Raw genomic sequence first — 43,911 nt, forward strand, 5'->3', positions numbered from 1 at the left:
CTGAACCGTACTTTTCAATCGCCTCAGAGAAGGGCATACGCGGGAACTCGCCCAAATCTACACCCTTAAGCTCCGAGAACAATTTACGGATCATCTTTTCGGTCACCGACATTATCTGCTCTTCATCCATAAACGATGTTTCGATATCGATTTGGGTGAATTCGGGCTGACGGTCTGCACGTAAATCTTCGTCGCGAAAACATTTAGCAATTTGATAGTAGCGGTCAAAGCCCGAAACCATTAACAACTGCTTAAATAACTGAGGCGATTGCGGCAACGCAAAAAACTTACCGTCATGGGTTCGCGAAGGCACAAGATAGTCGCGCGCACCTTCCGGCGTGGCGCGAGTTAAAATAGGGGTTTCAATATCAAGAAAACCGTTGTCATCCAAGTAGTTGCGAATCGCGTTAGTAACCTTCGAACGAAATCTCAAATTGGTTTGCATGGCTTGGCGACGCAAATCGAGATAACGGTACTTTAAACGCACGTCTTCGCCGACACTAATGTGTTCGTCAAGCTGAAACGGAGGGGTTTCAGCTGTATTGAGAATCTGCAAGTTGGTGCCGTAAACTTCAATTTCGCCGGTCGCCATATTCTTATTTACGGTCGACTCGCTGCGTGCCCGCACCTTTCCGGTCACCTGCAACACGTATTCTGAGCGAACCTTGTCGGCCATCTTAAAATTGGCTTCGACATCTGGGTCAAACACCACTTGCACAATGCCATCGCGGTCACGCAGATCGATAAAAATTACCCCGCCGTGATCACGACGACGATCCACCCAGCCACAAAGGGTTACTTCTTGGTCAATATTGGAAGCGTTTAATACGCCACAGTAGACACTGCGCATGGTTTATTCCCGTAATATATGATTATTGTAACGTGCCGCCAGCGACGCTAACGAGTTGTCATTAGGTTACTAGCTAGCGCCGCCTGAGGAGCCCGAGTCGCTACCGGATGAACTACCGGCACCGCTGTCACCAGCTAAGTTTTTCTTTTTGCCCGACTTAAAGTCAGTTTCATACCAGCCGCCACCCTTCAGACGAAAAGCAGCTGCTGATACCTGTTTTTTCAATGATGGAGCATCGCAAGATGGGCAATCCGTTAAGGGGCCATCGCTCATTTTCTGTAAGGCTTCCAGCTGATGCCCACAAGAGTCACACAAATATTCGTATATCGGCATCTATCATTACCTATTTTTGCAGTACAAACCAAATCCGCGCTCGCGCATACCAGTCAAGTTTCCACTTATGGAACACTAACCACCGCCAAAAAAGCGGGGCATTATAACGCAGCCCACCCCATTGATGAAGGTGAAGCCGACGCAAATGCGGTTATCTTCTAGACAATCCACGCCGCAAGGCTAAATAGGTCCGCCAACACCAAGAATCAAGCCCAACAAGGAAAAAGTTTTCTCAACTCCTTTTTATGGCTCGAAATTAGCCAAAACAGCAAAAAAGTACTTGTTTTCAGCATTTTCAGGTTGCTGCTTAGGTATTAATACACTATATATACCGGCCAAGGGCGCAAGGCGGTTGCAATCAACTTACTACTCAATTGCGCCGTCCGAGCCAGATGATCACGATACTCCACTCAAAAACAAAAAATGAGGTCTACCTATGGCAGCTAAAAAAGCTCCAGCTAAAAAAGCCCCAGCAAAGAAGGCTCCAGCAAAAAAAGTCGCAGCGAAGAAAGCACCGGCCAAAAAGGCTGCTGTAGTAAAAACACCGGTTGCAGCTAAAAAAATCACGGCTGTAAAAGAACGCTACTCAAAAACCCAGATATTGAACCAGATCGTTGAGTCTACTGAAGTCCCTAAAAAACAGGTTTCGGCAGTCTTGGATGAACTCACTAACATTATCGAAGCTCACATCAAAAAGCGCGCCTGTGGCGAATTTGTTATGCCTGGCCTGTTTAAGATTTTGACCGTTAAAAAACCAGCTCGCAAAGCTCGCAAGGGCGTCAACCCCTTCACCGGCGAAGAGCAGATGTTCGCCGCAAAACCCGCTAGCATTCAGGTTAAGCTGCGCCCACTGAAGAAACTAAAAGAAATGGCCGAGTAAGTTAGCTGTTTTTTAGGCGATTGCAGCATTAAAAAAGGGAGCCTAGGCTCCCTTTTTTAATGCTGCAATCGTTCGCCACCTTTATGGAGTAAAATTATTATCCGCGCGGTCATCACCGCCATCAACAACGGCACTAAACCCCTCTCCTTCAAGCGAGCTGCGCAGGCGCTCAATACGTTTCTGTAGGGCGGCGGCGCTATAGTCTGTTGGCGGCAGTGCGCCCCAGATAGGCTTAGGCCAGGTCGGGTCGTCTTTAAAACGCGCCACGTGATGTAGGTGTAATTGGGACACAATATTGCCAATTGCGGCGATATTCATCTTATTGGGAGCAAACAGCGACGTCATCACTTCCGACAAATGGCTAGATTCTCGCATCAACTGCTGCTGGTCTAGCTCACCTAGATGGTGAATTTCACGTAATCCGCGACGCTTCGGTACCAAAATACACCACGGATAGTTCGCGTCTTTGTGGAGCAGCACCATGCAAAGCTCAAACTGACCAATAATGTGAGTATCGGCGCTTAACACCGGATCGAGCTCAAACATAACTATTCCTCATAATTGTCGTTCGTATAGAATACCGCCTTTAAAGTATAACCCTTCAAAAATATTAAGGAACATCATGCGCGCCAGTCAGTACCTGATCGCAACCCAAAAAGAAACTCCCGCCGACGCCGAGGTGATTAGTCACCAGCTAATGCTGCGCGCTGGGATGATTCGCAAAATGGCCGCTGGGCTCTACAACTGGCTGCCCGTGGGTTTGCGCGTACTGCGCAAGGTTGAGGCGATTGTGCGTGCAGAAATGGACAACGCGGGTGCGCAAGAAGTCCTTATGCCGGTAGTTCAGCCAGCAGAGCTATGGCAAGAGTCTGGCCGCTGGCAGCAATACGGGCCGGAACTGCTACGCATCACCGATCGCCACCAAAACGAATTTTGTTTGGGCCCTACCCATGAAGAAGTGATTACCAGCCTGATTCGTCACGAACTGCAAAGCTACAAACAGTTGCCAGCCAATTTTTATCAGATTCAAACGAAATTCCGCGATGAGGTTCGACCGCGCTTTGGGGTTATGCGTTCGCGTGAATTTATTATGAAAGACGCCTATTCCTTCCACAGCTCGCAAGAATCGCTCCAGCAAACCTACGATGTTATGCATCAGGCTTACTGCAATATTTTTGATCGTATTGGTTTGGACTACCGCCCAGTACTGGCCGACACAGGTTCTATTGGCGGCTCCGGTTCGCATGAATTTCATGTGCTCGCAGAAAGCGGCGAAGACGACATCGCCTTTAGCAACGGTAGCGACTACGCCGCAAACGTTGAGCTCGCGGAAGCGGTTGCCCCATCAATCCCAACAGGGTTTATCGCCGTAACAGCAGAAGAAGTTGCCACCCCCAATCAAAAAACGATTGATGAAGTTGCGACACTGTTAAATATAACCCCAGCAGAAACCCTAAAAACACTGATTGTGTTAGGTGAAGCAGAAGATAACAAGCCGGCGCCGCTAGTGGCTTTGGTATTACGTGGTGATCACACCCTAAACGAGATTAAAGCGGTAAAAGTCGCAGGTATTGCCGAACCCCTCACCTTTGCTCCGGAAGAACGCATTCTTGCAGAGCTAGGCGCGGAAGTCGGCTCACTTGGCCCTGTTGGCCTAAACATTCGCGTTATTGCCGATCGCGCTGCCGCCGCTAGCGTTAACTTTACTTGCGGAGCAAACAAAACCGGCTTCCATATTAAAGGCATGAACTGGTCGAACGATGGCGTGAACTACTCCGAGCAAGCCGACCTGCGTAATGTAGTCGTTGGCGACCCAAGCCCCGACGGCAAGGGCACACTGGAAATTAAACGCGGCATCGAAGTCGGTCACATTTTCCAACTCGGCACCAAGTACTCGGAAGCGATGAACGCTACCGTACTCGACGAAAACGGCAAGTCAAAAGCCATGATCATGGGCTGTTATGGTATTGGTGTTTCGCGTATCGTCGCTTCAGCAATTGAGCAAAACAACGATGACAACGGTATTATTTGGCCGGATGCAATTGCGCCATTTCACGTGGCAATTGTTCCTATCAACATGCAAAAATCGGAAGCCGTTGCCAATACCTGTGAAGAGCTTTACAAAGAATTGCGCAATAAAGGTTACGACGTATTGCTAATGGATGAGCCTAAAGCGCGCTTAGGTGCAATGCTGGCGGATGTTGAACTTATCGGCATTCCGCACCGTGTTGTGGTTGGCGACCGAGGCCTTGGCAATGGTGAGCTAGAATATAAAGGACGACGCGATGCAGAGAGCCAACAGATAGATGCTGCATCGGCGCTGGAATTTTTAATCAGCAAAATTAAACGTTAATTGAATCCCTATAAAACCGGCTAGTGAATAACCGGCTAGCCAATTACCACACGTAAAGACTATGGCGGACAAGCTTTTACTTACCAGACGTCAGCTGTGCCTAGCCGGTACAGCTGCTGCACTGTGGCCGTCCGTCGCATCCTGTGCCGATCAAGCACCCGAAAAAATTGACGATGAATTGCGCCGCAAATTATTAGCGGCAGTCGCCAGCGCCGATAGCTTTGTGGACAGGTTTGATGCGGAAGTTTGGCTGCTGCAAAAGTCGACCGTGCTAACCAAGTTTGTAAAAAACACCGATTACCGCCTGAAAATTCTTAAAGAAGTTCACCGCCAGGCAAAACGAGTCGAGGTTCCACCAGAATTTGTCTTAGCCTTGATCGAAGTCGAGAGCCGTTTTGACCGCTATGCCATATCTCGGGTTGGCGCCCAAGGCATGATGCAAATTATGCCTTTTTGGAAAAAAGCGATTGGCCGCGAAAGCGACAACCTAATCGACCTCACCACCAACCTTCAATACGGCTGCACCATTCTCAAACACTACTTAGATAAAGAAGATGGCCACTGGGCCCACGCCCTTGCTCGCTACAACGGTAGCTACGGAAAATACTGGTATCCGCGCAAGGTTATGGATGCCTGGCAAAAGCGCTGGCGCTAGGTGCTTCCCCCTACCTTCGCGGCGTTCCCACCCCGCCTTTTTCCTCGCGCCGCTTCGTTACCAGCCCATTTTTTGTTTGATAAACCCGGTTAGTAGCTCAGCGTTATGCTGGTGGTGCTGTACTCGTGGATGCTTATAAAAGCCCACATCGGGAAAGAAGAATGTCGCAATGCGGGCGTCGGAATTTTGTTCGCTAAAGCGCGCTACCGCGGTGCGAATATAGCCGGGCCAAGGTGAACCTGCGCGTACCGCATCCATGCTGCCAAGAGTGGCAACAATATACGCCTGCGGGTAGACCGCACGAATACGGGCGAGAAAATCTTCATAAGCGGCAATGCGCTGTTCATCCGTGGGGACAGGATTCAACACCTCTTCGACCAGCGAGTTATCATTTTGAAAAAGATTGATAACAACAACATCCGGCTGCCACGAACTAAAGTCCCACTTGGAATCATTGTTATCTACCGCGTCAAGCTGGTCATAAAATTCCGGCATTAAAAACGGGTTCCAACTCGCCAAAATACCAATACCACTTTGCGAAGTGCTTACATATTCAGCATTGAGGTTGCGTGCGGTAATGGCTCCGTAGGCGAGGAAATTATTCTTTTCTGCCAGCACATCATCATCGGCATCGAGCGCGGCCTCATTGCCCATACCACTGGTGACTGAGTCGCCAAAAAATTCTATTTTACGGGTGGGCCTGGGCGGTGGCGCCAACAGGCCTTCTCCGACCGCTAATTTCACTCCCAAAAAGCCCGTGCGGCCCTCTTCACCCTCAGTGCGTTTAAACAGGGTAAAGTTATGTTTGCCAGGCGATAAATTGGTGCTCACCACATAATCTTTTACGCCCGGTTCGCAGTCGATAATAAACGGGTTGTTCCAGTCGCCATCAATAAAGACACTAAAGTAATTTTTACCAAACTGATCGTCTAGGGTTAGCGCCAAATAGGGGCCGCTAAATCCCGCGGCTACTTGTGAGCCCGGCCAGGAAATTTTAGGTGCAGCCGTATCACTAAAGTCTATTCTGCCCGTGTACTGAAAATGTGTTTGTGGTGCAGGCGCAACGGATAAGGCCTCATCAGCTGGCGCGCTTTCATTCGCAGACGTACAGCCCTGTATAAATGCAAACACTAGTACCCACACCCCCAAAAAAAGTGCACTAAGTTTTCGTTCCACCTGTGGTGTCGCCATTGTTTCAACTCCGTATTGTTCTGCATGTTTTAACTTACATTTTTTCTAGATTTCACTGCGGTCTGCAAAGCTCACAGACGGATCAAACTACAGCACGGCCTTATCCAGCTAAATCAAATCATCTACAAGGGTATAAATAGTATTCATCACCCCGTCTACAGGTTGATCGATATCAATGTACATCATTTGCTCATCAGCCATAGGCCGCTCCAAAGCGGCAAACTGGCTGTCGAGTAAACTTGCAGGCATAAAGTGTCCCGCTCGGGCTTGCATGCGCTTGGCGATTAATTCTCTGCTACCGTCGAGTAGGAGATAAAACACACGATGCCCAGTATTGCGCAGCACGTCTCTATGGGCTTTGCGCAAACCGGAAAAAGCCAAAGTACACGACTCACCCTGAGCCGCCATTAGCGCCAAGTGGTCGCGAAGACCGTGTACCCAAGGCACTCGCATAGCATCGGTAAGCGGCTGCCCTGATGCCATATGCGCTTTGTTCTCTGCACTGTGAAAATCGTCTGCATCGAGACTGATAATGCCAAAGTGCTCGGCCAAACTTTCACTTACCGTAGACTTCCCACAGCCAGACACGCCCATCACAATGAATAAGGCTGGCGACCTTCTACTTATTACTGCGCTCATACAAATGCTTTCTTATTGTTCGAATTAAAGGCGGGATGATAGCAAAAGGGGTAAAAGCGCGATACGCAATAACCGCTATCGACTGGATTTCCATAGACAGGCTGTTTATGCTACGCGTCGGTTTGTCTCGGGGTCTAAGCGAGGAAAACGGTTATATCCAGCAAACCCGCTATCTGCGCCGCTATCTGGATCAATATCAGATCACTATCAGCTCGGCAGCAGTAGAGAATTGACCTAGCGCAGAGCCACAATAGCTCTGCCGCAGCATCCGAATAGCGCAATTTTCGGGGTGTATCGCGTTGTTACGGGTCGTAAAAATAATAATTAGATCACTATTTTGGGGACTATCGCATGTCAAACACAGCCACAACAGCGGCAGATCGCACCGCCAAGTTGGGTATACGCGAAAAACTGGGCTACGGCCTCGGTGACTTCGGGTTCAACCTTTACTGGACCACCATCGCATCATTTCTAGCCGCTTTTTATACCGACACCTTTGGTATATCGGCTGCGGCTGCTGGCACCATGATGTTTACCACCAAAATTATCGACGCCTGTACCGACCCAATCATGGGAGCACTGGCAGATCGAACCAGCACCCGCTGGGGCAAATTCCGCCCCTATTTGCTGTTCGCCGGCTTACCAATGGTTGGCGCTGTAGTACTTACCTTCAGCACCCCAGACCTAAACGAATCAGGCAAAGTAATCTACGCCTACTGTACCTATACATTAATGATGATGATGTACACCGTACTAAGCACGCCCTATTCTGCACTGTCGGGAGTGATGACCGCGCGCAGTCAAGAGCGTACCTCCCTGATCAGTATTCGCTTTATCTTCGCGTTCAGCGCCGGCTTTTTTGTTAACTACTTTACGCTCGATTTCGTCAATGCCCTCGGCGGCGGCGACGATGCCAAGGGTTGGCAGTTAACCATGCTCATTTACGGTTTTGCTGCAGCCGCCATATTCTTTGTTACCTTTTCGACCACCAAAGAACGTATCAGCCCACCGGCAAGCCAGAAAACCAACCCACTTGACGATATTCGCGACCTACTCGGCAACCGCCCTTGGATTATCCTGTTCATCCTTTCGATGATTATCATGATGACCATCACCATGCGTGCCGGCTCCGCCTACTACTACTTCACCTACTTTCTAGGGCGCCCAGACCTACTTGGCGCATTCCTCGGCGTACAGATGATTGCCTATGCGGTTGGTGCCGCTTGCGCCCCCTTAATGACGAGGCTTTTAGATAAAACTCGGCTATTGATGGTATTGATGGCAACAGTGGGAACCCTTTCGGTTCTATTTACCTTTGTCCCCAAACCTGAACTCAACGGCGTACGCAGCGTCGACGCCGGCCAAGTGACAACCCTGCAAGCCGCAGACTTAGTAAACGTAACCAACCAGCCCGCGGTGTATCAATGGCATGAGCAGCGTTCAGCATGGTGGATTTTTACCGAGCAGGTGGCTATCCCTAATGAGAATGGATCAGAAATCACCATCAATGCCGATGCCGACAAGGTCATCAGCGTTTCGGCAACCTACAAAAATACAGCGGGCGAAACCGTCAAGATCAACAGCGGTGACCTACCATCAGAAATTGCCTTGATGTTTTTACTTTGCGCGCTGATCAGCCTTGCGCTTGGGCCTAAGTCACCGATAACTTGGTCGATGTACGCCGACACCGCCGATTTCAACGAGTGGAACACCGGCCGACGTGCAACCGCCATGACCTTCTCCGCCGCGACCTTCGCTCAAAAACTGGGCGGCGCAACCGGTTCGGCAGGCATGCTTTGGGTATTGGCTGCATTCGGTTATGCCGCCAAAGAAGCGCAGTCAGATGCTTCGCAGTTTGGCATTGTATTGTTACAAACAGCGGTACCGGGTTTCTTTGCGCTTCTTGCGGTGATTGTCACTAAGTTCTACACCCTTACTGGCGCTCAGCTCGAAGTGATTCAAGCTGACTTGAAAGAACGTCAAGGCCAACCGGCAGGCCAATAGTCTAACGGTTAATAACTGCCAATATTAAAAAGACAGCCCGTTGCAGCAGAACCCAATCCGCTGCAACGGGCTTATTACGAGAGCTCTGCGCCAGTGCCGGTAATAGCTGTTAGCGATTACTTCAGCAATGCACAACTCAGGTATTAGAAAATTAAAGCACCTACCGCTATCCCATCTGCAACATAAAATACGCAACTCGATTTTGGAGCGACGATTAGAATGTTAAAAGCTAGCGCCAACGGCGACCGCTATGATTTATTAAGCCCCACCGCAATGCCTAACTCCGCAGGCTTTTTGTGGAATAAAAAAATGATGATTCAGGTGAACTGTCGCGGCTATGCCATCGCGCAGTTTATGCAGCCAGAACCCTCTAAATATACCTACCAACCCTTGGTAGAAGGCAAAATATTCATGCTGCCCGAGCAGCCCTACTTCGCACACTCGCCGGGTCGTTTTTTCTATATTAAAGATGAGCAAAGCGGAGAGATTTTCTCAGCACCCTACGAGCCTGTTCGCACCAAACAAGATAGCTATACTTTTTCGATTGGCAAAAATGATATTCGCTGGTGTGTTGAACACCTCGGAATCAAAGTAGATGTGGAGCTGAGCATTCCCGCCAATGATGTGGTCGAGTTGTGGAAGTTAAAGGTAACCAATATTTCGGGGCGCGAGCGCAAGATTAGCGTTTACCCCTATGTACCCTTTGGTTTTATGAGCTGGATGAACCAGTCGGCCCAGTACCGACCCGACCTAAACGGCATGGTAGGTACCTGCGTTACACCCTATCAAAAACTCGATGACTACTTTAAAAACAAAGATCTAAAAGATAAAACCTATTTCCTGCACGACCGCAAACCGGATGCATGGGAAGCCGCGCGCGACAACTTCGAAGGCGACGGCGGTATTCACAACCCCACAAGCATTCAGCAAGACACGCTCAACAACGGCGACGCACTCTACGAAACACCGGCCGCCGCGCTGCAATACCGCTTGAGCCTAGCGCCAGAGCAAGTGGAAGATTTTCGTTTTTTACTCGGCCCAGCGAAAGACGACGCCGAAATTATTGCCGTTCGCGAGCGCTACTTCGGCGATAAAGATTTCGCCGCAACCAAAGCGGAATATGCGGCCTACACGGCGCAAGGCAAAGGCGTGATACAAATTGAAACGCCCGACGAGCATTTTGATAACTTTATTAACAACTGGTTGCCACGACAGGTGTTTTACCACGGCGATGTAAACCGTCTTTCTACCGACCCGCAAACCCGCAACTTTTTGCAAGACAGTATGGGGATGAGCTACATCAGCCCAGACGTCACCAAGAATGCATTTTTGTGGGCGCTAGCGCAGCAGGAAGAAACCGGCGCTATGCCCGACGGCATTTTGATGCGTGCCGACGCCGAGCTTAAATACATCAATCAAATCCCCCATACCGATCACTGTGTTTGGCTGCCGGTTTGTTTGCGCGCCTATTTAAACGAATCGAACGATTACGAATTCCTCCAGACACCGGTCAAAAACTGGAAAGGCGACGAGGTTGCAACGGTATTTGAACGTATCACCGCATCCATGCGCTGGCTGTTAAAAGATCGCGATCACCGCGGTTTGAATTTTATCGCCCAAGGTGACTGGAACGACCCCATGAACATGGTGGGCTACAAAGGCAAGGGCGTTTCAGGTTGGCTTTCTGTCGCTACCGCCTACGGTTTAAAACTATGGGCAGAAGTTTGTGAACATATCGGCGAAGCCGAGATTGCCGCCGAATGTAAAGCCGGTGCCGAAGAAGTAAATGCAGCAGTTAATAAACACATGTGGGACGGCGACTGGTACGGACGAGGCATTACCGACGACGACGTTGTTTTTGGTGTGGCCAAAGATGTCGAAGGTCGTATCTTCCTAAACCCACAAAGTTGGGCGCTAATGGCCGGCACGCCGAGCGAAGAACAAAAAGATAAACTCATCGCCGCGGTAGACGCACAACTCGATACACCCTACGGTGTAATGATGTTGGCACCCGCCTACACCGCCATGCGCGAAGATGTAGGCCGCGTAACGCAAAAACACCCAGGCGCCGCCGAAAACGGTTCCATCTACAGTCACGCTGCGGCATTCTACGGCTATGGTTTATATGCCGCTGGCGATGCCGACCGCGGTTACGATGTATTCCGTAAAATGATTGCGGGGCCGAACGAAGCCGACTACTTACAACGCGGCCAATTACCCGTGTATATACCGAACTATTATCGTGGCGCCTATTATCAATTCCCACGTACTGCAGGCCGCTCCAGTCAGCTATTTAACACTGGCACTGTGTCTTGGGTATACCGCAGCGTTATCGAATGTTTATTCGGCCTGCGTGGCAGCGTAGAGGGCTTAACCGTTGAACCGCTCCTGCCGAGCGATTGGCAAACGGCGAAGGTTGAACGTGAGTTCCGCGGCGCTACCTTTACAGTTAGCTATCAACGAACAGCAGGAATAACCACAACTGAGGTTAGCGTGAATGGCAAGCCCTTAGCCCAGCCCTTAATTGCGAACCCTGTTGCCGGAACCCACTATAGTGTTGAGGTAAAACTTCCCCTTTAATGGGATAAACAACCCTGCAGCATGCGACCACTGTATTTTACAGTGGTCGCATTTTACGAGGCTAAACCGTGGTTACGCCCAGATCAAAACATAAAACCGCACCGCAGGAACACGCGCCAAGGAAGCCGAGCCATTCCGAGGAAGGCGCGCATTTTAATGACTCCCCCCAGTTAATCTACTGGCTGTTAATTTGTATCAGCCTGCTTCTCGGTTTTAACACCATCAGCCATCTAGACGGTGGTATTGGTGATGAAGATGTCCATCGCTATCAAATCAATTGGTTTATCAACGGCCAGTTCGAAGTGTTTAAATACGTCACTATGATTCCCAGCTACCATGCTGTAGTCGCCGCGTTAGCTAAGCTCACTGGGCTTACAAGCCTCAACGGGTTGCGTTTTGTTCACCTCCTGTTCGCCGCCAGTGTTATCCCGGTGTTCTATCGTTTGTGCAGCCACTTTTATCCACATCAAGCGCAGAGCCGCACCTTAATGCTGGTGTTTACACCTTTTTTATTCCCGTTGTTTTTTCTCACCTATACCGATCTGCCATCACTGACATTTACGCTGCTAATGATTGAGCGAAGCGTTAAACAGGATTATCGCTGGGCCGCCGTCGCGGCTTTTGGAGCAGTGCTATTACGCCAGCCCAACATTATGTGGGTTGGTTTTACACTGAGTTTAATCGCCCTGCAAACCTTCCAAGAACACTATGGTTCGAACAAAGCCACGGGGTTGCGTACAGCTGCCCTTCAGTTGTTTAAACGTGAATTTATTACGCTTTATTTACGTCGCAGCAACGGCTTAATTGCAGTGGTTATGGCATTTATTGCATTCGTCGTCATAAATGGCGGCGTCGCGCTGGGCGATGCCGAGCAGCATCCCATTTCGTTCAATCTTTCGAATTTATATTTTTTCTTACTTGTGTCCTTCGCACTCTTTTTGCCATTTGCGGTTGAACAGGTTCCGGCCATTTTTCAACTACTCAAACACAACGTTTGGATATTAGCGTTGCTCGCCGCCGGCTTCGCGCTTTACTGGTATACCTATGAGCACCCACACATATACAATCGTACCGAACTCGGCTGGTATCGCCATAATTGGCTATTGCACTACACGGCAGATATTACCGCTTTTCGTATAGTCAGCTTTTTCCCGATTGCTTGGATGGCGCTCAGCTACGTCTGTGCCGCGCGCAAGGGAAGCTACAACAAACAAATACTGCTGCTTATACCCTTCGCACTGCTGAGTTTTGTCCCCCTACCCTTAATTGAGCAGCGCTACTACATTGTTTCACTCATACTCTTTTTAGTTTTTCGACCGTCGCTGTCTCGCCCAGCCAGCACTCTGACACTGTGTTACTACATGGGCCTCTCGGCCTATATTCTCTTTAATATTTCCCGAAAAACCTTTTTTCTGTAAGGCACGGATTCCATGTATTTTATTTATCTACTCTTTACGCTGTTGTTACTTTGGATAGCAATTGCCGGCGTTACCGTCCTCGCCAACAAATGGATTTTTAGCAATGGCGCTGCCAGCTTCGCTCTTGCTCGATCGGTTGGTTTAGTGGCAATAGTGTTGATAATGTTTTTTATCGAGCATTTTATAGGCCTTGGCCAATTACACTTCCTACTGCCGGTTGGAATTGCCACTGCAGGCTTCGTTCTATGGAAAACTCGCAAGGATATTAAAAGCAAAGATTTCTGGCGAGCCGAGATAGTGTTTATCGTCGCATTTATTTACGCACTGTTCTGGCGTTTGGCGTTTCCCTCTATCTCGCCTTCGTCCGAACGCATGACCGACTTGTTTTTTATTTCCAACTATCTGCAGGGCGTGACCCTGCCACCGCTCGACAACTGGAATCCACCTCACAAGTTCGACTACTACTACGCCTTCCAACACTATGGTGCAGCGCTACTTGGGCGTATTTTTCAATTAAACCCAGGCACCAGCTATAACCTCTCACTCGCGCTTATCGGCGCCCTGCCGATTACACTGGTATGGTTTATTGCCGATAAAATTTTATCTGTTAGCGGCCTGCGCGGTTGGCGAAAAGCGGCTCCGCAATGGTTATTAACACTGGCGATTGTTTTTGGCGGCACCGGTTTAACGCCGCTTTTGCACGCCGTTTATAAAACGCCGAGTGCCGACAGTTTCCTTACCGCTCGCCAAGACGACAAAGCCGTAGAGCGAGCAACCCAGCGTTATCGCAACGCCGTTGCCAACGCTGCGCGCGAGAATATTATTGCCAGCGTGCGCTTTATCGGCAGTAGTCGCGACGACCTGTGGGGCAGTCAAACCGATGTTAATCAAGGTGCGGCAAAGCTTTTATTGCCAGAAACTGAACCCGTCATCGATGATCATCGCATGGTGCTGCCAAGCGAGAACTTTGGTTATCAGTTTTTTCTAGGTGACTACCACCCCACTATGGGTGGCTTCTTCCTTCTATTAATTGCCTTAGCTTTATTGCTGTCGATTGCCGACCCTAATTTAGTTGGCCGAAATATACCCTTGCAGCCATCGCAACTTACCGCGCTAAACAGCAACCGTCGAGCGGAGAAAATTGCTCAAGGCCTGCTAGCGGCATTGGTGCCGATTATGATCGCCACTAACACTTGGACCTTCCCGCTATTGGTATTTCTAATTATCGGCTGGATCGCCTATCGCTATCTAAGTGGTGCTAAAAGCAATTTCGCAGCATCCCATGTCGAGACAGATAGTGGTAATAATGCCGCAACCGAGCCGGCGCGCGCGGTAAGCTGGGTTTGGTTGCTTGGCGGTGGGCTAGTCGCCACATTTTTACTCTACCCTTTTTTCATTACCTTCCTATCTGGCACGCTACCTACACCAGTCGCGTGGGTGAACGGCGATCAACACACACCGTTAACTCGCTTTCTCGCGCTACATTGGCCGCTACTACTATTGCTAGGTTTGGGCTTCTGGGAAGGCCGCTACCGGCGTATCGCGTGGTACTTTTCATCCCTGTGGCTAGTGTTGCTAATACTGTCAGAAATCATCTACATCGACGATCCCACCGCGGCACAATACGCTCGCACTAACACCGTAATGAAATGGTGGGGCTGGATACAAGTTGGCGTATTGGCCTCGGTAGGTGCTCTGGTACTAAGCTCTACGTTGAGAGCTATTCGCTGGAGTGGCGCCGTTATTCTGGTACTATTGACGTTCCCAGCCGGCTTAGACCTCGCCCGTTACGCCGTGTACTCGGGCAAGCACTACTTTGGTGATCTCAGCGGTCATCGCTGGTATACACAAACGGCAAGCAACCGTCAGATGTTCGAATATCTGCAGGCCGCACCAGACGGAATAGTGTTAGAGCGCGTTATTGACAACGCCTACAGCAACACCAGTATTTACGGCATTTTTACCGGCAAGCCGGTGCTGTTGGGTTGGCCTTCGCACCTGCGCACTTGGCATGGCGATGTACCTAGAGTTTGGATAATGAAAGACGCTATTGAGTCTTTCTATAAAGGGGAGCAAGAAAACCCTAGCGCCTGGCTACGAAGCCTGGATGTTCGCTATGTGGTGTTTAGCCCTTCCGACAATAATAAAGTTTTTGACAAAATAAATAGCGATATAAAGGCCCATTATTCGTGGCAAGAATTTGAGCACTCGCGACACCGTCATACCGGTATTTGGGTGCGAATAGACTAGCGGTCGCATGCCCAGTTAAAGGTTATACCCACGATATGGCAAACTATAAATTCATAGACTAACCAAAAGTGCAGACATTTATGTCCAACAACGCGTCCGATAAAAAATTACTTTCGTTGCTCGTACCTATGTACAACGAGTCCAGCGTTATCCCAATCTTTTTCGAAACCGTCACTGAGGTCTTAACTACCCTGAAACTCGACTATGAAATTGTCTGCGTAAACGACGGTTCAACCGACAACACGCTGCAGCTACTCCTAGAATATTCAAGTAACGACCCGCGTATTAAAGTTGTAAGTTTTTCGCGTAACTTTGGCAAAGAGCCGGCGATGACTGCAGCACTCGACTACGCCACGGGCGATGCAATGATTCCAATCGATGCTGACCTGCAAGACCCGCCTGAGCTTATTCACGAGATGATAGCGAAGTGGGACGAAGGCTTTGATGTGGTTTACGCAAAGCGCGCCTCACGGGAAACTGACACGGTCATTAAACGCAATACAGCTATGTGGTTTTACTCTTTATTCAACAGCATGAGCGATACCGATATCCCTGCCAATGTCGGCGATTATCGTTTGATGGATAAAAAAGTTGTTGAGGTTATTCGCAAACTGCCAGAAAAAGACCGTTTCATGAAAGGGCTTTTTTGCTGGCCGGGCTTTAAAAACACCACTGTTGAATTTGAACGCCCGTTACGCGCAGAGGGCGAAACTAAATTCAACATGTGGAAATTGTGGAACTTCGCACTGAGCGGTATCGCCTCGTTTAGCACCATGCCTATTCGCATGGGTATATACTTAGGCTTATTCATTTCCGCCGCATCCTTTCTTTACGGTATTTTTATTATTTCCAAAACAGTATTGTTTGGTGTCGATGTTGCCGGTTATGCCTCCATGATGGTAGCCGTGCTATTCCTTGGCGGCATTCAACTTTTCTTCTTGGGCTTGATGGGCGAATATATTGGCCGCATCTACAAAGAGGTTAAAAATCGCCCACTTTATGTGGTGGAGCGCACCATTGGCTTCGAACAATAAAGTTCGTTAAAGCTACAGCAAATAGAAAGGTTGTTTAGGTGATGTTTTTGATGAGCGACTTGCAACTCCATAATTTTGATCGGATAAAGTCTAAGTGTTAACAGCTCTATTTAAACAACATCTTTCGAAAGAACTGATTAGACAACTGTTGGTATTTGGATGCGTTGGTGTCGCGGCCACAGCTACCCACTATTTTATTGCCCTAGGCGCAAACAGCTTCGGCCAAGTCGATTTATACCTAGCGAACATCTTAGGTTATGTTAGCGCAGTCGCCATTTCCTATTTCGGTCACGGCCGTTTCACCTTCAAGCAAACGCTTAACTGGACGATATTCACAAGGTTCGTGGTGGTATCGCTCGGCGCCTTAGGGGCTAGTGAATTACTGCTCCTCGCGCTGCAAAAAACCTTTGCACCACCGGAGTATATCTCCCTAGCCGTAGTTGTTTGCACAATTCCTGTGCTGACATTTGTTATGAGTAAGCTCTGGGTTTTTAGCGGCGCCGCGAGTCGATAAGTCAAGCGAGCCAGCAAGTTCTCACAACTAGTTAGGCTCTCGTCTTCACGCTTTATTTTTGCAAAAGTAGGGTTTCTAAACTCCCAATTTTTTAGCCGTCTTTTTTTTCGCCTCAGTCAAATTTTTTAGTTCGTCAGCAAGTATTGCGATGGCTTTTACGATCACCTCTTGCGACTGACAAAAATTCAATCGAATACACTGTTGAGCGTGCTGCCACGCTGAATCTAATCCAAAGAAAAAATGCTCCCCAGCCATAATCAACACCCCCCGAGCCTTTAGCCGTAAATAAAGCTCATGACTGCTTATGGGAAGATCTGGCAACCACAGCCAAACAAAAAACGCACCTTCAGATTTATGTAGCCGATACGACAACCCCTGTAGCTGGGTTTCGAGTTGCTGCAGCATTAACGCTCGCTTCGCCAAATAAAAAGGTAGTAATACTTTTTCCATTAAATAGTCTAACTGCTGCGCCTTAAGAAGCTCCGTGAGCAGCATTGGCCCCAAGTTGCCGTTTGCCAAAGACAGGATGGTATTCGCAGCCACGAAGTTGGTGATCAATTGCTCATTGCCAACCACTATCCCTGTGCGAACCCCAGGCAAACCGAGCTTGGAAAGGCTTAGCACGTAAATGGTATTGTCATCCCAAGGCAGTGTGGCTTTCTCATAAACTAATCCCGGAAAGGGTAAACCATAAGCACAATCGACAATCAGCGGCTTACCCTGCTGTCGCGCAAGCTGAGAAAGTTTTTCCATCTCATTATCGGTAATCAGGTTGCCGGTAGGGTTTGTTGGCCGCGACACACAGTAAGCGGCGATGTCATCACGTTCTGTAAGCTGGTCGAAATCAATGGTGTATTTAAATTGGTGTTCTCCCATTAGCGCGAGCTTCGGTCTGTAGCCACAAAACATATCGTCGGCAATACCTTGATCGCTGTAACCCAAATATTCGGGCATCATCGGGAAACAGATTTTTTTAACTGAACCGCGACTGGAACTATCAAAGTGGCCCGCCAGCATATTAATTAATACAAAAAAAGCAGATTGACTGCCGTTGGCGAGGGCGATATTTTTAGACCTAACCGGCCAATCTAAACGTTGTTTCAAATAGCTGACCAACTCATCTATACAAGTTTCATTACCGCGTGGCGACTGATACACACCAACCAGCTTATGCAGTTGTTCCGGTGTTTGGGCAAACGCGGTTAAGTGTTGTGCGATACAGGATTCGAAAGCGTCGATATGTGCCGGATTACCACCGCCTAGAAATAGCATGTCAGGATTTTGGTTCAGGGCTTGCCCCAAATCTTCCATTAAGTCGACAATGCCGGAGCTACCGGTAAGCTGCTTACCAAATTGTGAGAAGGTCATAGAAAGGTTCGCCTGATGACTACGGTGTTGAGGCCTACTGTTGTGTTTTACAAACAGCAAGCCTACAAAAGGCGAAGTCTAACAGACTAGAGCAAGCCGTAGTTTTGCAGGACTTGTTGAAGTTTGTCGCCGCTGATGGGCTTTTTAATGAAATCGAGTGCACCGAGAGCGGCAACACGCTCACGGGCTGCGGGCTGAATATCCCCAGAGATTACGATAATCACAGCTTTTAAGTCTTCAGACTTTACGGTTTCGAGCACGCCGTAGCCATCAAGTAAAGGCATGGTGAGATCCAAAAAGACCATTTCACCCTTGCCCTCACGAATCGCCTGCAAAGCTTCTTGACCATTACCGGCATAAGTTATATCGACTTCCCAGCCTTCAGGGAGAGATCGTAGCACCTGTTTACGTGCCATCTTAGAGTCGTCGCAGATTAATAAAGGAATTGCCATTGCATGCCATTCAATTTAAGCGCTTGACCGAGAACCCTAATCTGTACCCGTAAAAGTACCTCTAGAATTCACGCAAGCCATACCCGATAGATAAGCTATCGGCCCTCTGAATGAGTATAGCAGGCGATTTTGAAGGTGTTAGTCTGGATCAACCTTAACCTTATGTTCCGCTTCATGTTCGACTTCGGAACCCTTTTGCACACTGGCGAGCAAGTCTTCCAAGGAGATAGCAAAAACCTCTTTAGCCTGACTAGCGACACGCTGCTGACGCCTTACAAACTCAGCCATCCAAGGCGGTGCCGCCGCTTCGGGCTCGGCCGTAAACTCGTCTAGCGAAAGCCGCACTAAGCTTGCCAGCTGCCAAAGACTTACCTCACTAAGGTTGCGGCTCAAGGCGTAATCACCACTATCGGTAACCACTATCCATTTGTGACGTACCAATAACGACCGCAACCTCTGCCAATGAACCAGCCCAATACCTTCGGCAACACAGTCTTTATCACTGACCGTTTCACCTGTGCGAGACTTAGCTCTCAGCAGGGACATACACACCAATACCGCCCGCATATCCGAGTAGCGCGCAGAACGAGTTGCGTAAGAGAGCTCCGCCAGCGTGCGCACAAACACCGCACCAGCAAGAATAATGGTCCACAGCATATTGATCCAGAGGAGAAATAGCGGCACCACGGCAAATGCCCCGTAGATCAACTTAAAGTTCGAATTGGCAACAAGATAGCCAAACAGGGTTTTCAGCGCCTCAAAACAGAGCGCGGTGATAATCCCGCCAACAAGCCCATAGCGAAACGGCACCCGACAGTTGGGCACTGCAACAAATAGCAAGGTAAACGCCGCGCAGGTCATAAACCAGGGGACAATCTGAAACAGGCTGCTGGTAAAACCAATATGGGAAAGCTCAGACAAGACCAGCTTCAACGACAAAACGTAAGTACTTACTACGAAGCCAGCCCCCAAAAGCAGAGGGCCGACACTCAAAATCGCCCAATAGAGTAAATACGCAGCCAGACCGCTACGACCCTGCTGTACGCCCCAAATAGCATTAAAGGTACGCTCGATATTGCGCAACATCAGGTAGGCCGTCACCAACAATATAACGATGCCCGCCTTGGTTAGGCTGCGCGCCTGAGCAGAGAAGTCGGCTAGGTATTGGCTTACCTCGTTGCTCGTCTCGGGTAAAAAATGCTGTACGATCAAGCCCTGTAACTCCTCGGCGACACCATCAAATGCAGGGATCAACGAAAACATCGTGTAGGTCACGGTCATCAAGGGCACAAGTGCAAACAGCGTCATATAGGTTAGTGCCGCCGCACTCTTTTGGCAGCTGTTGGCGATAAACTCTCGATACAAAGCTTGGCAGAAATAGCCTATGGCCAACAGCAACTTAACGGCGCGGTTATTACTTAGCGTATCTGGAAGATTCACCTATAGGTTCCTTGTCGATGTTTATATTGCTCGCACTTTAGCGTTACTGCCGACAAACTGCGATACCTGCTGCGCAGGCCAAAAATAATAATGCTTAGTGAGCGTTCTATATCAAAATCAGGCTGTTAGAATAGCGACCTTAACTTGAGCCCTCAGTTGCTAAAAGCACTTAATCACGCTAACAAATAACCAACACTGAATTAGATAAAGCCAATATGACCGATACCATCACAATCTACCACAACCCGCGCTGCTCAAAATCGCGACAAACGCTAAGTTTGATCGAGGATGCGGGCGTATCGCCCAGTATACATCGCTACCTCGATACACCGCTTACGGCAGTAGAGCTAGAGCAGCTACTGAAAAAACTGGGCATAAACGCGCGCAACCTGCTCCGCAAAGGTGAAGAGGCTTACAAAGAAAACAACCTTGGCGACCCCTCTCTTTCCGAAGACGAGCTAATCGCCGCAATGGTTAAACACCCGAAATTAATCGAGAGACCTATTGTCGTAAAGGGTAGCAAAGCCGTATTGGGACGACCGCCAGAAAACGTGCTGGCATTACTCTAGCCCAATTCGGTATCTACCTAACTAGCTCTAATACCCGCACCCAAAAAACCAGCGAGCCGTTCATGCCCGAAAACAACTCATCTAGCCCCTATGTGTTAATTCTCTATTACAGCCGCAATGGCGCCACCCGTGCCATGGCAAAACAAATTGCCCGCGGCGTTGAACAAAGTGATGCAATAGAAGCTCGGCTGCGAACGGTTCCTGCGGTATCACCGAATACTGAAGCGAGCGAAGCGGCTATCCCTGAAAGTGGCGATATCTATTGCAGCCAAGCCGACCTTACAGGCTGCAGCGGTTTAATCCTCGGCAGCCCCACACGCTTTGGCAATATGGCGGCCCCGCTTAAATATTTTCTGGACGGCACCGCCAACCAATGGTTAAACGGCGACCTTATCGGCAAGCCTGCCGGTGTATTCACCTCCACAGGCTCCCTACATGGCGGGCAGGAGACAACGCTTCTGACCATGATGTTGCCACTGCTACACCACGGCATGCTGATAGCCGGCATTCCGTACAGCGAAGCCGATTTGCACACAACTACAACGGGCGGCACTCCATACGGACCCAGCCACGTTGCGGGTCAACAACACTCCGCCGTTTTGTCCGACGAAGAAATTCGCCTCTGCCAAAACTTCGGTAAGCGCCTCGCCGCACTAACCCTCCGACTACTTTAAGAAATTAGAAATTGAATGGCTAAACCTTATAAACCCGTCGCCAATGTTCAGCAAAAGCTTAATTATGCTCTGCGCTTAACGGCAATACTTTACATCGCGCTGATAGCATTACTGACCTACATTAACCTAACCTTCAACAGCGGCCCGTCGATTCCTATTTGGTTGCTACAGTGTGGCCCCTTGCTGTTATTGTTGCCAGGCATGCTGAAACGCTATCACAGAAGTTTTTCGTGGCTATGCTTTTTACTGCTGTTGTATTTTGTAAAAGCGGTAGATGGCGCGTTTCATCCTGACGCCAACTGGACTGATGCTGTGTTCATAGGTTTATGTTCAGTACTTTTTGTAACCGCCATGATGGCTGCGCGCTGGTTGCCGCGAGCGATTTTACAATCCAGCTTAGAAGAACCCCCTCAGGAATAATATTATGTTCAGTTTCTTAGGCTCCCTTATACGCAAAAGCTGGCAAGCTATCACATGGTTAAGAACCTTATTTTTTAACTTGCTCTTTCTGCTGATCGTCGTTGCAATTTTTGCCTCTATCAAAACGCCAAAGATTGTCACTGTGCCCGAAGCAACTGCCATTTTAGTCGAGCCTCGTGGTTTTTTGGTGGATCAAACCACCTACAACCCCAGCCTTCCCGAGCTGCTGCTAAACAACAGTGAACCTATTCCGGAAACGGTAGTGCGCGAACTTGTCGACACAATTGTAAGTGCCAGCCAAGACTCTCGCATTACCTCAATGGTGCTCGACCTAAACTCGCTGTTAGGCGGCGGCCAAAGTAAACTGCTAGAAGTAGGAGCGGCGCTCGACACCTTTAAAGCAAGTGGGAAACCAATCTACGCCTACGCAGACAACTACACCCAACAACAGTATTTCTTGGCCAGCTACGCGAATAAAATTTTTATTAACGAGCTCGGCAATTTATTGCTAACCGGTTTTGGCGTCTATCAAAATTATTTCAAAGAAGCAGCCGAAAAGCTGTCGCTAAAATTCCATGTATTTAGAGTAGGCACCTACAAAGATGCAGTTGAGCCCTATATTCGTTCAGACATGTCTCCGGCTTCACGCGAACACAACCGTCAGTGGATCGAAACACTCTGGTCAGATTACAGTGAAAAGGTGGCAACAAATCGGCGATTGAATAGCGATAGCGTCGCACGCTATATCGATAGTGTGTCGCAACCACCGGTAAGTTATTTAATTAGCGATCGCCAAACACACGCGCAAACAGCGCAAAAACACGGTTTAATCGATGAGGTAGTCTCGCGCAATGCACTCACCACTAAACTACAAGAACTGGTTGGTAGCAGCGACGACGGCAATGACTTTAAAGCCATTGCCGATCGCGATTACCAAATCGCAATCGGTAATTCCCAGCTGCCGAAAAAATCACAAATAGGTTTAATTGTCGCTTCCGGAAGTATTGTCGATGGCCATCAACCCGAAGGCGTAATCGGCAGCGAAAGCTTCGCCGAATTACTCCACACTGCGCGCGACGATACATCACTATCGGCGCTTATCATTAGAATTAACAGTGGCGGCGGCAGTGCTTTTGCATCGGAAGTTATTCGCCAAGAAATTCTTGCGACCCGCGCCGCGGGCCTGCCGGTTTATATTTCAATGGGTAGCGTTGCGGCCTCTGGCGGCTACTGGATGGCAACCGCTGGAGATGAAATTTGGGCTACACCAAGTACCATTACCGGTTCGATTGGTGTGTTTGGTTTAATCCCCAATGTTAACGAGTCCTTAGCCCGTATCGGTATTAGTTCTGACGGGATTGGCACCAGCCCGCTCGCCGATATTTATCACCCAGACCGAACGCTTTCGGAACCGGCAAAAAATATGATTCAAGGTGGGGTTAACGACATCTATGTGCGCTTTTTAAGTTTGGTTGCCGAAGCGCGAAACTTAACCATCACAGAAGTAGATGACATTGCTCAGGGGCGAGTATGGCTTGGTAGTCGCGCATTAGAATTAGGCCTTGTCGACCATCTCGGCAGTTTGAATGATGTGATCGCTGCAGCGGCGGCAGCGCAATCACTAGAGAGCTATGAACTCAAAGAGTTTCGCCGGCCACTGACACCAATGGAAGAAATCATGCGAACCATCATGGATGAAACATCAGTAAGCTCCAGCAGCGCTGCACCACTAAGTTCATTGACGACACTTTCGAATTTGGCATCAAACCCAGTAGCAAAAAAACTTACCGAAGCACTGCCGAATTTAAGCCTCAGTGAGAACCGTAACGGCGTGACGGTTATGGCGAAATGCTTGGAGTGCTCAGAGCTTTAGTTCGAAGCTTCAGCGCAGAGCCTTGAGAATAAAATCCGTGAACATAAAATAGAAGTAACTTGGCCGAAGGAGCGGCGATAGAAAATACGATCAAGGCGCGCTAGTGCTCGCGCCCAAGTACACTCTTAACAAACGGAATGGTGAGTTTTCGCTGCTCCTGTAGAGACGCATCATCAAGGCGATTTAACAGAGTAAACAATTCAGCCGTATCGCGAGATGCGCGACTCAAAATGTAAGTAGCGACATCGGCAGGCATTTCCATTCCTCTTGCTGCGGCGCGAGCGATCATGGCCATTTTTTTACCGTCGTCGCCAAGACTTTCGACGTGATAGACCACACAGCCCAAAACTCTCGACTTAAGATCTGGCAACAAAATGGGCAGAGAAGGCGGACTGGTATGCGACGACAACAACAGTGGTTTGCCCGCATCACGCATACGATTGTAGAGGTGGAATATGGCCTGTTCCCAATCACTATTGCCGCAAATATGTTCGAGGCCATCAAGGCAGACGATATCCATCGCCTCCAAACCTTCACATAAATCAGCCGCCGTGTAACCGCGCACATCGGCTAGTGGAAAGTACTGCACAGCCAAACCGCGCTCATCGGCCTGATGACAAACGCCTTGCAACAAATGACTCAGCCCCGCACCTCGTGCGCCCCAAATCAAGACATTGTCATAAGACTGCCCATCCAAAACACTACGCAGCGCAAACAACGCTTGCGCATTCGCCTCGCCCTGAGCATAAAAGTTCGCAAAGGTAGCATCGTCACGTAGCGATACATTTAAACTTAATTGCACTGGAGTCTTAGTATTCATAGCGGTTGCAAGAGAATCCAAAAGCGTGAGTTAACGCGCACTGTAACGATAAAGCAAGGGGCTTTCCAGTGTGCCGCGTGCAGCTTGATTCCAAACCGGCACATCACTTGAAGAAATAGCCTTTTGCGGCTTCAGCCGTCCCTCTAAAGCTAGGGTACTAACAAACTTATCAATGCCGGTTTCGGACTCAACAAATAACAGCAATGTATCGCCGCGCACGGCGGCAAGCATAACGCTATTAGTGAGCGCCAAAGACTCAAGATAGTTTAGAGTTTGTCGATATTGGCCAAAGCTGCCAATCCCCTCCACCTGCAACACCACTAGCGGCGCCTCGGCTTCGCCAGTCTGGATCGCGTACTTATTTGCCAGATAATCGGCCAGTGGGCCTAGGGCCGCGACACCTAATTCCGTAACCGTAGCGCTACGGCTATCGTATACTCGCGTTTCACCTCGATGAAAATATTGCCAAGTGGCCCAAAAATCACCGCGCGATGTCTGACTAACTCGACCAACCAAAATAACATCTGCCGAATACCGCTCAGAAGCATTCAAGATTGCCGATTCATCTAGGTTCCACACATCTTCAGGCATTAAGGTTGATTGGTCTTCTAAGTCGACGAGCGGAAAGCGCAGCGGCAACCCCCGCTGTGTAGCCGCTGAGATAAGACTGTCGGTCACACCGATATCGGTGGCGTTAGCAATGAACTGCTTGCCTAGGTCTGGATCGTCTAACACTAGCCAAATAAGGGTCGAGGGCCTAGCCGTAGGCCAGATAGGGAGATTTGCCTGCCTTAACAACCGCTCTAGTGCATTCTTGGAATAACTTAGGTGGAGTCGCTCCAGCATGCCGTCGGCAATCTCGGTCTCGACGGTATTGCGGGTATAGGTAAACTGTTCAACGTAGCCAATCCCCTTGCGCAATGCATGAGTCACCTCTTCGTTCTCTATCGCGAACTCATTGCCAGAGAGCCGAACTAACACCTCGGCCATACCGACACGAGCCGCTTGCTCGCGATCAGTGGCCGACTGCGAAGGCACGGGAACTTCTGCTTCATAAAAGCTGTTACCACCAAAACTTAACGGCGCAACCAAAACAATTAGTAACGCAGCCACAGTGCTGAGTACCCGCCGCGAGGCCAGAGCCAAGCAATAGGGCCGTACAGCGTTGCCAGATTTACCACCAAAGCCAAGGCTAACGCGACCAGAATGCCAAGATACTGGAGCTAGCGAAAAGCTTACAAACCGATTTAACTGATGGTTCACGATTCCCCCTGGGGAGTGAAATTGAAATTAGGGCGCAATTGTAGCAAAGCCAGTGAGCGCAACACTAACGATCAGTCGTCTAAGCTGGTAGAATGCTCGCCGTTAAAAACCGCGACTAGCGCCCTTTTCTCTCAGACTAGCGAACTCGATACGTATGACCGATAAAACGCCCTCAGATTCCCCAACCCCTTCGGCTAAAGCCTCTCTCAGCTATAAAGACGCTGGCGTCGATATTGATGCGGGTAACGCTTTGGTTGAGCGTATTAAATCCGTTGCAAAACGCACCAAACGCCCAGAGGTTATGGCGGGTTTAGGTGGGTTTGGCGCGCTGTTCGAGCTACCACAAGGCTATAAAGAGCCAGTATTGGTCTCCGGCACCGACGGTGTGGGCACCAAGCTGAAGCTTGCTATGCAGCTGGGTAAGCACGACACCATCGGCATTGACCTAGTCGCCATGTGCGTAAACGATCTGATTGTTGGTGGTGCCGAGCCACTGTTTTTCCTCGATTACTACGCTACCGGTAAACTCTCAGTCGAGATTGCCGCACAAGTGGTTGAAGGTATCGGCGACGGCTGCGAGTTATCGGGTTGCTCTCTTGTCGGCGGTGAAACCGCAGAAATGCCAGGCATGTACGAAGGCGACGATTACGATCTAGCAGGCTTCTGTGTCGGCATAGTCGAAAAATCTAAAATTCTCGATGGCAGTAAAGTTAGCCCTGGCGACGTTCTACTCGCTTTGCCATCCAGCGGCCCTCACTCCAACGGCTACTCTCTAATCCGCAAAATTCTTGAGGTTAGCAATGCCGACCTGAATATGCAGTTGGGACCAGTAACCCTGGGCGACGCTCTTATGGAGCCCACGCGTATCTATGTAAAACCACTACTACAACTATTCAAGTCTGTTGATGTGCACGCACTTTGCCATATTACCGGCGGCGGTCTTACCGAGAACATTCCCCGTGTTCTTCCCGACAGCACCAAGGCCGTCATTGAATGTAGCCGCTGGCAGTTCCCCAATGTATTTGCTTGGCTGCAAGAAAATGGCAATGTCGAGGCAAAAGAAATGTACCGCACCTTTAACTGCGGCGTAGGTATGGTTGTGTGTGTTGCAGAAGCCGATGTTGATAACACAATCAACTTACTTAAAGCTGAAGGCGAGACGCCATTTGTTATCGGTCACGTCGAAACGGCCAACGAAGGCGATGAACTCGTTGAGCTACGCAACATAATCTAGGTAAATAAGGGGCTATTGGCCCCACAGAGCCTAACCATCGAGCAGATAAGAATTTATGCGCGTAGTCGTTTTAATTAGTGGTGGTGGTAGTAATCTGCAGGCATTAATCGATGCCCAGCAAGCCGGTTCGCTACCCATTACCATCGCCGCTGTGATCAGTAACAAGTCAACTGCTGGCGGCCTGACCCGAGCGGCGAAGCACAACATCCCGACTCAAGTTGTCGACCACACGCAGTTCGACAACCGTGAGGCCTTTGATCAAGAACTACAAAAAGTCATCGATCACTACCAACCAGAACTTGTTGTGCTGGCTGGGTTCATGCGTATTCTTACTCCCGCCTTTACCAATCACTATTTAGGACGAATGTTAAATATTCACCCGTCGCTACTCCCCAAATACCAAGGCCTACACACCCACCAACGAGCACTTGATGCTGGTGATAACGAAGCTGGTGTAACGGTACACTTTGTTACCGCCGAGCTTGATGGCGGCCCCTTAGTCGCGCAAGCACGTGTACCCATAGTGGCAGAAGACGATGCAGACACCATCGCGGCGAAAGTGTTAGTAGAGGAGCACAAGATCTACCCTGCCGTTGTGAAGCTTTTTGCGCAGGGTCGTTTGAGTATGGAAGGTGGCAAGGCCTTGATCGACGGCGAAGCCGTAAAACTTTAAAGCAACGTTATCCAAACAACTACAATAGCTTAGTCTTTTCTTTACTGCAGCGCGCACACCGGTACACAGTTACCAACTTGCCCTGCTTTACATCAAATTTTTTCTCGGTTTGAACCACCCACTTGTGAAAGCCATGTACGCAAAGCGATTTCCCCTTGTGTTTCTCTGCAGGGGTTTTACGTTTAAATGGCAAAATATCAGCCATGTATTAAGGCTCCAAGCCAACAAACAACGCATCGGTTTTTGCGGCCATAATAATATCGTTCCGGTGCAAGCCGCCAATTTTATGAGTCCACCAACTTACCCTTATCTTACCCCACTCGACCAAAAGTGCAGGATGGTGACCTTCGGCTTCGGCCTCTTCGCCAACAAGGTTGGCAAAGCCCAGCGCATCTACAAAATTCGCGAAACGATACTGGCGCTCTAGCCGTGCGACTCCGTCGATCACAACGCGACTCCACTCGGGAATGTCGCCCTGCATAGCGGCAAACTCGGCGTCAGTTAAATGCGGCGCACCCGCCCGACAAGCCTCGCAACTCTGTTCGGTTAAACTGCTCATCTGCGACTCCCCTCCATCTCGGTAGTTACGTTTCCCATCGATCTAATTAAAGTAGCGCTGAGTTAATGATAAGACCCAACCCATAGATCCACTTGCTCTTCCAAAACATCTAACGGCACCGCACCAAGTGATAAAACCCGCTCGTGGTAGGCTCGGATATCAAACTTATCGCCCAAAGCCCGCTGCGCTTTATCTCGCAACTCTTGAAACTTCAACATACCAATTTTGTAAGCCGTGGCTTGAGACGGCATAACAATATAACGCTCGATGGCTTTACGGATACGTTCTTCTGAAGCGGCAGTATTTTCTGACAAGTAGTCGATGGCTTGCTCTCGCGTCCACTGCTTAGCGTGAATTCCGGTATCAACTACCAAGCGACACGCACGCCACATCTCTAGCGATAGTCGACCAAAGTCTGCATAAGGGTCTGTGTAAAGCCCCAAACTTTTCGGCAATGCTTCCGCATAAAGTCCCCAACCTTCCGTATAAGCGGTGTAACGCGCATGTTTACGAAACGTTGGCATTGCCTTTAGCTCCGCAGCAACACTCAACTGTAGGTGGTGGCCCGGAATACCTTCGTGATATGCCAGCGCTTGCATTTCCCACACCGGCATGGACGCCATATCGTAAAGGTTTGCGTAAAAGATCCCCGGTCGCGAACCATCCGAAGGCGGCGGCAAATAAAAGGCCATGCCCGATGTTTTTTCGCGATAGGGCTCCACCGCCTTGACCAGCAACTTAGAGCTTGGCAGGGTGATAAAAAGCTCGGGTAAACGCTGCTGCATTTCCGCAAAAACAGCCTCTACTCGCTGCAAATATTCATTGCGACCCGCCGCTGTTGCCGGCAAATAGAATTGATCGTCCGTACCAATGTAAGAATAGAAATCAGCAAGCGAACCATCAAAATTCACTTGCGTCATTATGCCCTTCATCTCATCTTTAATACGCGCGACCTCCTGCAAACCCAACTGGTGAATTTCGTCAGCCGTTAAGTCTGTGGTCGTCGTGCTTTGTAATGCAAAGTTATAAAAGTTATTACCTTGTGGGAATTTCCACGCACCGTCGCGGGTATCCGCACGCGTTTGTAACTGCTTAAGGTAAGTAATTAAATTATCGTAGGCAGGTTTGAATGACTCCGCAAAAGCGACCTCTGCTTGCGTTGATAACGTTTGCTTTAACTGAGGATCTAAATCTGAGGCGGCTAATTTAGTGGTGAAGTCGGCATAGATTGGAGATGGCTCACCAGCAGAAAAAGGGGCTCCGGCGATAATGTTTTCACTTGCGGAAATCACATGAGGAAACACAAATTGTGGTGGGATTACACCAATGGCCGCACGATTTTGCAAGCCTTGCACAAGCTGTTCAAACAGGTCTGGCAGTGCATTGAGACGTGCAATATAGTCTAGCGCATCATCCTCCGAATCGATTTTATGGAAATTCATCAACACCGAAACAACTTCAGTGTGACTACCAAACATTTGGTTTACGGGGTAGTTGTGGTAACGCCACTGAAAGCTATCGATACTATCCTGCAATTGGGCCTGCAGCAGACGCAAACTTAGTTTCACGTCTGCTGATAAGGCCTCTGGCTCAAGCTTATTGAGCCGCGCTAAATTATCGATATCGAGCTGGTGTGACTCTTGCGCAAAACTATCGCTCAGATCATCCCATTTATCTTGATCGGTTTTAATTCCAAGCCAAGCTTGAAAAATAGGGCTGCGCGCAACCCACTGCTGGAAAATATCCTCAAACAACTGCAATGCTTCTTGGTCTTCACGCGTAGCTGTTTTTAACGTGGCTACGGCTTCTGCATCGCCAGCCTGATGGCTTTGAATCGCCGAGGAACAACCGATGACTAAGTTAGCAAAGACGGCGACAGCCATTATTTTAGCCGTACAGATACAAAGTTTAAAAACACGTTCCACACAGTTGTTTGCCATTGCCTTTAGGTTCTCCATTATTGTATCGATTTAATCTGTAGCGCCAGCCGAACACGCTTACTGAATAACAAGCTTGTGCTCTTCTATTTTCTGCTTCCAAATTTTTGGTCCCGTTGTGTGCACCGACGAACCCTTGCTGTCGACCGCTACAGTAACCGGCATATCTTTCACTTCAAACTCGTAGATTGCTTCCATCCCCAAATCTGCAAAGCCAACCACTTTTGAATTTATTATGGCCTTCGACACCAAATACGCCGCGCCACCAACAGCCATTAAATAAACGGCTTTATTGTCTTTAATCGCTTCAATTGCCAGCGGTCCACGCTCCGCTTTTCCGATCATGCCAATCAAACCGGTTTTTTCTAGAACCGTACGGGTAAATTTATCCATCCGTGTTGCTGTAGTAGGGCCAGCAGGGCCAACTACTTCGTCACCAACGGGGTCGACAGGACCAACGTAATAGATAAATCGATTGGTAAAATCTACCGGCAACGGCTCACCTTTTGCAATCATATCGACCATGCGTTTATGCGCAGCATCGCGGCCGGTGAGAATTTTACCATTTAACAAAACGGTCTCGCCCGGCTGCCAGTCGGCAATATCCGCTGGGGTAATCGTGTCAAGGTTCACTCGGCGCACACTGTCACCAATCTCCCAACTCACCCGCGGCCAATCATCTAGGTTGGGCGGCGTTTGCATAGCGGGGCCAGAACCATCTAACACAAAGTGCGCATGACGTGTCGCCGCGCAGTTAGGTATGAGTGCAACGGCTTTATTCGCGGCGTGGCTTGGGTAGTCTTTAACTTTTACATCGAGCACGGTGGTTAAACCGCCCAAACCCTGTGCGCCAATACCTAAATCATTTACTTTACTCATTAATTCCAAACGCAGTTCTTCGGCACGGTTCGACGCCCCGCGCTCGCGCAATAATTGAATATCGATCGGATCCAGCAGTGCTTCTTTCGCTAACAGCATGGCTTTTTCTGCCGTGCCGCCAATACCAATGCCAAGCATACCCGGAGGGCACCAGCCCGCTCCCATTGTCGGCACAACACTTAACACCCAATCGACAACGGAATCGGATGGATTCAACATGGCAAATTTTGACTTAGCCTCAGAACCGCCACCTTTTGCCGCAACGTGAATATCGATAGTATCGCCGGGTACCATTTTGTAGTGAATTACCGCTGGAGTATTATCACCTGTGTTTTTTCGCGCACCGTCGGGGTCGGAAAGAATTGAAGCTCGCAACACATTGTCGGGGTTTTTATAAGCGCGACGCACGCCTTCGTTAATAATGTCATCGAAACTCAAGTCGCCTTCGACATGTGTATTCATCCCCACATTGACAAATACCGTCACGATTCCGGTATCCTGACAAATGGGGCGACGCCCTTCCGCACACATGCGCGAATTAATCAGTATCTGCGCCATCGCATCTTTCGCGGCAGAACTCTCTTCGCGCAAGTAGGCCTCGTGAACCGCATCGATAAAATCTTTGGGGTGAAAGTAAGAAATAAACTGCAGCGCATCTTCTACACTGTCAATAATGTCATCTTGGCGAATGATTGTAGTCATGAAAGCACCTAAAAAATAATTGAATAACGACCGGCGAATAGCTTCACTCGGTTTTTTGACACATTAAGGGGTAGCACTACCGCGCAACTGTAACAGTTGCTGGTTAACGCTGCGCCGGAATGCATCAACAGATTGCATAGCCTCTTCATTTGCGGCAACACGCTTTTGTAACGCCGCATCCATTTTTTGTAATTGCGCTAGGCTTTCGTTCAACTGCGTAATTTTCGCAACCTGCGCATTGGCAGAATTTTCAACTCGAGTAAACGCGGATTGCTGTGCATCAACCAACTCGTTTAAAACTTTTATATCCGCACTGGTATTCTTGATCGCCGACTGAATTTTTGCATCTACACCTTTGGAGAGTTTTTCCAAACCCTCAATGCGACTCAAGTTATCCGAAATACTTTTCTTGTTGCGGTCATTCGAAACGCCCCAGAGTTTACGAATTTCAGAATCCGCCCACTTTAATTTAGCCTGAACCGCCGTCATCGATGCGACTGATTCATCGCCGGTCATGGCGAGCTGCTTTTCTAACTCAACAATACGCGCATCGGCAAGGTTAACAATCTTCTGAGCTTGCTCTAACTTTACGTACAGCCAACCGCAACCCGCGACGCCAACTAACGCCACCAACAAGGCGAAGACCGCAAGCCCCGAACTCGCCGCTTTTGCTTTTGGAGGCGGAGCCTTTACCGGCTCGGCGACGGCGCGCTGTGTGGTGCGAGGCTTTGGACGGACAATTTCGTCCTGATCCGGTCGGATGGCATTTATCGTGGGTTCTTTACGTTCGGTCATTGATGCTTACTCGGAGTAAAACGAATGGAAATTTGAAGATGGTGTTACGAAATCGGTTTGGCAAAACCGCCAACACAAAGACGTTAGAATGATAAATCGGGTCATTTCAGTTTAACTGAAGGCAGCCACAACTTGCGACGGCCTTCAGTTTGAGTAAATCCCGTTACAGATAAAACTATAGGAATAACAACAACAAAAAGAATACCGCAGTTAGCGCAAGGCTCATGTGAATCACGCCTCGAATACTGGCGATAGGGCCCATTTTTCCGAACATGGCATTGGCTTGCAGTAATACGGCGAGTAACACGGCTGCAATTAGACCTAGACCGCCACCATTTGCCGATACCAGGTAATCTGCACTGTAACCCAAGTGTGGCGAAGCCAGCATGCAAAAAGCCATAGGCGCTGAGAACAAGGTATTAGTACGGGAGGCTAAGCCAGCCTTTGGTGCAGCGGCTTTTGCGTCACCTTCAGCAAGGCCTAAAACAATCTTTTGGTTTGGCCAAATGATCAACCATACGTTTAAAAACATAAAAGTACCGAGTAATGCGCCTAGAACAATAAAGTCGTTCATTAGGCTTAGGTGCTGTACGCCACCTAATAAGATTACGCCGGTAACAAAGGTAAACATCGCGCCCCAACGAAACCACCATAGTGCGCGAGGTGCAAGCTTGGCTTTGGCGTCCGGAAGCGCCGCAGGATCTGCTTCTTTAAAATATTCAGTCTGCACGAAATTGAAGTAATAGAGCATGCCAATCCAGGTAATACCGAATAGCAGGTGCGCCCAACGAAAGAGAAAATTTACGATATCCATAATGGCCCCTAATAGTTTGTTGTTTTTTGGAGCTGCGGAGAACAGAATTCCGAGCAGCGCCTACTTTACCGCAATGAGAGGGGCGAAAACAGGCTTTCACGTCGTTTCTGTGGCGAGCTTGGTGGCGTCGCAAGCACTTGCTTAATGCACAAAAAAAAGGGCCTGAAGGCCCTTTTTATCAACGTGCTTTTCTAATACGTATTTATCTAATTCGGTAAATTAAGTTTAATAACTACGCGCTGAAGTTCGCGTTAACAAATTCCCAGTTAACCAAAGCCCAAAATGCACTCATGTATGTCGGGCGAGCATTACGGTAGTCAATGTAGTAAGCATGCTCCCATACATCGACAGTCAACAAAGGCGTAACCGTGGAATCGGTTAAGGGTGTCGCGGCATTAGCCGTGTTGACGATAGCAACAGAGCCATCGGCGTTCTTAACAAGCCACGTCCAACCAGAACCGAAGTTGCCAATGGCTGACTCGGTAAACTTTGTTTTAAACGCTTCGAAAGAACCAAAAGCACTGTCAATCGCTTCCGCGATAGCACCGCTGGCGGCACCTCCACCATTGGGCGCTAGACAGTTCCAATAAAAGGTGTGGTTCCAGATTTGGGCAGCGTTGTTAAAAATACCACCACTAGAGGTTTTGACAACCTCCTCCAGGCTTTTGCCTTCAAATTCGGTCCCAGGCACCATGCCATTCAACTTATCCACGTAGGTTTTGTGATGTTTACCGTAGTGGAAGTCAATGGTTTCGGCTGAAATATGGGGTGCCAGTGCTTCGCGGTCATAAGGAAGTGCGGGTAATTCGTATGTCATGAGTATCGTCCTCTCTGTTACATCTAAATTGATTCATGAAAATTTAAGCTGTAGCTCTCACCAGCCATCAACAACAACATCACTCCTGAGTAGAGATTAACTATTCAATCGCGATTGCGGTGTATCTAAGGGCAACGTTTGACAGTACTCGCAATTTGCCTGCCAAGTTAGCTAAACCCAAATGGGGTAAAAAAACGGCCCTATAAAGGGCCGTTTTTAGAGGGTTTAGCGAAAGGCAAATTACATCATGCCGCCCATGCCGCCCATACCACCCATACCGCCCATATCTGGGGCGCCACCGGAATCTGCAGGCTTGTCTGCAATCATCGCTTCAGTGGTAATCATCAAGCCGGCAATAGAACCTGCGGCTTGTAATGCTGTACGGGTAACTTTGGCTGGATCGAGAATACCCATAGCCAGCATGTCGCCGTAGGTGCCGTTGCCAGCGTTATAACCGAAGTTGCCAGTACCTTGACGGACTTTATCAGCAACCACAGAGCCTTCTTCACCAGCGTTTTCAACGATCTGACGCAAAGGCGATTCCATGGCTCGACGTGCGATTGCAATGCCAGCGTTCTGATCTTCATTGTCGCCAACAAGGTCAGCAATAGCGCTAACGGCGCGAATTAAGGCAACACCACCACCAGGCACAACACCTTCTTCTACTGCGGCGCGAGTTGCGTGCAAGGCATCTTCAACACGAGCTTTCTTCTCTTTCATTTCGACTTCAGTAGCTGCACCAACCTTGATTACGGCTACACCACCGGCCAACTTAGCTACACGCTCTTGAAGTTTTTCTGCATCGTATTCAGAGTTGGTTTCTTCGATTTGTGCACGAATTTGGTTAACGCGCGCTTTAATATCGTCAGCAACGCCAGCACCATCAACAATAACACTCACTTCTTTAGTCATTGTGAAGCGCTTAGCTTGACCCAAGTGCTCCAAAGTTGCGCTTTCGAGGTCCAAGCCAATTTCTTCGGAAATGACAGTACCGCCAGTTAGGATAGCGATATCTTGCAACATGGCTTTACGACGATCGCCAAAACCAGGTGCTTTACAGGCGGCAACTTTAACGATACCGCGCATATTGTTTACTACCAAAGTCGCTAGCGCTTCACCTTCAACATCTTCAGCAATGATGATTAACGGCTTGCCAGACTTGGCAACTGCTTCCAACACTGGCAATAACTCACGAATGTTAGAGATTTTCTTATCAACCAACAAAATGAAAGGCGTTTCGTGCTCTACGCTCATATTTTCTTGATTAGTAATAAAGTAAGGCGATAGGTAACCACGATCGAACTGCATACCTTCTACAACTTCGAGTTGGTTCTCTAGGCTGTTACCTTCTTCTACGGTGATAACACCTTCTTTGCCTACTTTTTCCATAGCTTCGGCAATAATGTCACCGATGTTAGTGTCACTGTTGGCGGAGATGGTGCCAACCTGAGCAATGGATTTGCTATCGGCACAAGGCTGAGCAGCTGATTTTATGTATTCAACGGCTGCGATGACAGCTTTGTCGATACCGCGCTTAAGGTCCATTGGGTTCATACCCGCTGCTACAGACTTCAAGCCTTCATTAACAATAGACTGAGCCAATACGGTTGCAGTAGTGGTACCGTCACCGGCGTCATCGGATGCTCTTGAAGCAACCTCTTTAACCATCTGCGCGCCCATGTTTTCGAAACGATCTTCTAGTTCGATTTCTTTCGCTACAGAAACACCATCTTTGGTCACCGTTGGCGAACCAAATGACTTTTCTAGGACAACATTACGACCCTTTGGGCCCAAGGTAGTCTTAACTGCGTCGGCCAAAATGTTTACGCCTACGAGCATTCTCCCACGAGCGTCAGTTCCAAATCTTACGTCTTTTGCGGACATATTCTTAACCCTTAATTGCTATTCTTTAGAAATTGTTTAAATTCCGATTCGAGCGAGTGGCGTGCTATTAATTAAGCAACAACCGCTTTGATATCGCTTTCGCTCAAAATCACCAATTCTTCGCCATCGATTTCAATAGTGTCGCTGCCGGCGTATTTACCAAACACCACTATGTCACCCACCTTGACGTCAACAGGGCGAGTTTCACCGCTTTCCAGCACACGGCCAGAACCAACAGCCACTACCTCACCCTGATTGGGTTTTTCTTTGGCAGAACCTGGCAACAAGATGCCACCAGCGGTTGCTTGCTCTTCTTCCTTGCGGCGAACCACAACACGATCGTGTAAAGGACGAATTTTCATCGACGTTATCTCCAGTAATTAGCGTTTTCTAAACACATTAGCGCCCCCTAAAGAGGAGCATTTTTTTGGGTGTAACTTCATACCCGTCGAAGGCTTCAATACCGTCTCTCGGAGAGAGCTGGCAAATGAACCTACGAAAAGCCCAAAGTTACGAAAGCTTGTGCCCCCAAGATGGGTGCTGTTTTATAGATTTCAACAGCTATTAGGGGATTTTTTTTGATTTCTTCGGTGCTAGCTTCGATACCAACAGCGCCTAATCTTCGCGCTTATAGTCACCGTCAATCGTATTCGAGCTCGAATCTGATCCGGCCTCATTCATTCGACTTGAGCCGCCATGGTGACCAGTAAAACCCGCCTGCGTACGAACATTCGCGGTAAAGCTACGCATACCAAGCCCAACTATCAGCTGCCGAACACCTGGAATCAAACAACAAAAACCGATTGCGTCCGTAACAAAACCCGGCGTCAACAATAGCGCTCCGCCAATGGCCAAACAAATACCCTCGGCCATCTCTTGCGCAGGTAGCTCTCCGCGCGACATCTTCTCCTGGGCTTTAAATAGGGTACGAAAACCTTGTACACGCAATAACGCCACACCGACCATTGCTGTTAGCAGTACCATAGCGATAGTCGGCAAGGCACCAATCACGCCACCGACCTTAATCAGTAGCCACATCTCTAAAACGGGGACAACAATAAATATCAACAGTAGGTAACGCAATTAGACGCCTTTTCTCAATATGAGGCCTTCGGAAGGCTAGTACACACTAGGTGAGGGCGTCAGAGACAATTACAAGGGCCTAATGGCGAGGAGAGGGGAAGTCTTGCGTAACGACAAGGGGTACGAAAACTACGCGTGGCGGCAGTCTTGGGCAACCACAACACACCTCAACGACTAGCGCAGCGCTACAAATTTAGATAGGGTAAGCGCCTTATCGATCCTTGCACCCAACGGAGCCCCCCTTGACGCAATCCGCATTCCTGCAGGCTATTCTCAATCGCCGTACTTTGATTTGCATCTTCACGGGTTTTGCCTCCGGCTTACCTTTATTTATTCTCTTACAGCTCGTACCAGCTTGGTTACGCAAAGAAGGCGTGGGACTTGCGGAAATCGGCCTGTTCACGCTAATTCAACTCCCCTATAGCTGGAAGTTTTTATGGGCTCCAGTGGTAGACCGGTTTCAGCTCCCCCTATTAGGCCTGCGTCGCGGCTGGATGCTGCTGTTTCAAGTTGCGCTACTAATAAGTATTGCGGCGCTGCCGATGGTGGATATTTCCAACAATTTAATGGCGGTGGCGTGGCTGGCAACAGCGGTCGCCTTTTTTAGTGCTAGCCAAGATATCGTGCTCGATGCCTATCGCCGCGAACTTCTGCCTGATGCCGAATTAGGTTTTGGCAATTCTGTTCACATCAACGCCTACCGCGTTGCCGGCCTGATTCCTGGGTCGCTGTCGCTGATTCTAGCGGAGCACTTCGACTGGCAGTTTGTATTTATGGTGACAGCGCTGTTTATGCTGGTGGGAATTGCCATGACGCTTGTCATACGCGAACCCGAGCACCCGCACAAACCTCACACCTTTCGCGCCGCAGTAGTAGACCCAATAACCGAATTCTTTTCGCGCCGAGGATACAAACAAGCGCTACTGATCTTACTTTTTATTGTCCTCTATAAGCTTGGGGACAATATGGCGACGGCGCTCTCGACCCCCTTCTACATTGATCTTGGTTTTAGCTTGCTGGATATTGGTCTTATCGCCAAGAACGCTGCCTTGTGGCCCTGGATAATCGGCGGCATGGCGGGCGGCATACTGATGATTAAGATAGGTATAAATCGAGCGCTATGGCTGTTTGGCTTTGCTCAAGTGGTATCGATACTGGGCTTTGCTCTCTTGGCCCATGTCGGCGCGAATAAACTCCTGCTGGGCCTAGTTTTAGCGTTTGAGTATCTTGGTGCGGGGCTCGGCACAGCCGCATCGGTTGCATTTATTGCTCGCAGTACCGATCTACGCTATACCGCATTCCAGTTTGCGCTGTTCACAGCAGTCGCCGCACTACCTAGAACCTTAGCCAATGCGTTTACCGGCATGATTATTGAGTCGGTAGGATGGGAGTATTTCTTCTACATTTGCACCCTGCTAGCAATACCAGGGATGCTATTGCTAGTTAAAGTTGCCCCCTGGAATGGTGATCAACCAGCGACCGAGCAACCTGTTAGGGATTAGATTAGGATGGTCAACAATGCAGCAACGGCCAACCACATCCACAGAGTACGGGTATAAAGCCCATTAAGCAGGTTTAGCTCTTTGCGGGTAACTTCGCAGGTTTGCACTAGATTATCGTCGACCAACAAGGCCCCCAAAATCATTGGGCTGAGCGCATCAATCGTGCTGCGCTTCACACATATCAAGCAGTCTTTAAGGCGATTAAAACAACCGACAAAGTTGCCCGACAAGGACAGCGACAAGCCCAGTAGGCGCACTACCGGCCACTCCAACAACCACAGCATTCTCGCCGCGGCGACACTCGGCTCATCGACAGTACGTACATAGATAAACATCAAACGATAAAGCAATGCGCCCACCGGCCCCAAGATTAAAAACCAAAACAACACAGCAAACATACGCTCAAAACCGCGATACCCCGCCTCATCAAATACACGTCGATGCAGCTGTGACCAGTCATTTTCAGCTAAATCATCTGTATCCACTTCGAGCCGCTGAGCGCGATCTAACGCCGAGCTCCAATCTTCGACATAACACGCTTTGGTGTACTCATCGACAATATCGCTAAACTCGCCACGACCAAAACTGTAGAGCAACACCACCACACCTAAAGGCAGCATCAGCCAAGCCGACAACTGGGTAAACCCAGCTTGAATTAACAAAAAAGCCAACACGGGGCCGCCGATAATAACGGGCGCCTGCCACGCGCGGCCTAGAGCGTCGCGAGCCGACACCAAGTTCACCCATTGGATGAACCAAGAATCTTGGTGAAGCGGGTTACGCGCCCCCCACACCTGCACGAAAGCGATGGCGAGTAGAACAATTAATAGCTGCATATGGATCTCATTTATTCATCAGAGGGTGTTTACGCACCTCGACAGTTTTAGACACCTAGTGCCAGCTTGCCACGATACAGACTCCAGTCAAAGGCATCACCAGGGTCAGTCTTGCGCCCCGGCGCGATATCGCAGTGACCGACAATGCGGCTATCGGTTATCTGCGGATAAGCCAGCTGAAGCATGCGAGTGAGCTCCACCAAGGCGACATACTGCTGGTGAGTATAGGGGGTTGTGTCGGTACCTTCGAGTTCAATACCAATCGAATAATTATTACAATCATCGATACCGTCGAAGCAAGATTGGCCCGCATGCCAAGCGCGCTCATCAAAACTCACATATTGCGTGATAACACCGGCTCGACTAATCATACAATGGGCCGAAACACACAGATCTGCAATTGTTTGAAAATAGCTATGCTGACTTGAGTCGAGCTGATTCAGGAAAAACTGATCTATACAGCCGTTGCCAAATTCACCCGGCGGTAAGCTAATATTGTGCACCACCAAAAGCGACACATCCACCAACTCGGGGCGTGCGTTAAAGTTCGGTGATGGTTTATGAAGTGCGATTGCAGGAAGCAACCAGCCGTTTAATATCACAAGAAGAGCCCCCGCCGTTATCTACAGCGGAGGATATTAACGGTTTTTTCGCAAACTGGTAACGACTGTTTCCAACGCCCGATCGAATAACATGCTGTGATCTAGCGCCCTTATTCGGCTAGTTTTCAACAAGTAAGCGAGTTCTTGCTTGCTCTTTTCCGCGACTTTCATGCCATTGCGATTCACGAAAATAAACTTATCGATTGGCTTAATATAGGCCGCCAAACGGCAACGGGTTACAGCGCCCTTTTCATCGGTAAATTCGAACCAAGACCCCTGTACAAAGTTACCGACCTGCAACATAAACACATCATCGGCAGCGATATCGTCCCAAGGATTACCCTGTGCCGCTGACGAATCTGTAGGCTTAGATTTACTAGCGGCAACTCCGGCACTTGCAGGCTTAACGGCGGATGCTGCATTGGCTCGCTGTTCACCACTGGTTGCCCGCACCTCGCGTGCTGGCCGGGAAGTTTTAGTTTGTGCTTGTTTCGAAGCTGCCGTATTCGACGCTGCATCACCCGACACGAGATCATCCAGCTCGCCCATTAGCTCTGCTAAAGTTTCAGGAGAAACATCTGTCGCCATATCGTCTAGAAGGTCTGACTTATCTAAACTATCCGTGGTGTTAAATGTTCGATCACCCAGCCGAGATTGAGGCGTTGGGTTTGACTGCTGAGGGCTATCTCGAGTCACTTTAGGCAGTGGCGCCAAGCCGCGAATACAGCCTAAATGAATATCCTCTAAAGCTCTAAAAATCTCGGACATCTCAAATGGATTAAATGAAATACTATCCAACCCGGCGCGCAGTCGTTTCAGCAGGTCAGGCACGAGTTTAATTAACAGCTTACGATCTTCGTCGGTTTTTGGCGGCTCAATACTCCACACCAAATCATCTAAGGTGGTCAGAGCCGACTCCCACTGCGGTGATTGATATCCGTGTTTTAATCCGGTAACAAACAGCACATTGCTCCACGCCTTGTTAACTAACGAGTGAACTACATCGGGTAGAACAACAATATTCACGGTACGCAGCTCAACTTCCGCCGCGATAATGGTGCGTGCAATCTCTGCCTGTGCCTTGCCATCTTCGGCATCTAGGGTGCGACGTTCTAGCACCGCCGCGCGACGCTTCTCCTTTTCAACAAATGACGAGAAATCCGCCAATAAGTCATTAAAGATCTCTACGTTGGTTCCAAACCCGTCGAGAAGGCTGCGTACAACGTCGTCCATCTTACGATACAGCGGATCATTTAATGCCGCCTCTGCATCGCCCTGCCAGCCAAGCGCTGCCGTCGCCATCTCGTTCAAAAGTCGGCGTGCCGCATGGCCGCCCTTGGAAAAGAACGCTTTATCAACAATCGCAACTTTAATAATAGGGATTTGTAAGCGACTGATTAACGCCTTCATTGGCGCCGCGAGGTTGCGATCTTCAAGGATGAAATCAAACAGCATTTCGACTAGGTTGATAACTTCTTGGTCCATGCGTCCAAATGCCGCATCGGAGCCGCGACGCTGGGCAAGCTCTTCCAATAAGGCGCGTACCGCTACACCACCATCGACGCGACCAACCGGTAATGGCGCGCGCTGCGCCAATGAGAGCAACTGTAAAACCTCTTCAGAGCCTGTCGGAACAAGCGTTTGAGACGCCGTAGGAACCTGCTCCCCCAGAAAGCCGTGCTGAGAATCGCTCGAAGTAGAAGTGCCACCCTGCCCCGATGCGCCCCTCTGATCGGAAGCACTTCTTTGACCGGCAGCACCTAACGTTGCTCCAGCATTAGAATATGAGCCGCTGGCAACGCCGGAGCTAGATCCGCTAGCGCCACCGGCATAAGGCGACGAAGTCGTTCCGCGCGCGCGCCCCTGCTGAGGACTCACACCAGATAACGACGGCAATATATTTTGATCGATTAACAGCTGGTTAATCGCGCCATAAAGGCTCGAAAGATTGTGCACCACGGTTTTATCAAACAGCTTAAATAGTACTAGCTTGGCTTTGATATCAACATCAAGCTTCTTAACCTGCTCCATAAAAGCTCGGCAAAGAACCTCTGGGCCGAGGGGATTATTCGCCTGATACACCTTCACCGGTACCATGCTGTCGAGGCGCAACGAGATGTGCTGAATGGCCTCGCCATATTGGGTGTTCGCCCGAGTGACAGAAGCCTCCACCGCAACAACCTGTTCTAGGTCGTCGTTATGAACCAACGATAGACCGTCAGCAGACAACACGTCTGCCGCATAACTATCAACTTCGGCCGCAACGGTATCGGACGCCAAGGCGGCGAACGCCGTATCAACGGCGGTAGAGAAACGCTTCTCAATACCACGGCGCTGCACTCGCACCTCACGCATCGAGTCGAAAAATAGGTTTTGTTCTTGATTAGAGTTAGCCTTGTCGGCAAGCTCGAACAGCGAGTCGTCGGCGCGATCGAAAAAGGTTTTTAACTTCTCGAGTAGTAGGTATTTACCCTTTTCGTGCACGGCGTGAACGGCCGCTGGCAGCCGTGCGATACGCGCTCGGGCGAGTCTTTGACTTTCAGGTTCCAAATGCACTACCTTCACGTTCTTCGCCTGTTTAACTAGTTCTGGCACTAAGGCCTCCTCAGAAAACCTCTGCTTGAGGGTGGATAATGATCCAAAGCAGCGAGTTTACGTTGGACCTAGTAAGTTACGCTTCGAAAGTGTAGCTCACATTAACGAGTATACTGGACGTACCGGTACCACCTAACGATCAATTTTCAGTTCGAGAAACGTATCACAGGGGCTTTGCTAAAGCGTGACAGACTTAAAACTTCACTGTTTCCCAATGCCTCTGTCGTTATACTCATTGGTATTGACACCTTGTTCATTTAAGGGCTCTCGCTTATAACGACTATGTCTAATCAACCTTCCACACAACAACCAGGTAAAAAACTCGGCAAAGGCATGCTTTACGCCTTCTGGCTAATGGCGCTAATCGGGTTAACTTTATTTTTTCAAAATCGCGACAAGCAACGTTACAACCCCAACCAAGACCACTTAAATAGCCTAGGTGGAGTGCCTGAAGTTATTCTAGAAAGCAACGCCTACCACCACTATGTCGCGACTGGCTTAATCAATGGCCACCCCGTTACCTTTTTGCTTGATACCGGCGCAACACAAGTGGCGATACCCGCTCACTTACAGAATCTATTACAACTTAAACCGCGAGGATTTTTCAAGGTTGGCACCGCAAATGGGACTGTCGAAGTTCGCGGAACCACAATCGATTTATTGGAACTCGGGCCTATTCGACTGAGTAATGTCCGAGCGGCACTTAACCCGGGAATGACTGGCGACGAAATCTTGCTGGGTATGAGCGCCTTAAAACAACTAGAGTTTACTCAGAAGGGCAATCGCTTAATCGTACGTCAACCACTATAATTAGATCGCACGCAGGTCACGGGATAGCTCTAGCTAAACATCACTAGCTTTGGACTCGTGGGTAATACCTTAACTTAGCAATCAAACGGCCGCAGGTTTATGACCGCTCAAACCCCTATACAAGCCTCCACCACAAAATCTGAACAACTGGATATCCAGCTGGCCCGCATAGCAGCCGACATCGAGCTAGCGGTACGCAACAGCCTCGCAGAAGATATAGGCTCTGGCGACATCACCGCGGAATTAATAGCCGCCGACAAAACCGATCATGCAGAAGTAATTACACGAGAAGACTGTATTGTTTGTGGCAGAGCCTGGGTTGAAGAAACGTTTCGACAGCTAGACCCTAGCGTCAAAATTGAATGGCTGGCAAAAGATGGTGACCACCTTATCGCCAACAGTGTGATTTTTCGCCTCAGAGGCCTAACCAGAAGCCTACTAACCGGCGAGAGAACAGCACTCAATTTCCTTCAATTACTTTCCGGAGTCGCCACCAAAGCGGGGGAATATGCAAAATTAGTTGCCGGTACCAACATCAAAATTTTAGACACAAGAAAAACTATTCCAGGCCTGCGCACAGCACAAAAATATGCCGTGGCTTGCGGCGGG

41 protein-coding genes (1 of these 41 only partly in view) are annotated in these 43,911 nt (G+C 49.2%); 18 read left to right on the plus strand and 23 right to left on the minus strand.

Translation table 11 applies throughout. The features are described from left to right. Both aspS and IDZ20_RS02385 read right to left on the minus strand, forming a co-directional pair. Positions 1–850, minus strand: the beginning of a protein-coding gene (gene aspS / locus IDZ20_RS02380) for an aspartate--tRNA ligase (RefSeq protein WP_188149819.1). 926 nt of this gene lie to the left of the window's left edge; 850 of the gene's 1,776 nt are visible here — the first part of the coding sequence; its start codon is at positions 848–850; its stop codon lies beyond the left edge, outside the window. Between the two features lie 69 nt (positions 851–919). Continuing rightward, positions 920–1,183: an FmdB family zinc ribbon protein gene (locus IDZ20_RS02385; RefSeq protein ID WP_188149820.1), complete on the minus strand. Its 264-nt coding sequence runs from the start codon at positions 1,181–1,183 to the stop codon at positions 920–922. 436 nt (positions 1,184–1,619) lie between these two features. Between IDZ20_RS02385 and IDZ20_RS02390 the strand changes: the two genes are divergently transcribed. Then, positions 1,620–2,063: an HU family DNA-binding protein gene (locus IDZ20_RS02390; protein ID WP_188149821.1), complete on the plus strand. Its 444-nt coding sequence runs from the start codon at positions 1,620–1,622 to the stop codon at positions 2,061–2,063. Between the two features lie 81 nt (positions 2,064–2,144). Here the strand turns inward: IDZ20_RS02390 and IDZ20_RS02395 are convergent, their stop codons facing one another. Continuing rightward, positions 2,145–2,609, minus strand: coding sequence for an HIT domain-containing protein (locus IDZ20_RS02395; protein ID WP_188149822.1), 465 nt, complete (start codon positions 2,607–2,609; stop codon positions 2,145–2,147). A 76-nt stretch (positions 2,610–2,685) separates the two neighbouring features. Here IDZ20_RS02395 and IDZ20_RS02400 point away from each other — a divergent pair, with 76 nt between their 5' ends. Beyond that, positions 2,686–4,416, plus strand: a complete 1,731-nt coding sequence (locus IDZ20_RS02400; RefSeq protein WP_188149823.1) for a proline--tRNA ligase — start codon at positions 2,686–2,688, stop codon at positions 4,414–4,416. Positions 4,417–4,477: 61 nt separating this feature from the next. Continuing rightward, on the plus strand, positions 4,478–5,071 hold the full coding sequence (locus tag IDZ20_RS02405; RefSeq protein ID WP_188149824.1) for a lytic transglycosylase domain-containing protein: 594 nt from the start codon (positions 4,478–4,480) through the stop codon (positions 5,069–5,071). Positions 5,072–5,128: 57 nt separating this feature from the next. Here the strand turns inward: IDZ20_RS02405 and IDZ20_RS02410 are convergent, their stop codons facing one another. Beyond that, complete coding sequence (locus IDZ20_RS02410; protein WP_188149825.1) at positions 5,129–6,262, minus strand: SGNH/GDSL hydrolase family protein; 1,134 nt, start codon at positions 6,260–6,262, stop codon at positions 5,129–5,131. Positions 6,263–6,370: 108 nt separating this feature from the next. Further along, positions 6,371–6,901 carry a gluconokinase gene (locus tag IDZ20_RS02415; RefSeq protein WP_188149826.1) on the minus strand — a complete coding sequence of 177 codons (531 nt, stop codon included), beginning with the start codon at positions 6,899–6,901 and terminating at the stop codon, positions 6,371–6,373. 351 nt (positions 6,902–7,252) lie between these two features. Between IDZ20_RS02415 and IDZ20_RS02420 the strand changes: the two genes are divergently transcribed. From IDZ20_RS02420 to IDZ20_RS02445, 6 genes are all read left to right on the plus strand, one after another. Beyond that, positions 7,253–8,905 carry an MFS transporter gene (locus IDZ20_RS02420; RefSeq protein ID WP_188149827.1) on the plus strand — a complete coding sequence of 551 codons (1,653 nt, stop codon included), beginning with the start codon at positions 7,253–7,255 and terminating at the stop codon, positions 8,903–8,905. Between the two features lie 219 nt (positions 8,906–9,124). Beyond that, complete coding sequence (locus tag IDZ20_RS02425) at positions 9,125–11,485, plus strand: GH36-type glycosyl hydrolase domain-containing protein (RefSeq protein WP_188149828.1); 2,361 nt, start codon at positions 9,125–9,127, stop codon at positions 11,483–11,485. Positions 11,486–11,553: 68 nt separating this feature from the next. Continuing rightward, positions 11,554–12,903, plus strand: a complete 1,350-nt coding sequence (locus tag IDZ20_RS02430; RefSeq protein ID WP_245792059.1) for a Dol-P-Glc:Glc(2)Man(9)GlcNAc(2)-PP-Dol alpha-1,2-glucosyltransferase — start codon at positions 11,554–11,556, stop codon at positions 12,901–12,903. A gap of 12 nt (positions 12,904–12,915) precedes the next feature. Continuing rightward, a complete protein-coding gene (locus tag IDZ20_RS02435; protein ID WP_188149829.1) occupies positions 12,916–15,153 on the plus strand; it encodes a DUF2298 domain-containing protein in 2,238 nt (745 codons plus the stop codon). Between the two features lie 80 nt (positions 15,154–15,233). Then, on the plus strand, positions 15,234–16,187 hold the full coding sequence (locus tag IDZ20_RS02440) for a glycosyltransferase family 2 protein (RefSeq protein ID WP_188149830.1): 954 nt from the start codon (positions 15,234–15,236) through the stop codon (positions 16,185–16,187). A gap of 94 nt (positions 16,188–16,281) precedes the next feature. Further along, the gene (locus IDZ20_RS02445) at positions 16,282–16,701 is read left to right on the plus strand and encodes a GtrA family protein (protein ID WP_188149831.1); all 420 of its coding nucleotides are present in this window, start codon (positions 16,282–16,284) and stop codon (positions 16,699–16,701) included. Between the two features lie 75 nt (positions 16,702–16,776). On the opposite strand, the gene IDZ20_RS02450 is transcribed toward IDZ20_RS02445, so the two are convergent. The 3 genes from IDZ20_RS02450 to IDZ20_RS02460 all read right to left on the minus strand — a co-directional run bounded on the left by IDZ20_RS02450 (position 16,777) and on the right by IDZ20_RS02460 (position 19,919). Beyond that, entirely contained in the window at positions 16,777–18,069 is a 1,293-nt protein-coding gene (locus tag IDZ20_RS02450; RefSeq protein WP_188149832.1) for a valine--pyruvate transaminase, read from the minus strand. A gap of 86 nt (positions 18,070–18,155) precedes the next feature. Further along, positions 18,156–18,521, minus strand: coding sequence for a response regulator (locus tag IDZ20_RS02455; RefSeq protein ID WP_188149833.1), 366 nt, complete (start codon positions 18,519–18,521; stop codon positions 18,156–18,158). Positions 18,522–18,659: 138 nt separating this feature from the next. After that, a complete protein-coding gene (locus IDZ20_RS02460) occupies positions 18,660–19,919 on the minus strand; it encodes a YihY family inner membrane protein (protein WP_342745108.1) in 1,260 nt (419 codons plus the stop codon). A gap of 257 nt (positions 19,920–20,176) precedes the next feature. On the opposite strand from IDZ20_RS02460, the gene arsC reads away from it, so the two are divergent. From arsC to sppA, 4 genes are all read left to right on the plus strand, one after another. Then, positions 20,177–20,530, plus strand: a complete 354-nt coding sequence (gene arsC / locus IDZ20_RS02465; RefSeq protein ID WP_188149835.1) for an arsenate reductase (glutaredoxin) — start codon at positions 20,177–20,179, stop codon at positions 20,528–20,530. A gap of 62 nt (positions 20,531–20,592) precedes the next feature. Then, positions 20,593–21,204 (plus strand): NAD(P)H:quinone oxidoreductase, encoded by a 612-nt coding sequence (gene wrbA, locus IDZ20_RS02470; RefSeq protein WP_188149836.1) that lies wholly within the window; start codon positions 20,593–20,595, stop codon positions 21,202–21,204. A 15-nt stretch (positions 21,205–21,219) separates the two neighbouring features. After that, positions 21,220–21,624 (plus strand): DUF2069 domain-containing protein, encoded by a 405-nt coding sequence (locus IDZ20_RS02475; RefSeq protein ID WP_188149837.1) that lies wholly within the window; start codon positions 21,220–21,222, stop codon positions 21,622–21,624. A 4-nt stretch (positions 21,625–21,628) separates the two neighbouring features. Continuing rightward, positions 21,629–23,497 carry a signal peptide peptidase SppA gene (gene sppA / locus IDZ20_RS02480; protein ID WP_188149838.1) on the plus strand — a complete coding sequence of 623 codons (1,869 nt, stop codon included), beginning with the start codon at positions 21,629–21,631 and terminating at the stop codon, positions 23,495–23,497. 100 nt (positions 23,498–23,597) lie between these two features. On the opposite strand, the gene hda is transcribed toward sppA, so the two are convergent. Together hda and IDZ20_RS02490 are read right to left on the minus strand one after the other, a co-directional pair. Continuing rightward, complete coding sequence (hda, locus tag IDZ20_RS02485) at positions 23,598–24,317, minus strand: DnaA regulatory inactivator Hda (RefSeq protein WP_188149839.1); 720 nt, start codon at positions 24,315–24,317, stop codon at positions 23,598–23,600. A 30-nt stretch (positions 24,318–24,347) separates the two neighbouring features. Then, positions 24,348–25,580: a DUF2066 domain-containing protein gene (locus IDZ20_RS02490; RefSeq protein WP_188149840.1), complete on the minus strand. Its 1,233-nt coding sequence runs from the start codon at positions 25,578–25,580 to the stop codon at positions 24,348–24,350. 154 nt (positions 25,581–25,734) lie between these two features. Between IDZ20_RS02490 and purM the strand changes: the two genes are divergently transcribed. Further along, the gene (purM, locus tag IDZ20_RS02495; protein ID WP_188149841.1) at positions 25,735–26,814 is read left to right on the plus strand and encodes a phosphoribosylformylglycinamidine cyclo-ligase; all 1,080 of its coding nucleotides are present in this window, start codon (positions 25,735–25,737) and stop codon (positions 26,812–26,814) included. A 55-nt stretch (positions 26,815–26,869) separates the two neighbouring features. Beyond that, entirely contained in the window at positions 26,870–27,487 is a 618-nt protein-coding gene (gene purN, locus IDZ20_RS02500) for a phosphoribosylglycinamide formyltransferase (RefSeq protein WP_188149842.1), read from the plus strand. A 19-nt stretch (positions 27,488–27,506) separates the two neighbouring features. Here the strand turns inward: purN and IDZ20_RS02505 are convergent, their stop codons facing one another. The 10 genes from IDZ20_RS02505 to IDZ20_RS02550 all read right to left on the minus strand — a co-directional run bounded on the left by IDZ20_RS02505 (position 27,507) and on the right by IDZ20_RS02550 (position 36,912). Further along, entirely contained in the window at positions 27,507–27,692 is a 186-nt protein-coding gene (locus IDZ20_RS02505; protein ID WP_188149843.1) for a hypothetical protein, read from the minus strand. Between the two features lie 3 nt (positions 27,693–27,695). Beyond that, positions 27,696–28,046, minus strand: coding sequence for a 4a-hydroxytetrahydrobiopterin dehydratase (locus tag IDZ20_RS02510; protein ID WP_188149844.1), 351 nt, complete (start codon positions 28,044–28,046; stop codon positions 27,696–27,698). A gap of 62 nt (positions 28,047–28,108) precedes the next feature. Beyond that, entirely contained in the window at positions 28,109–29,929 is a 1,821-nt protein-coding gene (locus tag IDZ20_RS02515; protein WP_245792060.1) for a DUF885 domain-containing protein, read from the minus strand. 114 nt (positions 29,930–30,043) lie between these two features. Beyond that, the gene (locus tag IDZ20_RS02520; protein WP_188149846.1) at positions 30,044–31,564 is read right to left on the minus strand and encodes a fumarate hydratase; all 1,521 of its coding nucleotides are present in this window, start codon (positions 31,562–31,564) and stop codon (positions 30,044–30,046) included. Positions 31,565–31,627: 63 nt separating this feature from the next. Then, positions 31,628–32,359 (minus strand): hypothetical protein, encoded by a 732-nt coding sequence (locus IDZ20_RS02525; protein ID WP_188149847.1) that lies wholly within the window; start codon positions 32,357–32,359, stop codon positions 31,628–31,630. Positions 32,360–32,534: 175 nt separating this feature from the next. Next, positions 32,535–33,173, minus strand: coding sequence for a urate hydroxylase PuuD (locus IDZ20_RS02530; protein ID WP_188149848.1), 639 nt, complete (start codon positions 33,171–33,173; stop codon positions 32,535–32,537). A 232-nt stretch (positions 33,174–33,405) separates the two neighbouring features. Beyond that, positions 33,406–33,990, minus strand: coding sequence for a Fe-Mn family superoxide dismutase (locus tag IDZ20_RS02535; protein WP_188149849.1), 585 nt, complete (start codon positions 33,988–33,990; stop codon positions 33,406–33,408). 240 nt (positions 33,991–34,230) lie between these two features. Further along, entirely contained in the window at positions 34,231–35,874 is a 1,644-nt protein-coding gene (gene groL / locus IDZ20_RS02540) for a chaperonin GroEL (protein ID WP_188149850.1), read from the minus strand. Positions 35,875–35,945: 71 nt separating this feature from the next. After that, positions 35,946–36,236: a co-chaperone GroES gene (locus IDZ20_RS02545; protein ID WP_188149851.1), complete on the minus strand. Its 291-nt coding sequence runs from the start codon at positions 36,234–36,236 to the stop codon at positions 35,946–35,948. A 253-nt stretch (positions 36,237–36,489) separates the two neighbouring features. Then, a complete protein-coding gene (locus IDZ20_RS02550) occupies positions 36,490–36,912 on the minus strand; it encodes an FxsA family protein (RefSeq protein ID WP_425443408.1) in 423 nt (140 codons plus the stop codon). Between the two features lie 287 nt (positions 36,913–37,199). On the opposite strand from IDZ20_RS02550, the gene IDZ20_RS02555 reads away from it, so the two are divergent. Further along, the gene (locus IDZ20_RS02555; RefSeq protein WP_188149853.1) at positions 37,200–38,459 is read left to right on the plus strand and encodes an AmpG family muropeptide MFS transporter; all 1,260 of its coding nucleotides are present in this window, start codon (positions 37,200–37,202) and stop codon (positions 38,457–38,459) included. Here the strand turns inward: IDZ20_RS02555 and IDZ20_RS02560 are convergent. From IDZ20_RS02560 to IDZ20_RS02570, 3 genes are read right to left on the minus strand one after another with little or no spacing between them, the layout of a single operon-like run. Continuing rightward, entirely contained in the window at positions 38,456–39,295 is an 840-nt protein-coding gene (locus IDZ20_RS02560) for a histidine kinase (protein ID WP_188149854.1), read from the minus strand. The genes IDZ20_RS02555 and IDZ20_RS02560 overlap by 4 nt on opposite strands. 47 nt (positions 39,296–39,342) lie before the next feature. Next, positions 39,343–39,897, minus strand: coding sequence for a 1,6-anhydro-N-acetylmuramyl-L-alanine amidase AmpD (gene ampD / locus IDZ20_RS02565; RefSeq protein ID WP_425443406.1), 555 nt, complete (start codon positions 39,895–39,897; stop codon positions 39,343–39,345). 36 nt (positions 39,898–39,933) lie between these two features. Further along, on the minus strand, positions 39,934–42,492 hold the full coding sequence (locus IDZ20_RS02570) for a DUF1631 domain-containing protein (protein WP_188149855.1): 2,559 nt from the start codon (positions 42,490–42,492) through the stop codon (positions 39,934–39,936). A 282-nt stretch (positions 42,493–42,774) separates the two neighbouring features. Here IDZ20_RS02570 and IDZ20_RS02575 point away from each other — a divergent pair, with 282 nt between their 5' ends. Both IDZ20_RS02575 and IDZ20_RS02580 read left to right on the plus strand, forming a co-directional pair. Further along, positions 42,775–43,302: a retropepsin-like aspartic protease family protein gene (locus IDZ20_RS02575; RefSeq protein ID WP_188149856.1), complete on the plus strand. Its 528-nt coding sequence runs from the start codon at positions 42,775–42,777 to the stop codon at positions 43,300–43,302. 99 nt (positions 43,303–43,401) lie between these two features. Further along, positions 43,402–43,911, plus strand: a 510-nt coding sequence (locus IDZ20_RS02580; RefSeq protein WP_425443407.1) for a nicotinate-nucleotide diphosphorylase, incomplete at its 3' end; no start/stop codon positions are given.

This window comes from Teredinibacter waterburyi, from assembly GCF_001922985.1.
Taxonomy (GTDB): Bacteria; Pseudomonadota; Gammaproteobacteria; order Pseudomonadales; family Cellvibrionaceae; genus Teredinibacter; species Teredinibacter waterburyi.

Coding starts and splice junctions, on each gene's coding strand:
- IDZ20_RS02510 (WP_188149844.1), bottom strand. CDS start 28,046: ATGAGCAGTTTAACCGAACAGAGTTGCGAGGCTTGTCGGGCGGGTGCG.
- arsC (WP_188149835.1), top strand. CDS start 20,177: ATGACCGATACCATCACAATCTACCACAACCCGCGCTGCTCAAAATCG.
- purN (WP_188149842.1), top strand. CDS start 26,870: ATGCGCGTAGTCGTTTTAATTAGTGGTGGTGGTAGTAATCTGCAGGCA.
- IDZ20_RS02455 (WP_188149833.1), bottom strand. CDS start 18,521: ATGGCAATTCCTTTATTAATCTGCGACGACTCTAAGATGGCACGTAAA.
- IDZ20_RS02385 (WP_188149820.1), bottom strand. CDS start 1,183: ATGCCGATATACGAATATTTGTGTGACTCTTGTGGGCATCAGCTGGAA.
- hda (WP_188149839.1), bottom strand. CDS start 24,317: ATGAATACTAAGACTCCAGTGCAATTAAGTTTAAATGTATCGCTACGT.
- IDZ20_RS02545 (WP_188149851.1), bottom strand. CDS start 36,236: ATGAAAATTCGTCCTTTACACGATCGTGTTGTGGTTCGCCGCAAGGAA.
- IDZ20_RS02530 (WP_188149848.1), bottom strand. CDS start 33,173: ATGGATATCGTAAATTTTCTCTTTCGTTGGGCGCACCTGCTATTCGGT.
- groL (WP_188149850.1), bottom strand. CDS start 35,874: ATGTCCGCAAAAGACGTAAGATTTGGAACTGACGCTCGTGGGAGAATG.
- IDZ20_RS02415 (WP_188149826.1), bottom strand. CDS start 6,901: ATGAGCGCAGTAATAAGTAGAAGGTCGCCAGCCTTATTCATTGTGATG.
- IDZ20_RS02435 (WP_188149829.1), top strand. CDS start 12,916: ATGTATTTTATTTATCTACTCTTTACGCTGTTGTTACTTTGGATAGCA.
- IDZ20_RS02535 (WP_188149849.1), bottom strand. CDS start 33,990: ATGACATACGAATTACCCGCACTTCCTTATGACCGCGAAGCACTGGCA.
- IDZ20_RS02390 (WP_188149821.1), top strand. CDS start 1,620: ATGGCAGCTAAAAAAGCTCCAGCTAAAAAAGCCCCAGCAAAGAAGGCT.
- IDZ20_RS02475 (WP_188149837.1), top strand. CDS start 21,220: ATGGCTAAACCTTATAAACCCGTCGCCAATGTTCAGCAAAAGCTTAAT.
- purM (WP_188149841.1), top strand. CDS start 25,735: ATGACCGATAAAACGCCCTCAGATTCCCCAACCCCTTCGGCTAAAGCC.
- IDZ20_RS02505 (WP_188149843.1), bottom strand. CDS start 27,692: ATGGCTGATATTTTGCCATTTAAACGTAAAACCCCTGCAGAGAAACAC.
- IDZ20_RS02425 (WP_188149828.1), top strand. CDS start 9,125: ATGTTAAAAGCTAGCGCCAACGGCGACCGCTATGATTTATTAAGCCCC.
- IDZ20_RS02400 (WP_188149823.1), top strand. CDS start 2,686: ATGCGCGCCAGTCAGTACCTGATCGCAACCCAAAAAGAAACTCCCGCC.
- IDZ20_RS02520 (WP_188149846.1), bottom strand. CDS start 31,564: ATGACTACAATCATTCGCCAAGATGACATTATTGACAGTGTAGAAGAT.
- IDZ20_RS02410 (WP_188149825.1), bottom strand. CDS start 6,262: ATGGCGACACCACAGGTGGAACGAAAACTTAGTGCACTTTTTTTGGGG.
- IDZ20_RS02395 (WP_188149822.1), bottom strand. CDS start 2,609: ATGTTTGAGCTCGATCCGGTGTTAAGCGCCGATACTCACATTATTGGT.
- IDZ20_RS02550 (WP_425443408.1), bottom strand. CDS start 36,912: ATGTGGCTACTGATTAAGGTCGGTGGCGTGATTGGTGCCTTGCCGACT.
- sppA (WP_188149838.1), top strand. CDS start 21,629: ATGTTCAGTTTCTTAGGCTCCCTTATACGCAAAAGCTGGCAAGCTATC.
- IDZ20_RS02525 (WP_188149847.1), bottom strand. CDS start 32,359: ATGACCGAACGTAAAGAACCCACGATAAATGCCATCCGACCGGATCAG.
- IDZ20_RS02575 (WP_188149856.1), top strand. CDS start 42,775: ATGTCTAATCAACCTTCCACACAACAACCAGGTAAAAAACTCGGCAAA.
- IDZ20_RS02420 (WP_188149827.1), top strand. CDS start 7,253: ATGTCAAACACAGCCACAACAGCGGCAGATCGCACCGCCAAGTTGGGT.
- IDZ20_RS02450 (WP_188149832.1), bottom strand. CDS start 18,069: ATGACCTTCTCACAATTTGGTAAGCAGCTTACCGGTAGCTCCGGCATT.
- IDZ20_RS02440 (WP_188149830.1), top strand. CDS start 15,234: ATGTCCAACAACGCGTCCGATAAAAAATTACTTTCGTTGCTCGTACCT.
- IDZ20_RS02560 (WP_188149854.1), bottom strand. CDS start 39,295: ATGCAGCTATTAATTGTTCTACTCGCCATCGCTTTCGTGCAGGTGTGG.
- IDZ20_RS02405 (WP_188149824.1), top strand. CDS start 4,478: ATGGCGGACAAGCTTTTACTTACCAGACGTCAGCTGTGCCTAGCCGGT.
- wrbA (WP_188149836.1), top strand. CDS start 20,593: ATGCCCGAAAACAACTCATCTAGCCCCTATGTGTTAATTCTCTATTAC.
- IDZ20_RS02515 (WP_245792060.1), bottom strand. CDS start 29,929: ATGGCTGTCGCCGTCTTTGCTAACTTAGTCATCGGTTGTTCCTCGGCG.